General features: G+C 38.2%; 35 protein-coding genes and 2 pseudogenes (1 of these 37 running past the window's edge). 27 read left to right on the top strand and 10 right to left on the bottom strand.

All coding sequences use genetic code 11. The features are described from left to right. A protein-coding gene (locus tag FJR37_RS07470) for a patatin-like phospholipase family protein (protein ID WP_168465691.1) crosses the window boundary here: on the top strand, nt 1-391 show its 3' end. 566 nt of this gene lie to the left of the window's left edge; the window shows 391 of its 957 coding nt (coding positions 567-957); its start codon lies beyond the left edge, outside the window; the stop codon is at nt 389-391. A gap of 502 nt (nt 392-893) precedes the next feature. Here FJR37_RS07470 and FJR37_RS07465 read toward each other — a convergent pair. Continuing rightward, entirely contained in the window at nt 894-3,422 is a 2,529-nt protein-coding gene (locus FJR37_RS07465; RefSeq protein WP_039200186.1) for a mannose-1-phosphate guanyltransferase, read from the bottom strand. Between the two features lie 1,226 nt (nt 3,423-4,648). On the opposite strand from FJR37_RS07465, the gene FJR37_RS07460 reads away from it, so the two are divergent. After that, nucleotides 4,649-4,837: a hypothetical protein gene (locus FJR37_RS07460; RefSeq protein ID WP_174763400.1), complete on the top strand. Its 189-nt coding sequence runs from the start codon at nt 4,649-4,651 to the stop codon at nt 4,835-4,837. A gap of 233 nt (nt 4,838-5,070) precedes the next feature. Here FJR37_RS07460 and FJR37_RS07455 read toward each other — a convergent pair whose 3' ends face one another. Continuing rightward, on the bottom strand, nt 5,071-5,340 hold the full coding sequence (locus tag FJR37_RS07455) for a YciI family protein (protein ID WP_072033641.1): 270 nt from the start codon (nt 5,338-5,340) through the stop codon (nt 5,071-5,073). A 474-nt stretch (nt 5,341-5,814) separates the two neighbouring features. Between FJR37_RS07455 and urtA the strand changes: the two genes are divergently transcribed. Beyond that, a complete protein-coding gene (urtA, locus tag FJR37_RS07450; protein ID WP_168465690.1) occupies nt 5,815-7,131 on the top strand; it encodes an urea ABC transporter substrate-binding protein in 1,317 nt (438 codons plus the stop codon). A gap of 186 nt (nt 7,132-7,317) precedes the next feature. On the opposite strand, the gene FJR37_RS07445 is transcribed toward urtA, so the two are convergent. Next, on the bottom strand, nt 7,318-8,307 hold the full coding sequence (locus FJR37_RS07445; RefSeq protein ID WP_152608920.1) for a calcium-binding protein: 990 nt from the start codon (nt 8,305-8,307) through the stop codon (nt 7,318-7,320). 464 nt (nt 8,308-8,771) lie between these two features. On the opposite strand from FJR37_RS07445, the gene FJR37_RS07440 reads away from it, so the two are divergent. From FJR37_RS07440 to FJR37_RS07375, 14 genes and pseudogenes are all read left to right on the top strand, one after another. Beyond that, nucleotides 8,772-9,932, top strand: a complete 1,161-nt coding sequence (locus FJR37_RS07440; protein ID WP_027403486.1) for a branched-chain amino acid ABC transporter permease — start codon at nt 8,772-8,774, stop codon at nt 9,930-9,932. 51 nt (nt 9,933-9,983) lie between these two features. Beyond that, nucleotides 9,984-11,159, top strand: a complete 1,176-nt coding sequence (gene urtC, locus FJR37_RS07435) for an urea ABC transporter permease subunit UrtC (RefSeq protein WP_254434532.1) — start codon at nt 9,984-9,986, stop codon at nt 11,157-11,159. Further along, nucleotides 11,134-11,895, top strand: coding sequence for an urea ABC transporter ATP-binding protein UrtD (gene urtD / locus FJR37_RS07430; RefSeq protein ID WP_168465689.1), 762 nt, complete (start codon nt 11,134-11,136; stop codon nt 11,893-11,895). The genes urtC and urtD overlap by 26 nt, the downstream gene beginning before the upstream one ends. Before the next feature lie 208 nt (nt 11,896-12,103). Then, the gene (locus FJR37_RS07425; RefSeq protein WP_168465688.1) at nt 12,104-13,693 is read left to right on the top strand and encodes an iron uptake porin; all 1,590 of its coding nucleotides are present in this window, start codon (nt 12,104-12,106) and stop codon (nt 13,691-13,693) included. A gap of 337 nt (nt 13,694-14,030) precedes the next feature. Next, on the top strand, nt 14,031-14,729 hold the full coding sequence (gene urtE, locus FJR37_RS07420; protein WP_168465687.1) for an urea ABC transporter ATP-binding subunit UrtE: 699 nt from the start codon (nt 14,031-14,033) through the stop codon (nt 14,727-14,729). Nucleotides 14,730-15,080: 351 nt separating this feature from the next. Continuing rightward, nucleotides 15,081-16,064, top strand: a complete 984-nt coding sequence (locus FJR37_RS07415) for a hypothetical protein (RefSeq protein WP_168465686.1) — start codon at nt 15,081-15,083, stop codon at nt 16,062-16,064. Between the two features lie 454 nt (nt 16,065-16,518). Beyond that, nucleotides 16,519-16,834 (top strand): annotated as a pseudogene (locus FJR37_RS07410) (ISNCY family transposase); the annotation flags it as partial. A gap of 408 nt (nt 16,835-17,242) precedes the next feature. Then, a complete protein-coding gene (locus tag FJR37_RS07405; protein ID WP_168465685.1) occupies nt 17,243-17,725 on the top strand; it encodes a chemotaxis protein CheW in 483 nt (160 codons plus the stop codon). Beyond that, nucleotides 17,706-18,998, top strand: coding sequence for a protein-glutamate O-methyltransferase CheR (locus FJR37_RS07400; protein WP_168465684.1), 1,293 nt, complete (start codon nt 17,706-17,708; stop codon nt 18,996-18,998). Before FJR37_RS07405 ends, FJR37_RS07400 begins: the two co-directional genes overlap by 20 nt. Before the next feature lie 50 nt (nt 18,999-19,048). Then, on the top strand, nt 19,049-20,941 hold the full coding sequence (locus FJR37_RS07395) for a methyl-accepting chemotaxis protein (RefSeq protein WP_168465683.1): 1,893 nt from the start codon (nt 19,049-19,051) through the stop codon (nt 20,939-20,941). A gap of 5 nt (nt 20,942-20,946) precedes the next feature. Then, nucleotides 20,947-21,741, top strand: a complete 795-nt coding sequence (locus FJR37_RS07390) for a chemotaxis protein CheW (RefSeq protein WP_168465682.1) — start codon at nt 20,947-20,949, stop codon at nt 21,739-21,741. A 343-nt stretch (nt 21,742-22,084) separates the two neighbouring features. Then, entirely contained in the window at nt 22,085-24,967 is a 2,883-nt protein-coding gene (locus FJR37_RS07385) for a hybrid sensor histidine kinase/response regulator (RefSeq protein WP_168465681.1), read from the top strand. A gap of 50 nt (nt 24,968-25,017) precedes the next feature. Next, entirely contained in the window at nt 25,018-26,028 is a 1,011-nt protein-coding gene (locus FJR37_RS07380) for a chemotaxis response regulator protein-glutamate methylesterase (protein WP_168465680.1), read from the top strand. Nucleotides 26,029-26,190: 162 nt separating this feature from the next. Continuing rightward, nucleotides 26,191-27,702 (top strand): response regulator, encoded by a 1,512-nt coding sequence (locus tag FJR37_RS07375; RefSeq protein ID WP_168465679.1) that lies wholly within the window; start codon nt 26,191-26,193, stop codon nt 27,700-27,702. Nucleotides 27,703-27,973: 271 nt separating this feature from the next. Here FJR37_RS07375 and FJR37_RS07370 read toward each other — a convergent pair. Then, a pseudogene (locus FJR37_RS07370) lies at nt 27,974-28,393 on the bottom strand (transposase); the annotation flags it as partial. A gap of 746 nt (nt 28,394-29,139) precedes the next feature. Here FJR37_RS07370 and FJR37_RS07365 point away from each other — a divergent pair. From FJR37_RS07365 to FJR37_RS07350, 4 genes are all read left to right on the top strand, one after another. After that, on the top strand, nt 29,140-31,857 hold the full coding sequence (locus tag FJR37_RS07365) for an NHLP bacteriocin export ABC transporter permease/ATPase subunit (protein ID WP_217355208.1): 2,718 nt from the start codon (nt 29,140-29,142) through the stop codon (nt 31,855-31,857). A 95-nt stretch (nt 31,858-31,952) separates the two neighbouring features. After that, complete coding sequence (locus FJR37_RS07360; RefSeq protein WP_168465677.1) at nt 31,953-33,770, top strand: hypothetical protein; 1,818 nt, start codon at nt 31,953-31,955, stop codon at nt 33,768-33,770. Nucleotides 33,771-33,991: 221 nt separating this feature from the next. Then, complete coding sequence (locus FJR37_RS07355; RefSeq protein ID WP_168465676.1) at nt 33,992-35,122, top strand: zinc-binding alcohol dehydrogenase family protein; 1,131 nt, start codon at nt 33,992-33,994, stop codon at nt 35,120-35,122. A 15-nt stretch (nt 35,123-35,137) separates the two neighbouring features. Next, a complete protein-coding gene (locus FJR37_RS07350; protein ID WP_168465675.1) occupies nt 35,138-36,586 on the top strand; it encodes an MBL fold metallo-hydrolase in 1,449 nt (482 codons plus the stop codon). A gap of 32 nt (nt 36,587-36,618) precedes the next feature. On the opposite strand, the gene FJR37_RS07345 is transcribed toward FJR37_RS07350, so the two are convergent. From FJR37_RS07345 to FJR37_RS07325, 5 genes are all read right to left on the bottom strand, one after another. Beyond that, entirely contained in the window at nt 36,619-37,713 is a 1,095-nt protein-coding gene (locus FJR37_RS07345) for a hypothetical protein (protein ID WP_168465674.1), read from the bottom strand. A 526-nt stretch (nt 37,714-38,239) separates the two neighbouring features. Then, nucleotides 38,240-39,148 (bottom strand): FkbM family methyltransferase, encoded by a 909-nt coding sequence (locus tag FJR37_RS07340; RefSeq protein WP_168465673.1) that lies wholly within the window; start codon nt 39,146-39,148, stop codon nt 38,240-38,242. 11 nt (nt 39,149-39,159) lie between these two features. Then, complete coding sequence (locus tag FJR37_RS07335) at nt 39,160-40,614, bottom strand: MBL fold metallo-hydrolase (protein ID WP_168465672.1); 1,455 nt, start codon at nt 40,612-40,614, stop codon at nt 39,160-39,162. A gap of 110 nt (nt 40,615-40,724) precedes the next feature. Then, nucleotides 40,725-44,012: a type 2 lanthipeptide synthetase LanM family protein gene (locus tag FJR37_RS07330; protein WP_168465671.1), complete on the bottom strand. Its 3,288-nt coding sequence runs from the start codon at nt 44,010-44,012 to the stop codon at nt 40,725-40,727. Between the two features lie 602 nt (nt 44,013-44,614). Continuing rightward, nucleotides 44,615-44,947: a Nif11-like leader peptide family RiPP precursor gene (locus FJR37_RS07325; RefSeq protein ID WP_168465670.1), complete on the bottom strand. Its 333-nt coding sequence runs from the start codon at nt 44,945-44,947 to the stop codon at nt 44,615-44,617. A 318-nt stretch (nt 44,948-45,265) separates the two neighbouring features. Here FJR37_RS07325 and FJR37_RS07320 point away from each other — a divergent pair, with 318 nt between their 5' ends. The 5 genes from FJR37_RS07320 (at nt 45,266) to FJR37_RS07295 (ending at nt 53,113) form a co-directional block, all read left to right on the top strand. Further along, a complete protein-coding gene (locus FJR37_RS07320; RefSeq protein WP_168465669.1) occupies nt 45,266-45,781 on the top strand; it encodes a cyclic nucleotide-binding domain-containing protein in 516 nt (171 codons plus the stop codon). A gap of 246 nt (nt 45,782-46,027) precedes the next feature. Beyond that, the gene (locus FJR37_RS07315) at nt 46,028-47,659 is read left to right on the top strand and encodes an NHLP bacteriocin system secretion protein (RefSeq protein WP_168465668.1); all 1,632 of its coding nucleotides are present in this window, start codon (nt 46,028-46,030) and stop codon (nt 47,657-47,659) included. 181 nt (nt 47,660-47,840) lie between these two features. Then, complete coding sequence (locus tag FJR37_RS07310; RefSeq protein WP_168465667.1) at nt 47,841-50,078, top strand: NHLP family bacteriocin export ABC transporter peptidase/permease/ATPase subunit; 2,238 nt, start codon at nt 47,841-47,843, stop codon at nt 50,076-50,078. Between the two features lie 316 nt (nt 50,079-50,394). Beyond that, the gene (locus tag FJR37_RS07300; protein ID WP_168465666.1) at nt 50,395-51,654 is read left to right on the top strand and encodes an RNA-guided endonuclease TnpB family protein; all 1,260 of its coding nucleotides are present in this window, start codon (nt 50,395-50,397) and stop codon (nt 51,652-51,654) included. A 274-nt stretch (nt 51,655-51,928) separates the two neighbouring features. Beyond that, the gene (locus FJR37_RS07295) at nt 51,929-53,113 is read left to right on the top strand and encodes a hypothetical protein (RefSeq protein WP_168465665.1); all 1,185 of its coding nucleotides are present in this window, start codon (nt 51,929-51,931) and stop codon (nt 53,111-53,113) included. Nucleotides 53,114-53,647: 534 nt separating this feature from the next. On the opposite strand, the gene pheT is transcribed toward FJR37_RS07295, so the two are convergent. Next, nucleotides 53,648-56,083 carry a phenylalanine--tRNA ligase subunit beta gene (gene pheT / locus FJR37_RS07290; RefSeq protein WP_168465664.1) on the bottom strand — a complete coding sequence of 812 codons (2,436 nt, stop codon included), beginning with the start codon at nt 56,081-56,083 and terminating at the stop codon, nt 53,648-53,650. 323 nt (nt 56,084-56,406) lie between these two features. Between pheT and FJR37_RS07285 the strand changes: the two genes are divergently transcribed. Then, entirely contained in the window at nt 56,407-57,102 is a 696-nt protein-coding gene (locus FJR37_RS07285; protein ID WP_039203170.1) for a Uma2 family endonuclease, read from the top strand. Nucleotides 57,103-57,671 lie beyond the last annotated feature (569 nt).

The raw sequence follows: 57,671 nt of genomic DNA, 5'->3' as shown, positions 1-57,671 counted from the left end.
TCCTTTAGCATTTAAATCGCGCCAGATTGATGACAAGCATTATGTTGATGGTTGGCTAGGTGATAATGTCCCTCTCAAAGCCTTAGCAAATCGCGGTTGTACTCATGCGATCGTCATTCATTTAGGGAATGGGGAACTTTGGAATCGTCATGATTTCCCTAATCAAACAATAATTGAAATTCGTCCAACGGAAGATATGGGTGGTCTTAATACATTATTAGATTTCAGTCCCGAACGGATTCAACTCTTGCAAAACCGGGGTTATCAAGATGCTAAACGGATTCTTGAACCAATTTTACAAACACTGATGATCGAGCGATCGCGCCAAGAAAGTTTTGCGCGGCTTCAGGAAACATCAAAGCAATTAAGAGACGATCCACCAATATATTAATTAAAACTGAATGATGAAACAGCCTTGGGGTGCGGTACAAATAAACAAGGCACTGTGCGCTATGATTTCGGTTGTGGGGATAGGAATAATCTTTTGGGGGTGTAATGCTAATATACTAAACACAGGTGAGATTTAAACTTTTGCCAAATGACAAAGAACCCAGATGTGTAGGGGTTTAGCTCATGCTTTACCCCTACGTTTAGAATCAAACAATCAAGCCGTTTTGAGTATAACTCCCAGCTTCAAGAGGCAAGATGGAAGATATATAGGACTTGCTGAAAAAGTTGTCCGTGACGGCAGGGAAATCTTAACTCTTAACTGGGAACAGTTTCAGCCATCTGGATATCCTCAATTTTCTAAATCCGACCCAGGAAAATGCACCAATTTTGAGACACCATCAGCCAAAACCTTGCACCTTCTTGTGATAAAAATCAGCGAAACCCTTATTAATGAAAGGTTTCAGTTTTACATGGCTAACGCCACGCTACGCTATCAGCAAGCCCTACATATCCAAACGGTAATTTTCCTGTTCGCGTTCCACAAAATACTGGACACGGGCGCGGTAATCTCTGAGAGTTTCATCAACCCAATCCCGATCGCTACTGTTAACATAGAGATGGACTAGGGGTTCACTAGCATCAGGTAAAACCAATAGCCAATTGTCATCATAGGGCTGGCGAATTTTCACGCCGTCAATTAACTCCAGATTCTGGGCGGGGTGAGTTTCCACCAAATAACGCATTAACGCCCCCTTAGCAGTCCAAGGACAGCGGACTGTGTAGGTTCTATTAATGACACGAGGTAATTCGGAACGCACGGTTGCCAGCGATCGCTCTTGAATAGTTAACATTTCAATCAGCTTGGCAATACAGAACATCGAATCAAACCCTGGATGTAATTGCGGAAAAATAAACCCAGTTTCCCCACTCCCACCCAAAACCACATTGGGATTTTTTTGACAAGCTTCCATTAAAGCCGTCGGATTCGCTTTAGTTCTAATTACATTACCATCATGACGATGGGCAACCAATTCCACCGCACTAGAAGCATGAACCGGTACAACTACCGAACTTCTAGGGTTAGCAGTTAACATCATATCCACCATCAAAGCCGTCAGCATTTCTCCGCGAATGGGAAAACCCGATTCATCAACTAAAATCAGTTGTTCCCCATTAGCTGATACCTGCACGCCAAAATTAGCGTTCACCGCCTCCACAACGTGACCTAATTGAGTCAATAGTAATTCTCTATCAGCATTGGAAATTGCCGTTTTATTCAAACTAGCATTTAACACCACCGCATCAGCCCCAAATTTATCCAACATTTGCGGCAAAACTGCCCCGGACACAGCGTAAACATAGTCAATTACCACTTTTGCCCGACTATTACGCAGAGTATCCAAATTTAATAACTTTTCAAAAGCCTTGCCATAGCAGTCCATTAATTGACTGGAATATACCACATCACCAATTTCATGACTTTGGGAACGGCGCATATCTTCCTTAAAATACGCCCCCTCAATTTTCTTTTCTTGGGCTTTAGAGATGTTAATGCCCTTAACATCCATAAATTCAATCAAGATATAATCACGGCGTTCTGGGTGAACTCGGACATGAATACCCCCTGCTACTGACATTGTGGGGATCACAGTTCGAGCGATGGGAATAGCGGTAGTATCTAGGTTCTGGACATCTACACCGACAGACATTAAACCCGCAATTAAAGACCGTGTTACCATCCGGGAAACATTGCGTTGGTCACGGGAGACTGTCACCATTGAACCAGGTTTTAAAGTCGAACCATAGGCAGCCCCCAACTTCACCGCAAACTCTGGAGTAATATCAATATTGGCTAATCCCTGTACCCCGCGCTGTCCAAATAAATTGCGTTGGGCAGTATTTCCCCAAATCAGATTAATATTTAAAACTGCACCAGACTCAATCTTTTTACTTGGCCATACCCTCACCCCAGGGCTAATTTGCGCCTCTTCTCCCACCGTAGACAGCGAACCTACCACAGCCGCTTCTAAGACATGAGCGCGTCTATCTACACGAGTACCGCGACCAATTACGCAAGCCGATAACTGGGCTTCGTCGCCAACAATTGCCCCATTCCAAATAATTGGTCTTTTTAAATGAGCATCAGCCCCAATTGTCACATTATCACCAATTACTGTCCCATCCTCAATTTTTACCCTTGCGCCAATGCGGCAATTATTACCAATTACGGCTGGGGTTTCAATTTTGGCTGTAGGATCAATATAAGTATTTTGTCCTACCCACAAACCGGGAGCAATTTCTGGATAAGCCACTTTTAAGTTAACTTTCCTTTGTAAAGCATCATACTGGGCTTCTCTATAGGCATCTAAATGACCCACATCACACCAGTAGCCATCAGCAACATAACCGTAAATTGGCTCGTCTTTGGCTAGTAATAAGGGAAATAAATCTTTGGAAAAATCGCATTCAGTATGTTCTGGTAAATAGTCTAAAACTTCTGGTTCTAAAATATAAGTGCCAGTGTTGACAGTATCAGAAAAGATTTCGCTGGTGGAAGGCTTTTCCAAAAATCGGTTAATACGCCCTTCTGTATCCGTAATTACCACACCAAATTCAATGGGATTAGGCACACGGGTTAAAATTAAAGTGGCTTTTGATTGTTTTTGTTGATGAAATTCAATGGCAGCATTCAAATCAAAATCTGTGATACTATCACCGCTAATGACTAAAAAAGTTTCATCTAAAAGTTCAGTAATATTTTTTACACAACCTGCCGTACCTAATGGTTGATCTTCTTCAATAGCATAGGTCATTTGTACGCCAAAATCACTGCCATCTTGAAAGTAATCACGGAGAACATCTGGTAAATAATGTAATGTGGCAATTACTTCATAAATCTGGTGCCGTTTGAGGAGATTAATGATATGTTCAGCAATGGGACGATTTAAGATCGGAACCATTGGTTTGGGTAAATCGCAAGTCAAAGGACGCAACCGTGTTCCTGAACCACCTGCCATTAAGACTGCACGCATAAATACTCCTAAACTTGACTAAAAACATGATATTTTTCTTCTTCTAGTCTCTTATAGTTATTGAAATTTCAGAACCTTCCATAAGAAACATCTCTTAAAGGAGTCACTGAGTCAGGAGTCAGGAGTATGGCTAACGCCACGCTACGCTATCAGGACTATGGCTAACGCCAGGCTATGCCTTCGGCACACTACGTGAACGCTATCAGGAGGAAGAAAGAAGTTTCTCCCCATTGGTGTCAACTTAACGTAAAATCCATAGTCCGACTGGGAATGAATTCCCAGTCTCATAGCAAAAGTCGTCTCAAGACGACTCAATAACTAGAAAATTTTTGAAATTGTTGAGTTTACTTTAGAGAACTCCACAAAAAGAAATGCCCAACTTCGTGGGATGGGCATCCTGCCCGTCCTTGATGATTAGCGGGCTTTTCGTCCCGCACCACAAGAAATTTTTGGGTATTTTTTTAATTGGAAGTCCCTTAGAGAACTCCACAAAAAGAAATGCCCAATGTCATTCTGTTCGCGCAGCGTGTCAGAGGGATTACGAAACGAAGTGTAGTGAAGAATCTCTTGAGATGCTTCGTTTCGCTTCGTTTCGCTACACTCAGCATGACAAAACAGGATTATTTATTTTGTGGCTTACTCTAATTCATTTCTGGGCGGGTCTGTCAGCCAAACAAATAAGCCATCTGTAGCTTAAGGGACTTCCAGGAAATAAATTATCCCAATAAATAAATGAACAAACGAACCACAGAGGCACAGAGAACACAGAGAGAGAAGAAATAGGGAGGGTTTTTGCGTTAGTTTTGGGACATTTTTTTATTTGGAAGTCTCTAAGTTGACACCAGTAGTTCCTCCCCTGTTCCCTGTTCCCTATTCCTTATCGTTTCAAAATTCTGATTCGTCTAGCACCTATAAATCTTTTACCTACTGATAGGAGAAAACTAGAACAATGCAGTAGAACCCCATAGATTTAATTGTCAAGGTACAGATTACAGTTAGGCAGTTAGGTTTTTATACAGGTTGATTACCTTTCCTGTCAATTGAGATTATAACATCAAATATAATTAACTTATCACTGGGGGATAAATCCTCTCTTGCAGCTTTCATCCCCGGCTTACGAGACATTGATCTCTAAAAATTTTGGGGATTTTTAGGGATCAATTCCGGGGTTTTTAGCCTATCTTCTTATAAGATGATGTCAGTTATTAAGGAAGTTGATGGTAATTATGAATTTACTTGTTTTCGGAATAATCGTGGTTTATCTCGGTGGTGTGTGGAAATTTTGGACTGGATTTGGTAGGACTAATTTTAATCAAACTTTACCTAATCGGATCGGTTTGGCTGTGCTATGGCCTGCTTTGTTTTTAGCTAATTCATCCTATCGTCGCAATTTTCAAAAGGCACTGAAGGGTTGAAGAAGGAGTCAGGAGTCAGTAGCCAGGAGTCAGAATCAATCAGTCGAGGATTCAAACCTGCGACTGATTAAAGACAACCAAATCTACGATTTGGTGGGGGTCTTAAACCCAGTTATTCATCCGCCACTCGCACAGAATTCATTCTGAATTCTGACTCCTGAATTCTGTTCGATAATTAATTCGTAATTACCCATTACGAATTAATTATTTTCGTTAAAAATTGTGTTAAGGGGCTAAAAAGCCTGAATCCATTCTTTAACAGAATACTCTGTCCAAATGCCGTTTTGCCAATAGGGATCTGATTCCACTAATTGACGAACGGTGTTTTCGTCTTCAGCTTCGTAAATAGCAAAAACTTGAGTTACATCTTTTGTTGGACCAATGGTAATTAAAATTCCAGATTCTTTCTGTTGTGCTAATCCGGCTAAATGGTCTTGACGATAGGGTTCACGTTTGCTGAGAACGTCTTCACAATAGCTTCCCCACATGATGTATTTTGTCATAATTTCTGATTTGATTATTGATACTTCTTAAAAAATATAGCAACATGAGGTTTTTTAAGATAGAGATTGATGATCAAGTTTTTAATTTCACCAATATCCCTGTATACTTAACAGGAATCTGAGAATCTATACAGATATTTATAATTATATGAGGTAGATCCTAACCTGCTAGTCGCTGGCGGGGAGGTGGCTATGTATGTGGCTATTAAGTAATTGGACAAAAATATTTACAGTCATTGCGAGCGAAGGGAAGCAATCACAACCCTTGGAATTGCTTCATTTCACTTCGTTCCATATGGCTAACGCCACGCTTTGCTAACGCAATGACATTGTGTAATTAATTCTGTCTCACTACTTACACCAATCTTGAGGTATATTTTTATTAAAATAAATTACGATTTTGTATAACAAATCACAGTTTAATAGTTAAATATAGAACTAATATCTCACTTTAAAAGATAACTAATCAAAAATATGGGTAGGCAATTTAACCGACGTAAGTTTCTGCTTTACAGTGCTGTAGGTGTTGGTAGTAGCATTTTTTTAAAAGCTTGTGCTAATAACTCTCCAAATACTGCGAATAGTCCAGCAGCATCCACCAGTACATCTCCCATAGCTGGTACTACTGGTAAAACCATCAAGATAGGTATTTTACATTCTCTCAGTGGGACAATGGCTATCAGTGAGAAAAGTGTGGTAGATGCGGAAAAATTAGCAATTAAGGAAATTAACGCTGCTGGGGGTATTTTAGGTAAGCAAATTGAAGCAGTTGTTGAAGATGGCGCTTCTAATTGGGACACCTTTAGAGAAAAAGCTACTAAATTGATTGACCAGGATCAAGTAGCTGTAGTTTTTGGTTGTTGGACTTCTGCTAGTCGCAAAAATGTCAAGCCAGTTTTCGAGAGCAAGGATCATATGCTCTGGTATCCTGTGCAGTATGAAGGTCAAGAATGTTCTAAAAATATTTTTTACACTGGTGCAGCCCCAAATCAACAAATTGAACCTTCTGTTGATTGGTTGTTGAAGAATAAAGGTAAAGAGTTCTTTTTAGTAGGTTCTGACTATGTTTTCCCCCGCACTGCTAATAACATTATTAAGGCTCAATTAGAGGCTTTAGGTGGGAAAACTGTGGGAGAAGATTACTTACCTTTGGGTAATACGGAAGTAACAGCTATTATCACTAAAATTAAGCAAGTTTTACCCAAAGGTGGTGTAATTTATAATACCCTTAATGGTGATAGTAATGTTGCTTTCTTCAAACAGTTGAAAGGAGCGGGATTGACACCAGATAAGTATCCTTCCATGTCTGTGAGTATTGCGGAAGAGGAAGTTAAAGCCATTGGTGTGGAGTATCTAGAAGGACATTATGCTGCTTGGAACTATTTTCAAACAGTAGACACACCTGCGAACAAGAAATTTGTGGCGGCTTTTAAGAAAGAATACGGTGAAGACAGGGTAACAAATGACCCAATGGAAGCGGCATACATCGCCGTGTATTTATGGAAGCAAGCGGTAGAAAAAGCAACTACAACTGACTTAGCAAAAGTCCGGGCTGCGGCCTATGGTCAAACTATAGATGCACCTGAAGGAAAAGTGACTGTTAATGCCAATCATCACATATCAAAAATTGTGCGGATTGGTCAAGTCAGAAAGGATGGACTATTTGACATTGTTTATGCTACTCCCGCACCAGTTGAACCAGTTCCTTGGAATCAATTTGTGAAAGAGACCAAGGGATTTGCTTGTGATTGGTCAGATCCTGCAAAAGGTGGTAAATACAAGAATGGTTAATTTGGTGGTCAGTTGTCAGGGGTTAGTAATACTCAAAACGGCTAGAAACTGGACTTTTTTATCATACAAATAACAAGCCTCTCTAGTATTAAATATTATTCCTTAACCCTCTCCTCTTAGGAGAGGGTTAAGGAAAGTGATTTAGGTGAAAATAGCCCCCCAATCACAGAAAGAGAGCTTAGGCACTTAGATAAAGAAGCTACTAACAGCAATAGTACCCAAAGCTGGTAATATACCACTATATCCTGTGATATTCACCAATAGGTCATTGCCTAATTGGAAACCAGCCACACCATCATTAATGACCAAATAAGTTCCGGCAATACCGGAAGTGGTGACACTGACTAAAGCTGCACTATTTACACCTAAAGCCTGATTATCAGATAATCCTCCGTTAGCATCAATAAATACACTATTGGCCATATTTATTAAGGTAGTAGCTGTACTATCAGCAGCACGAGTGAAGGCAGTGGGAGCCTTCATAGCTACACCCAAGGAGGTCAACAGGTCAATTTTGTCAGTGCCGATGGCAAAGTCGGTAATTCTTTCTGCTCCTAATACTGGGGATTGTCCAAATTGGAAAACAAAGGTATCGCTTCCTGTTCCACCTGTGAGGGTGTCTGCACCTAAACCACCGTTGAGGGTGTTATTGCCACTATTACCAATGAGAGTGTTATTACCTGCGTTCCCTGTGCCGTTAATTGCGGCTACTCCTGTGAGGGTGAGGTTTTCTAGATTATCTCCCAAGGTATAAGTGACAGATGATTTAACTGTATCTGTTCCCTCATTGGCTTTTTCTATGATGGTGTCAGTAGTAGTATCTACCACATAAACATCATTACCTAAACCACCAATCAAGGTATCAATACCATTACCACCGTTGAGGGTGTTATTGCCACTATTGCCTGTGATAGTGTTATGCAGACTGTTACCCGTACCATTAATATTGCTGCTTCCTGTCAAGGTCAGGTTTTCCACATTATTAGGTAAGGTGTAGGAAATAGATGCGTTGACTAAATCAGTTCCTGCGTTGAGAGCTTCGGTAACAATGTCACCTATATGATTAACGGTATAAGTATCGTTGCCGGCAAGTCCAATCAGGGTATCTGGACCATCTGTACCGATTAAGGTGTCAGCGTTATAAGTTCCAAACATCATTTTGTAAATGGTAGTCATAAGAATCTCCTTGATTTTTTGCTTGCTTAAATTTCGTTAAAATATCACAATGGAATTGTATCATGTCCGTCTAATCACTTACGATATAGTTTGTCATTTTTTCATGGTAATATCCTTAATTACTAAAAGCTAAAAGATAAGTAGTGAGACAGAATTAATTACACAATGTTATTGCCTAAGCGTTGCGTTAGCTGTATGGAACGAAGTGAAATGAAGCAATCACCAGGGCTGTGATTGTTTCCCTTCGCTCGCAATGACTGTAAATATTTTTGTCCAATTACTTAAAGAGGCGAGAGTAAAGAAGTTTTCAGCGATTTTACGTTTGTTTGGTTTTATTGTGTTCACCTACTTATTCATATTTGTACTTCGTTTAGTGGCAATTTGCTGTGAGGTGAAAATAACTAAAAAACAACTGACAACTGACAACTGACTATTAGGAATAAATTGATAATTGCAGGGATAAAATGTTAACAGGGTTCTTGGAAGCTGTATTTAATGGTGTTAGTATTGGCGCTGTTTTATTAATTGCTGCGTTAGGATTAGCGATCATATTTGGCTTAATGGGTGTCATTAATATGGCACATGGTGAGCTAATGATGTTTGGCGCTTATACAACTTTTGTCGTGCAAAATGTTTGTAAGCAATTGGGTGGGGTTTGGTTTGAAGTTTATATATTTCTGGCTTTGATTATTGCTTTTGTTTTCACTGCTGGTGTGGGATTAGTTCTGGAAAAAAGTGTAATTCGTTATCTCTATGGACGACCTTTAGAAACTCTGTTAGCAACTTGGGGCGTAAGTTTAATTTTTCAGCAGTTTGTTCGCAGTGTCAATTTATTATTAGTCATGGGGATGGTTTTGTTTTCTGTTTTGTTTTTTGGGGGTTTATGGATTTTAAATTCTCGGAATAATTTACAGAAAATTCGTAACTGGGTTGTGGGAGTTTTACTATTTTTGTCACTAGGATTGACAATCACAATTTGTAATTTATTGAGTAAAACCTATCAGCAAGCGGTAACTTTACCTTGGTTCGGCGCTCAAAATGTGGATGTTACAGCCCCTAGTTGGTTACAATCTGGTGTATCTTTAGCTGGTGTACAATTACCTTATGCCCGGTTATTTATTATTGTTTTGACGATTATTTGTGTGGGAGGAATTTATCTATTTTTGCAACGTTCTCATTGGGGATTAAGAATTAGGGCTGTTACTCAAAATCGCAGTATGAGCGCTTGTTTGGGTATTCCCACTCAAAAAGTTGATGCAATTACTTTTGCACTGGGTTCAGGGTTAGCTGGTGTGGCTGGATGTGCAATTAGTTTACTCGGTTCTGTCGGACCAAATACTGGACAAAATTACATTATTGACACCTTTATGGTGGTGGTTGTCGGTGGTGTGGGTAATTTAGCTGGTACGATTTTGGCAGCTTTGGGAATTGGGACAATTAATTATTTGATTGGTTCGGGAACTTTGGCTTTGTTGTTGGGTGCGGTCAAGCCTTTGGCTGATTTATTTAGTTTTTTTGCAACTACAAGTATGGCTAAGGTGATGGTTTTTGCGTTAATTATTGTGTTTTTACAGTGGAAACCTGGCGGAATTTTTCCCCAAAAGGGTCGTCATGTTGATGTTTAAATTATGGGAAATTAAACGCAGATAAACGCAGATAAACGCGGATTTTAGAAAATGGATAAGTTAGAAATGATGAAAATTAAAAAGGGGCGAAGTTTAATATTAGTTGAAGTTGGGGTCGTTTGTGCGATCGCTTTAATTTTGATTTTGATTATGCCGGTTTTACTTTCAGATTTTCGTCTGAATTTATTGGGACGATTTTTGTCTCTGGCTATTGTGGCTTTGGGAATTGATTTAATTTGGGGTTATGCTGGTTTATTGAGTTTGGGACATGGGATTTTCTTCGGTTTGGGTGGATATGCGATCGCTATGTACCTAAAATTGCAAGTCCCCACGGGGGAGTTACCGGATTTTATGTCCCTTTATGGTGTTATGGAACTTCCTGGATTTTGGCAGCCTTTTTCTTCTTTTCCCCTGTCTGTGGCTGCTGTGGTGATGATTCCGGGTTTGTTAGCAGGACTACTAGGATATTTAGTATTTCGTAATCGCATTAAGGGCGTTTATTTTTCGATTTTGACTCAAGCTGCAATTATTGTATTTTTCAATTTTTTTAATGGACAACAACAATTTTTTAATGGCACAAATGGGTTGATAGATTTTACCACTTTTCCGCCTTTGTCTTGGGGAGTCAATGGCAGTGGTGCTATAGTTAGTGATAACAAAACTCAATTTGTTTTTTACGTCTTGACGGTGGTATTTTTGGCGGCTACTTATGGGATTTGTCGCTGGTTAACTAGTGGACGTTTTGGTAGATTATTAATAGCTATTCGTGATGATGAAAGTCGGGTGAGATTTTCTGGTTATGACCCCACAGATTTTAAAGTCTTAGTATTTGCTGTTTCGGGAGCAATTGCTGGTATAGCTGGGGCATTTTACACCGTTCAAAGTGGTTCTGTATCCCCTAGATCCATGGATATTGGCTTTTCTATTGAAATGGTGATTTGGGTGGCTGTGGGGGGAAGAGGGACATTAATCGGGGCAGTTATTGGCACTTTATTAGTTAATTATGCTCGGACTTTTTTAAGTGAACAATTCGCGGAAATATGGCTATTTTTTCAGGGTATACTATTATTAATAATCGTCATTCTGCTTCCTGATGGCATAATGGGATGGTTAAATCAACAAAATATCCCTTTTGGGAAACGTCAGCAATTAAAAATTTCTGATACCTATCCTAGTTTAGAAGAAGACATAGAAGTGAAACATGAACGCCAAAATCTTAGAAACTGAAAATGTCACCGTTAGTTTTGACGGTTTCAAAGCATTAAATCGCCTAAATTTTAGTATGAATGTTGGTGAATTGCGCGTAGTAATTGGTCCGAATGGTGCAGGAAAAACTACTTTTTTGGATGTAATTACAGGTAAGGTGCAACCAACCATAGGCAAAGTATTATTTAAGGGTAAAAATTTACGTTCTTTAGCCGAACATCAAATTGCACGGATGGGAATTGGGCGCAAATTTCAAACTCCACGCATATATCTTAATTTAACACCTTTTGAGAATTTAGAAATCACTAGTAATCGTCAGAAAAATGTCTTTTCTACCTTGTTTCATTCTATCAATTCTGCGGAAAAAAATAGTCTTAAAGGCTTATTAGAAACAATTGGTTTAACTGCAAAAGCAAATATTCCAGCGGCTTTATTATCCCACGGAGAAAAGCAACGTTTGGAGATTGGAATGTTAGTAGCACAATCTCCTGATTTATTACTTGTTGATGAACCAGTGGCTGGTTTAACAGATGAGGAAACCTATAATATTGGTAATTTATTATCAACATTAGCCACGAGTCATTCAATTTTAGTGATTGAACATGATATGGAATTTGTGCGACAAATTGCTAAGAAAGTTACAGTATTACATGAGGGTTCGGTATTGTGTGAAGGCGATTTTGAGAAAGTCAGAAATGACCCCCGCGTTATTGAAGTATATTTGGGAAAACAGGAAGAGAATCATACCCCCCCTTAATCCCCTCTTGTAAAGGCATCACTGACTTCAAAAATAGTTACAATTTGGCGATAAAATAGCCCTAAGTTTAGGCTATTTAAGTGGTAGAATAGTAATCTAGTGATTGGTGCTTTGATAACTACTTTTAGTTTCTAGGTTCCAAATTAGAGTTGTTAAGAATAATTCTTAATAGCTCCAATTATTCGTAAAAAACCAGGTGTGAAGAAAAATGCAAAAGTTCTCAACATATTTACTTGCTAGTTCGACTGTTATCAGTGCCATACTATGGACAAGTTCTGGAGTCTTGGCTGAAGCAATACCAGCAAATAATCAACTCCAGACTGACACTAATTCTCAACAATTAAATATAAATAATCAACAAGAGGTAATATCTCAAGTTACCTCCGTGTCTCAGTTATCCGATATCCAACCTAATGATTGGGCATTTCAGGCATTACAATCATTGGTAGAACGCTATGGATGTGTTGCAGGTTATCCTAACGGGACTTTTCGGGGTAATCGGGCGTTGTCACGATACGAATTTGCGGCTGGTTTGAATGCTTGTTTAGATCGAGTCAATGAATTAATTGCTACTGCTACCGCTGATTTAACGACAAAACAAGATTTAGCAACAATCCAAAAGTTGCAAAATGACTTTTCCGCAGAACTAGCAACCTTAAAAGGGCGTGTAGACACTGTAGAAGCCAAAACTGCTGATTTAGAAGCCAATCAATTTTCAACTACCACAAAACTGCAAGGACAGGTTGTTGCGGTTGTTAGTGGTGTTGTTTCTGGTGATAAAGTTGGCACTAATAACATTACTAACAAGAATACGACATTAGGTGCTAGAACTAGACTGGAGCTTGTCACCAGTTTTACTGGAAAAGACACACTGTTTACCAGGCTAGAAAGCAACAATATTAACAATTTTGGTCTTAATACTACAGAAGGTAAATTGTCCTTTGCCAGTGGCACACCTAATAACAATGTTTCCATAGGTGCGCTTTCCTATGGATTCCCCCTTGGTAAAAATACTTATGCCAACATCATAGCCAATGATGGTATAATTCTCGACCTTGACAGCACATTGAATCTATTTGATGGGAATGGTGGGTCTGGTGCTGTGTCCGCATTTGGAACCAGAAATCCCATCTATGCCCAATTGGGTGGGGCAGGACTAGGTGTAAAACAAAACATCGGTAAAAATTTAACTCTCAGTTTAGGTTACTTAGCTAGTCAACACAATAACCCTACTCCCGGAAATGGGTTGTTTGATGGTCCCTACGGCGGTTTAGCACAATTAACAGTCAAACCAAGCGATCGCATTTCCCTTGGTTTAACTTACATCAATTCCTATAACAAGTCACTGGCTACAGGTAGTAATAACGCCACGTTTACCAATCTTGCCTCTGGTACAAACTTTTCCAGTAATTCCTACGGTGTGGAAGCATCTTTAGGTATTACGAAGCAACTTGTTTTAGGTGGTTGGGCTGGATATACCAATAGTCAATTTTTGACTGGTACCAAAGGAAAAGCGGAAATTTGGAACTATGCTGTTACTTTAGGTTTACCAGATTTGGGTAAAAAAGGTAACTTAGCTGGTATTATATTTGGTATGGAACCAAAGGTCACGAATTCTACTGTTACTGGAATTACTAAAGATCCAAATACCTCTTATCACGTTGAGGGATTTTATCAATACAAGGTCAGCGATAATATCACCATTACCCCCGCTGTAATTTGGCTAACAGCCCCAAATCACGATGATAGCAGTAGCAATTTAGTAATTGGTGCTTTGAGAACTACTTTCAGTTTCTAATCATAGCAATTAGAGGATGTTTGAAAAGTGGTATTCCGTAATTTTCATCACATTGCTACCCCCCTTTCCCCTTGTAAAGGGGGGAAACAATAAAAATCCAGTTCCCTCCCCTTTACAAGGGGAGGGTTAGGGTGGGGTAAAAAATATTTGATACATCAACCATAACTTTTCAAACACCCTCTTAGAGAACTCCACAAAAAAGATAATCCAATCTTGTGGGATGGGCATCTTGCCCGTCCTTGTATTATTAGTGTACACACAAGTTTCTTGACAAGGGGAGGGGGATGGTGGGCTAAAGTTAGGAAAAATTAAAATAGTTAATCAGGTTAATTTTATAATGCTAAAAATTTCTAATCTTAACGTTCATTATGGTGAAAGTCATATTATCAGAAATGTAGATTTAACTGTATTACCAGGACAAATGGTATGTTTAATTGGACGCAACGGGGTGGGAAAAACAACCATGCTAAAAACAATTATTGGCTTACTCAAACCCAGCAGCGGAATTATTAATTTTGCAGGGGAGATAATTAACGGTAAACCAACTTATGAAAGGGCGAAAATGGGTATTGGTTATGTGAGTCAGGGAAGGGAAATTATCCCGCGATTAACAGTTAAAGAAAATCTGCTTTTGGGATTAGAAGCTAGACAAAAACCAGTCAAAAAACCAGAAATTCCTTCAGAAATTTTTAGTTTATTTCCAGTATTAAAAACTATGCTTTCTCGTATGGGTGGAGACTTAAGTGGTGGACAACAGCAACAATTAGCGATCGCTCGTGCTTTAATGGGAAAACCACAACTACTCGTATTAGACGAACCAACGGAAGGTATTCAACCCTCAATCATTTTGGAAATTGAAGCCGCAGTCCGTCAGATTATTGAAACCACAGGAGTTTCCGTCTTATTGGTAGAACAGCACCTGCATTTTGTCCGTCAGGCAGATTACTATTATGCTATGCAAAAAGGGGGGATTGTTGCTTCCGGTCTAACTCAGGAACTTAGTCAAGATGTGATTCAAAGATTTTTAGCGGTTTGATTAATATTGATATTACCCATTTCAACTTTAGTCGTAAACGAATACAACGCGCTTAGTATAAATCAAAAGATGGTAGGCTGATTCATTCGGAAGAGAATATATAGAACCCATTTGGGATCTTTTTGGCACAGCGATCGCTAAAAAATGTAAACTGGATATTTGTAGTTGCAATTACACAGAAAGTTTAATTAGTGGAAAATGCCATTCTCAAGCAGTTTGACAGATAAGGAATGGGAAATTATTGAGACCCTGTTACCGAAAAAGAAAAAACGAGTCCGTCAATTTGTGAGATTATGATGGGAAGAAAGCCGACCATTAGATATGATTTTTCTTTAAGTCCCGCTAATCAAGATGAATTCACACAACCAAAAAAACTCGCACTTACACCAACTACCTGGAGAAGTTGAATTATACATCAACGATGATTTTACTATCAGTGTAGAAAGAGTAAATCAATTTGTTCTAGCAGAATTTGAGCATGAAGTTATTCAAAAGCAATTGTACTATCATACAAAAGACCATTTGATTGCTGTACAACAACGCGCTCAATTAATTTTTCAGGCAATTCGTCCCTATTTGTCAGTAGATATAAAGACAATTAAGAGAATGGAATTACTCTTAGATGTTTGTGCGATCAGCCATGATTTATTGCAAATTTTTATACCCCATGAACCCCACACATCCAGACGGCGACAAGCAGGTGTCAGTGAGAATGCCTCTGTTGTCAAGCTATTTGACTATATTCAAGTTTTAAATCAACAAATATCGGCATCTAACCCAGATAGTACGGCACTTTTTACTGATCTAGATTTGGCAATTATTCAAGAAGCCATCATCGCCACTATTTGCGATTACGATACTACAGAGCAAGCCATTTATCAACCCTCTCTTTATGATCAAAATCCATCTATCTCATTAGTAGCTCGGATCATTACTTTAGCTGATATTGGTTCTTTAGGTATGGAGGGAATAGGATCTTACAATCGGGAGGGTGGCTTACTCTTTTTAGAAGAAAATCCAGATATTATTCCTATTATTCAAAATCAAAGTGTGGGAACTCTGTCCAGAGATAATCCAGAACTTTATGAAAATCTGAGACAACGATTACTAAGACGGACAAAATTTCAGGTTAACTTTGCTAAATCTCGGTTAAATCGTCTCTTAAATGAGTTATCTCCCTTTCCAGTAGCCGCCATACCCATTTTAACTCAAGAAGTCTTTAAGTATTTAAATCTAGAAACTATCAAAGAAATTGAAGCAGCAACCCGGACGGATGCAGAAACACCTTTAGAAGTATTAATCAGCTTTTTTGGATTTGAGCGTCTGCTCAAGTAACACATTAAGTCAAATAATTTTGGATTCTAGTAGAACACGGCATAAACAAGACAACTATGAAAGGCTACAAAAATTTGATCAGCAATTCTCATTTTGAAAAAAATAAAGTATTAGCCCCGATTTTGGAATTCAAAATATAGTACAAAGTAACTATTTGTTAGCCATTGCCTCAGGGCAAACGCATCTTATTTTTAGAATGCTTACTGTACAAAGGTTTTGACGATTGTTTAGTTTTGTAACTAAAAGTTGAAACCCTTGCTGGACATGGATTACAGAATTTAGGTGCGTTTGCCCTGGCCATTGCCTCTGGCTAAAAAAACAGTCGGGTTGAAAAATAAGTATGAATACTCAATAAACTAGAGAGATTGCTTGACAACGAATGGGGAAAATCCAGTTCATCGTTCGGGTTTTAGAATAGGGAATCCAAGGGAAATAAAAATTTATAATTGTTGTCAAGAAAATCATCTACCAAAATAATTGGATTACTAATCATAAAATCACTGAAAATAATGTTGAAAAAATTGTCAAGGCTGCACGCAGCAGATGGAAAGTTGAGAATGAAGGGAATAACGTTCTTAAAAATCACGGTTATAATTTAGGGCATAACTTTGGTCATGGAGAAAATCATTTGTGCGAGTTATTATTGTCTTTGAATTTATTAGCTTTTTTATTTCATACTGTTTTAGATTTAGTTAATTATACCTATCAGAAAGTTCGTGAGTTATTAGTAACTCGAACTTCTTTTTTTAATGATATGCGTAGCCTATTAAAATTTATTTGGTTTAAAGATTGGTCGGATTTTTTCTCATTTATTCTCAGGGAATATGTCCCATTTAAAAAAATAAATTCTGGTTGAAAAATGTCAATATATTGAAAGAGGAGGAGAAAGTTATTTATTCAAAAAACTATAAATTTGCTTAGAATTTCAGCTAGATTGGTAAGTTGAAATCAATTCTTCATGTCTAGATTTTTAAAGATTTTTAAAAACCCATTTATCTCCAGCGTCGGATGATAATTATCTATCAAAAAAGAATAATTTAATACAGGGTTTACACTTAAATTAAGAGAATTTTATCTTATTTTTTTCAAAATCAGAATTGCTGAAATTTGATTGACTTCCTATGATAGGATACAACATTCTATGATAAAATACGCGCAATTACTTTTATTATACTGCCATGTTAATGCTGCTTTTCTGCGTTAGTAGTGATTTGTACGCCATTGAAACTTCCCATGTAGTGGAGGTTATCCCCAGAATGGCTTTGAGAAAAGTACATCATGTTCCAGACTGCGTAGCTGGTTTATTGAATTATCGAGGTAAAATCGTACCAGTGGTAGACTTGTGCTATTTGATTGGTAATACATTTAGCCAATTTTGCCTCAGTACCCGGATTATTATGGTAAGCTACCCCCATCAAGATTATGGAAAACAATATTTAGGATTAATAGCAGAAAGGATTACAGAAACTTTAAATAAACCAGCAACGGACTTTGTACATTCTGGTATTCGGGTGAGAGAAGTACCATATTTAGGAGGAATGCTAATGCATGAAAAAGGAGTCATCCAACGAATTAATTTAAAACAATTGTTTGCTGATGTCGAAAATACTTACTTATTAACAGGGGGAGAAAGTTGTATAAATGAGTTATCTAAAAATTGAGAACCTATTACGCAAAAAAATCGGTATTGACCCCAATATTATTGATGCCAGCAAAATTACCAGATCTGTAGAGATTCGTCGTTCTATCTGCGGGTTCAGTCATGTAGATGAATATTTGCAGATGTTACAGACATCAAGTCAAGAATTTGACGAATTGGTAGAATTGATAGTTATTCCCGAAACTTGGTTTTTTCGAGAGATTAAATCTTATGATGCTCTGACAAATTATGTCCGTTCTCAATGGTTAAATAAATCTCACTGTAGAAAACTTCGCTTGTTAAGTATTCCCTGTTCTACTGGAGAAGAACCTTATTCTCTGGCTATGACATTGTTGAGTCTAGGTTTACAACCAAATCAGTTTCATATTGATGCATTTGATATTAGTAAAAAATCTTTATCTAAAGCGAAAAAAGGAATTTATACCCGGAGTTCTTTTAGAGGTCATAACTTAGAATTTCAAAACCGCTACTTTAAGTCTATAGGTAAGGAATATCAAATATCTGATCAGGTAAAAAATACAGTTAATTTTAGTCCAGGTAATTTACTAGATTCTCAGTTTTTATTGGACAAAAAATCATATGATATTATTTTTTGTCGGTGTGTTTTAATTTATTTCGATTCATTGTCCAGAAAAATTACTTTAAAAAGTCTAAATCATTCATTAAAAGAGGGAGGGATAATATTTGTGAGTGCATTAGAAACAAGAGAATTACTTAATTCAGATATAGAAGTAATTCGTTTAAATGGTGTGCTTGTGGGACAAAAAAAAGTCATCCTTACAAAAAATGTTAATTCAAATCACCTATCCATAGGTGATCATAAGTCAGAAAAACATAAACATCCTCTAACACCAAATATAAATGTCACAGAAATACCTCCAATCCTACCAAAAACTTCCAAAATTGATAACAACCAAATTACACTAAATCAATATGGAATAAATAAATTACCAAATACGACAGAAACAAATGATTCTAATCTAGAAAGAATTCGTAACTTAGCTGATGAAGGTTATTTAACCGAAGCTATATCCCAATGTCAAAAATATTTACAAGTAGATATAACAAGTGTAGAAGCATATCTTTTATGCGGTCAGATTCATCAAGCTCAAGGACTAGAATCACAAGCTGAAGAATGCTTCCGAAAAGCTGTTTATCTTGACCCGAAAAACCCTGAAGCTTTACTACATTTAACTTTACTTAAAGAACAAAAAGGAGAAATGATCAAAGCAAAGATTTTACGGCAAAGGTTACAAAGATTACAACTATTGTGAGATAATGAATGTGAATAAGCTTCATTTAAATTAAAAAATTAGGGTGTTTTATGCTGAATAATTTGAGTTTACAAAAGCGTTTGGTGAGCGGATTTTTAGTTGTTGGGTTAATGATTCTAGTGGTGGGTATAATTGGCTGGAGTTGTTCTTATCGTCTAACTAAACATATTAGGACATTCTCAGATAAAACATTTCCCAATACAGTTAATTTATGGAAAGTCAATGAAGCACAAACCAGAGTAAACGCATCTGAAAATATCTTACTTTCACCAGCAATAAGTATGGATCAGAGGCAAAAAGAAATTACCAGAATTAAATCAGCCTTAAAGGATGTCGAAAAGGGATGGGAGTTATACAAAAAGTTAACTCGTGACTCCGAAGAAGACCGAATTTATCAAAAAGCTTTGCTGGCATGGGATAAATGGTCAGCAGACAGTGAAAAGTTTCTTCAGTTCAATGATGAGTATACTGGATATGGTTGTGAATTCACCGCAGATAGCGGAAAAGCTAACACACCTAAAGTCACGACAGGCAAAACTGCTATTAATAACTGCAATTTAGGCGCAGCCGAAGCTGCTATAAAAGTAATTGATAAGATGATATATTTTTCAAACACTCAATTATACCCTAGCTTTGAAAAAGCAACTCAGCTAATACTTGAACTAATAGCATATAATAATGATTTAGCGAATGAAGCTACAAAAGAAGCCAATATCGATGTAAGTCAAACTAATTTCTGGATAGTGTTATTCTTAATAATTGGTCCTGTAACTGCCGTTGGTTTTGGATTTGCTTTTAGTAAACCAATTGCTAAAAGAGCAGAAGAATTAGTCAAAGTTTCTAACTCTATAGCTCATCACAATTCTACCATACAGATGCAATCATCTTATGGACAAGATGAACTAAGTAAACTACAAACTGCTTTCTATACAGTTGCATCTAAAATTGGTGAATTGGTGAATATTGCTCAAAAAATATCTGGTGGAGATTTGACAACACAAATTCAGCACTCAGATACTCAAGACGAAATTGGCAAATTACAAAATGCCTTTTATACTATGAACAAGGATTTAAGTACCTTGATTCAACGTATTCAAGAGTCAGGTGTACAAATTACCACTTCTACTACACAAATTGCCGCTTCTGGCAAAGAATTGGAAGCCACAGTTACAGAACAATTAGCTTCTACAAACCAAGTTACGGCTACTGCTCAAGAAATTGCTGTCACCTCTAGAAATCTAGTCAAGATAATGGACCAAGTAGCAGAAATGACTAAAACAACTGCTGCTGATGCAGGTGAAAGCCGTGATCAATTGCAAGAAATGGAAGATACTATGCGGCAACTAACAGAAGCCACAAATTCTATTACTTCCAAATTAGGAATAATAAATAAAAAAGCCAACAATATTAATAATGTTGTTGTCACAATTACCAAGGTTGCAGATCAGACTAATATTTTATCATTAAATGCTGCGATAGAAGCCGAAAAAGCCGGAGAATATGGGGCAGGTTTTGCAGTCGTAGCGCGAGAAATTCGCCGATTAGCAAATCAAACTGCTGTCGGCACTTTGGAAATTGAGCAAATAGTTAAAGATATGGAATTGGCTGTTTCTGTGGGTGTGATAGAAATGGATAAGTTCAATAATTCTGTGAATAGTAGTGTGAAACAAGTAAACAAAATTAGTACCCAAATTGGTAAAGTTATTAATCAAGTCCAAAGTTTAGCACCCCAATTTATACAGGTAAGTGAAAGTATGGAAGAACAATCTCAAGGAGCGGTACAAATTAGCGAAGTAATGGAGCAATTAACAGATGCTTCACGGCAAACTGTTAATGCTTTGCAGGAAACTAATAGTGCTTTGGAACAATTGGAAGAAGCATCGCAATTATTACGGTCAGAAATTTCCCGTTTTCAGGTTAAAGATTTAAGTAAAAAAAGGTGATGCTGATGAAAGCAGATAATTATATCAGCAATGGCAAAGAAAGTGATGGGGTAGTATTAAATACTGCCAATACTGAGGGGCTAGTTTTCAATGATTGCTGGAATCAAATTGGCATTAAGGGTGATTACACTTGTAGCGAGTTAAAAACTGTCATTCATTGCTATGAATGTCCGGTTTATGCAGCCGTGGGTGATAGTTTATTAGAAAGAGAAGCACCAGTAGGTTATCTTGAAAACTGGATTAAAATTCTCGAAGAAACATCTGTAATTGTTGATATTACTGACAGTAATGAAGCAATTGTTCGCAGGTCTGAAGCTGTTGCTATTATTATATTTCGACTAGGAAATGAGAAATTAGGACTACCAGTTAGAATCTTGCAAGAAGTTACCCATCCTTGTGCCATTCAACCTCTACCTCATCGCAGTAATGAATTATTCTTAGGTTTGGTAAACATCCGTGGGGAGCTATTACTTTGTGCTTCTCTCCATTCTCTTTTACATATCCAACCAACTCAGGAGAATATCAACAAAAAACTAAATCAAGAAACTAATTCCACAGTTAACCCAATTAATCTTCAACGGATGATTGTAGCTGGAAAAGGAGAAGATAAATGGGTATTTCCAGTAGATGAATTACATGGAATTTTTCGCTTTCACCCCAAAGAGTTGGAAGATCCACCTGTTGTTATTACCCAATCTAAAGCAGGTTATACCAAAGGTATTGTATACTGGGAAAACAAAAAAGTAAATTATCTTGATCCAGACTTATTGTTTTATAATCTCAATCATAAGATTTTGTAATTGATGATTCATAAACAATTCAAAATTTAAGGCTCTTTTCTTAGCAATACCTTAGCCAAATTACGAGGGTAAGATGATAATGCTTTAACCATGAACTCCCGTTTCTCGCTATGCTTGGCAAAAACAATCAGCCCTAAAAATTCCTTAAAGGTTTCCGGCAAGGATTTTTTAAATGTATTGACGGTAGAATAAGGTTTTTAGATTCTAAACTACCTTTTCCTCGAAACGCTTATGTATGTATGTTTATTTTTGCCGTTTTTGCCAAAAATCATAAGGGCTCTTATTTTGGCTAAGGTATTGAAACTTATATCCATAATTCCCAGCCTCTAGTTACCACATACTTATGATAAATTACACCATACTAGAACTATTCCGTCAGGAAGTAGAAACCAATGTTAACACCATAAAACAATGTCTTTCTGTATTGAAAAATCAGCCATTTTCTGAGAATGAAATTGACCAAGCAATACAAGCGGCTCATTCTTTATGGGGAACTACTAGGATTGTGGAAATGGAAGCAGCTTCCAACCTGGTGCAATTAATGAAAGACTGCTTTATTGCTGTTCAGAACCGAAGTATTACTTTAACGACCGAGGAAATTGATACCTTGCTTCATGCTAATGATTTACTTTTAAGTGTGAGTAAAAAGGCTAAGGGTAATTTAGATACTTGGATGACAGATCATGCTTGGGATTGGAATACTACTCAAAAAATAATTGCTAATTTAGTGAACACAGAACGGGTAATAACTGATACAAAACGGGTGACAATTGATAGTAAAGAAGAAAGACAACAGGTGATAGATAATTCTCCCCCTGCTTCTCCCATCGAATTGCCAAGGATGAGTAATAATAGTTCAATAATGGATTTATTTAGGTTAGAGGCAAAAGCGCAAGTTGCTATTCTGAATCATGAATTACTGGCTATAGAAAACAATCCCCAATCATCACAGATTTTAGAAACTATGATGCGGGCGGCTCATTCTATCAAAGGTGCAGCACGAATTGTCAATTTAGATGGGGTGGTAGAATTAACCCACGTGATGGAAGATTGTTTTGTAGCCACCCAAGCCAAGACCATTACTTTAACTCCCGATAATGTAGATGTGTTATTGCAAGGAGTGGATTTCTTACAAAGTATTAGTCAACTGAATGATGTAGAACTACCAGATTGGTTGGAAAAACATCAAGCGGATTTTATAAATATTCGTGATAATGTAGCGGCAATTTTACAGCCGGATACACCAATTACTAATCACCAATCCTTAGCCCCTAGTTCCCAGTCCCCAATTGCCAATCACCAATCCCCAGTTGCTTTGGAAAAACATCAAGCGGATTTTATAAATATTCGTGATAATGTAGCGGCAATTTTACAGCCGGATACACCAATTACTAATCACCAACCCTTAACCCCTAGTTCCCAGTCCCCAATTGCCAATCACCAATCCCGAATTGCTACTGTTGAGGTAGAAAATACAGCAAAATATCACAACCGTGTAGTGGACGTAAGTGCTGATAATTTGAACCGAATTATGGGTTTAGCCGGGGAATCATTAATTGAAGCTAATTGGTTACAACCTTTTGCAGATTCGATGATGTCACTAAAATCGCGGATGTTGGATATTTCCCAGCATTTAGAACAGTTACAAGAATTCCTTGATCAGAATTTAAATGATCAACAAAGAAAACAATATTTAGTACAAGTGCGACAGCAAAAACAGGAATGTATTGATTATATTACTGATCGCTTGAATGAACTAGAATTATACGTACGTCGTACTGCTAATTTATCAGACCGTCTTTATCGGGAAGTAATTAATTCTCACATGAGACCTTTTGAAGATGGTTTACAAAGTTTTCCCCGCATGATTCGGGATTTAGCACGCAAGTTAAATAAACAAGTAAAGTTAGAAATTATTGGCAAATCTACACCTGTTGACCGTGATATTATCAAAAGACTAGAAGCACCTTTAACTCATATTCTCAGAAATGCTGTAGACCACGGAATAGAACTTCCAGAAGAACGCATTTCCTCCGGTAAATCTCCTGAAGGGACAATTCGTTTAGAAGCCTTTCATCGTGGAGGAATATTAGCAATTACTATTAGCGATGACGGTAGGGGCATAAATCGTGAACAGTTACGCCAGAAAGTTATCAATAAAAACTTAGCAACAGCAGATATGGTATCTCAACTCTCAGATCCCGAATTAATGGAATTTCTTTTTCTACCGGGGTTTTCTACCACTAAACAGGTAACGGAAATTTCTGGACGAGGTGTAGGTTTGGATATTGCTAGAAGTATGGCGCAAGATGTAGGAGGAACGATACGGGCAACTTCTCAACCAGGAAAAAGTACAAGTTTTCACTTTCAACTTCCTCTGACTTTATCAGTAGTGAGAACACTATTAGTAGAAATTTCTGATAAACCATATGCCATTCCTTTAGCACGGATTGACCAAATAGTCACCTTGGAAAGATCAGAAATTACCTATGTAGAAAATCGCCAATATTTCACCATGAATTCCCAAAATATTGGTTTAATAGCTGCCCATCAAGTTTTAGAATTACCAGAAGTAACACAGCAAAATAGCTCAGTTTCTATTATTGTAATTAGTGACCAAAATAGCACTTATGGCTTAGTAGTAAATAGGTTTTTGGGTGAACGAGATTTAGTTGTTAGACCCCTAGATCCCCGATTGGGTAAAGTTTCTGATATTAGTGCTACGGCTTTATTAGGAGATGGTTCACCCGTTTTAATAATTGATGTTTCTGATATGGTACTTTCAATGAATGCTATCCTCAAAGGTGGAAGTTTATCTAAGGTAATGATGCAAGCTGAATTAGAAAGTGAAACTCAATACCAAAAAATTTTGGTAGTTGATGACTCTATTACTGTCAGAGAAATGGAACGTAAACTATTAGAAAATCGTGGTTATCAGGTAGATACTGCGGTTAATGGTGTGGAAGGTTGGAATGCGGTACTTACTAAGGAATATGATTTAGTCATTAGTGATATTGATATGCCCCGCATGAATGGCATTGAATTAGTCAAGCAAATCAAAAATCATCCTCGTTTAAATCATTTACCTGTAATTATTATTTCTTATCGTGACAGAGAAGAAGATAAAATTCAAGGTTTAGAAGCTGGGGCTGATTATTATTTAACTAAGAGTAGTTTTCATGATGATATATTAATTAATGCAGTTATTGATTTAATAGGTCAATAGTCAGTTTTTATTTATTAAAAATCCCCAGTCCCAAATCACAAATTCTCTGTATGAAAATTGCCATTGTTAATGATAAACTTGTCGATATTAATATCCTAAGGCGGATTATTGAATCTGTACCATTCTATGACGTAATTTGGATTGCTAGAAATGGTAAAGAAGCTATTAGTAAATGTCAAGAAAATGTCCCTGATTTAATCTTAATGGATTTACTTATGCCTGTGATGGATGGGGTAGAAGCAACCCAACACATTATCAACTATTATCCTTGTGCAATTTTGATTGTCACTAGAAGTAAAGAAGATAATATTGCCCAGGTTTATGCAGCAATGGGTTATGGTGCTTTAGATGTTGTTAATACTCCGGTGATAGGCACAACAAAATCTTCAAGTATGACCGATAAATTACTGCACAAAATAGCCAGAATTGCCAAATTAACTCAAAATGTTTCCACCCCACGCAAAATTAAGTTAGAAAGTGAAAATGAACTATATAAATCAATGGAATTAGTTGCAATTGGTTCTTCTACCGGTGGTCCCAAAGCTCTGGCAACAATTTTATCAAAACTACCAAGTAATTTGAATGCTGCTATTGTTATTGTTCAGCACGTTGATGGTCATTTTTCTAGTGGTTTCGCAGACTGGTTAAACCAGCAAATACCCTTACCTGTAAGATTAGCCGTACCTGGTGATTACTTGCAAAAAGGTACAGTTTTAGTGGCGGGTACAAATGATCATCTTTACTTAAATCCAGATTTAACCTTATGTTATACCAAAAATCCGATTGATTACCCTTATCGTCCTTCTGTAAATGTATTTTTTAACAGTCTTGCTCAACATTGGAAAAAGAAAGGAACAGGAATTTTACTCACAGGAATGGGTAAAGATGGTGCAGAAGGATTAAATGCTTTAAGACTCCAAGGTTGGCATACAATCGCCCAAAATCAAGAAAGTTGCATTGTCTACGGAATGCCTAAAGCTGCTGTTGAATTAAATGCGGCTGTTCAAGTATTATCTCTAGAGAATATATCTATATATATACAAAAACTTTTAAATAAGTAGGTGAACAGGAAAATTTAAAGGTATGTAACGGTATGTAAAGTTGTCTCAATACGATATCCTGATTGAGTTTCAGCCATTTTACAAAACGCAATACCCCTCATTTTTATTTTGTTCACCTACTTAAATGACAGGTAAATTTCATTAATCACTAATCACCTAATTATGGAAGAACAAATTACAGTTTTATTAATAGATGATCAATCTATCATTAGTGAAGCTATTCATCGAATGCTCAAATCTGAACTTGATATCAGTTATCACTACTGCAACGACCCCACTAAAGCCATTAAATTCGCTAAAGAATGTCAGCCTACAGTCATTCTTCAAGATTTAGTCATGCCACAAATGGAAGGGTTATTATTACTCAAATACTTACGTTCTCAAGATTCTCCTACTGCCAATATTCCCATGATTGTCCTTTCCAGTAAAGAAGATCCAACTATCAAAGCTAAAGCGTTTGAATTAGGGGCAAATGATTACTTGGTAAAACTGCCAAATGCAGTGGAATTAATAGCCCGAATTCGTTATCATTCCAAAGCTTATATTAACTTTCTCAAACGTCAGGAAGCAGAGGCTTTATTCAAAGCAGAAATTATACGTCAAGGGGCATACATTGAGCAAGTTGGTAAAGTAACAAGTGCCGCCTCTGATGTAGAAAAAGATGCTTTTCAACCGAGTGTTTTAGAAGAAGTTACTAAACGTAGCGACGAACTAGGACAACTAGCGAGGGTATTTACTAACATGGTGAAAACAGTGAAAACTAGGGAAAAAGAACTTACTAATGCTAACACCCAGCTAGAGTCTTTATTACAAGCTTACGGAAGATTTGTACCTCATGAATATATAAACTTTCTCAGGAAAGACAGTATTAATGATGTGCAACTGGGTGATCATGTTAGTAAAATTATGGGAGTAATGTTTAGTGATATTCGTTCCTTTACCACTATCTCTGAGGGAATGACACCCCAGGAAAATTTTAATTTTGTTAATGCTTACCTTAAAAGAGTTAGTCCTGAAATTCGCAATAATTATGGACTAATAGTTAAATTTTTAGGTGATGGGATGATGGCAGTTTTTCCTGATGGTGCTGATGATGCTGTAGTGGCTGGTATTGCTAAACTTAAACGGGTAGAAGAATATAATAAAGAACGTATTAGAAATGGCTATATTCCTATTCAAGTTGGGGTTGGTATTCACCTTGGACACATGATGTTGGGAATGGTTGGGGAAAAAAACAGAATGCAGGGAGATGCCTTTTCCGATAATGTCAATTTAACAGCCCGTTTAGAAGGATTGACAAAATTTTATGGTGTTTCTTTATTGATTTCGGGACAAGCATTAGAAAATCTGAGTAAGTCTAGTAAATATCAAATTCGCTTTTTAGATCGGGCAGTTGTCAAAGGAAGAACTGAACCTATTTCTATTTATGAAATATTAGATGGAGAGCTTGACGAAGTCAGGTTAATTAAATTACAAACCCAACCTGATTTTGAGCAAGGATTAGAATATTATCGCCAAGGTAATTTTAGTAAAGCCAAGGATTTTTTGGAAAAAGTTTTATCTATCAATGCTGCGGATAAAACTGCCAATTTATATTTAAGTCGAGTCAATTATCTGTTACAACAGGATCAAATAGAAAATTGGGATGGAGTTTGGAGGTTTACCGAAAAATAACCAAAAAGATTTTAGATATACTCTAAACGGTTAAGACTTGGACTTTTTTGAAAGTCTGAAAATTCAGAGACAGCAAGCTATCTAGCTTTTCTTGTTTGTCAGTATTAGCGGTGTTAATACCAGGGCTATTTTATTCTAAAAAAGAGGATAAAATGGTAGAGATATCCAGGCATCTATGAGCAGTAAAAATGTCAGAAATAGCAATTCTAGAAGCATTCACAGACTTACCAGACCCCATGAAGAACCGCAGGACAACGCCATGAAAAAGCACTGGTACATAACCCACCTTTAAGCAACGCAAACCAATTCTTTTTAAAAATTCTCTCACTTGTGTTGGACTGCGCTTAATACCAGTTAATCTTTCAATGGTATCACTCGCTTCTGCAATACTTGAAACCGGGGATTTTTCAAAATACTCTTTCAAAATATCACTAGATTGATTTAACTCACTTGGTCGTCCTTTATATTTGATTTTTTTGAGTTCTTCTACCCCTCCTAATTGATATTGTTTAATATATATTGTTAACATTGTTTTCGATATTTGGCACAAACTACAAATTTCTTTGTGTTTTATACCCTGGCTTTTTAAATACAGGACTTCCATCTTTTTCTGTACTAATGGATGAGGATGATGATATCTTTCATAATGTAGCCTATCAATGTCTTCTTCCATAAAATCTATTCTCAACATCAGACTTTACCTTTTAATAGCACCAGGGGAAGCGCATCTAAATTTTATTGACAAAATACCGATTTAATGCGTAAACCAATAAATCCTAATTTATCGTTTGATTGATTTTTTCAGAGTCATAGTGATGGAATAAAATATTGTCAATAATGGTCGTTAATGCGAATATTTTGGTCATTATTGAGATTAAATTGCCCTTATTGATAAGATGCATTTCCCCTGTTAATAGCACCAATCTTGATTAGCTGTTTATCATACTTGTTTTTGCCGCCAAATAAAAGTCCAATTTTTAACCGTTTTTAGTATAAGTAGGTTGGTGTTGAAAATTGTCGTTATGGCAAGGCAAAAGGCAAAAGGCAAGAGGCAAGAGTGAAGAGGGTTTGGACGATTTTACATTTATTTACACAGTTTGGTTTTATTGTGTTCACCTACTTACACTAAAATATTATTACCATTTTTGCCACTTTTGCCCTTTTGGGAAGTTTTCAGCTTCCTTTTTTACATCAAGTCAACAGCCTAGTAGTTCGTCAAATTTATTTTGACGGGTAATAATCCGAAAAAACTTTTGTTCTTCCCTCCCCTATCTCCCCTACCTCCCCTACCTCTCTTCTCCCCCTACCTCTCTTCTCCCCCTACTTGCCTTCACCCGTCATTTTCGGGTTGACAGACTACTAGTCTGACTCCTGTCAGAATCAGGTAATGACAATTTTCTCAGTAAATTAGTCCCAAAATGATATTTAATAGTTCAAATGGATACAAAAATAAATCATACCCCTAGTAATAACAGCACATTAACCGAACATATCGTCGAAAATAATACCCCGATCCACCTGAATACAACCAGTGAATTTTGGATAGTGACATCTGGAGCAATGGCAGTATTTTTTGTCACAACTGTAAATGGTATTTCTCAAGGAGCGCGGCGTTATTTGTTTGATGTCAATGCAGGGGATGCACTTTTTGGTATTTCGCCAACTTTAGAAGGTCAATCTTATGAGCTGATTGCCGTAGCTTATGAAGAAACTCGACTGGAAAAATCAGATTTGTTAGACCAGTTTAAGGAGACGGATTCAATCCCTAATAGCAATTTCGAGTTTCTACAGCTAATAAAAAATTGGTCTAACAGTTTGGTTGCTTTTTTTAGAACTGCTAATATCCAATTAACAGATACAGATATTGATATTCAGGAATTACATACTCCCAGTGAGATAGTTGAAAATCTGTATCAATTTCAATTAGACATTGTTGGTTGTTTACACCAACTGCAACAGCAGGAAGAGGCGGCACAATCAACCCAGTTTAATAATCGGCAAAAACTGAATCAACAAATTAGCAACCAATCCATTGGCAATCTTACTGCTATTTTTCAGCCTAAAATAGTGGCATTACTCCAAGAAGGAACAGCACTATTAATGGCTGCTGGAGCCGTTGGCAGAGTTTTAGGAATTGATATTCGTCCCCCTGCTCGTTCTGAAGACCCCAAACGAATTAAAGACCCTTTAGAAGCTATAGCCAGAGCTTCTCGTATGCGTATCCGACGGGTAATTTTGAATGGTCTGTGGTGGCAATCAGACTGTGGACCTTTGTTAGGTTACACAGTAGAGGGGGAAAAACCTGTAGCTTTATTACCAGTAGGCAGTCATGGCTACGAAATATTCGATCCTGAAAAGTCTCAGCGTCTTCCCTTCAATGTTGATACAGCTAAACTAATTTCCCCAGTGGCTTTCATGTTTTATAGCCCGTTTCCGGAAAAAATATCGAACACACTGGAAGTTCTCAAATTTGCGACAAGAGGGAAAACCAAAGATATTATTACCCTACTATTGATGGGTATTTTAGGTTCACTATTAGGTATGCTCACTCCTCAAGCTACAGGTATCCTTATTGACAAGGCTATTCCTGATGGCAATCGGGGCTTAATATTCCAAATAGGGCTGGGATTGTTAAGCGTTATCGCTGGTACTACCTTGTTTGAATTGATTCAAGGCACTGCTACATCACGTGTGCAAACCTTGACTTCTGTTTCCACTCAAACAGCAATTTGGGATCGGTTGCTGAAATTGCGAGTTGCTTTTTTCCGCAGATATTCCACAGGTGATCTGCAATCTCGTGTTTCTGCTATCACCCGTATCAATGACATAGTTAGTGGCACAGTTCTGAAGACAATATTTCATGGTTTCTTCTCTCTGCTAAATTTGGGACTGTTATTCTACTACAATGCCAAGTTGGCATTTATAGCTGTAGGAGTGGCAGTGGTTAATATAATCTTCACCACAGTTTCAGGTATCCTAACCAGTAAAAGAATGACACCCTTGCAAGAAATAGAAGGTGAGATATTTGGTTTAACAGTGCAGTTGATTGGGGGAGTATCTAAATTATATGTGTCAGGTGCTGAACAACGGGCATTTGCTTACTGGTCTAAAAGATTCAGTCGCCAACTACAATTAATTCTCAGTACCCAAGCAATAGAGCATACAGTTAGTTTCTTTAATACAATTTTGCCGAATATCAGTTCGATGCTAATTTATTTTGTAGTTGTCAGTTTAGTTTCCAAAGGAGGAACGGGATTTTCTACAGGTACTTTCCTAGCCTTTAATACTGCTTTTGGTACATTTATTGGTGGTGCAACCAGTTTGAGTAACACACTTATCGAAGTCTTGGAAGTTTCTGTATTGTGGAAACGTGCTAAACCAATTTTAGACGAAATTCCTGAAGTTAATGATGATAAAACAGATCCAGGTCGGCTCAGTGGTGGGGTAAAATTAGATCGGGTAAGTTTCCGTTATCGTCAAGATATTCCACTAACACTGGATAGAGTTACTATTGAAGCCGAACCGGGAGAATTTATTGCTTTAGTTGGTCCTTCTGGTAGCGGAAAATCAACTACTGTGAGGTTATTGTTAGGTTTTGAACAGCCGGAAGAAGGTACAATTTATTACGATGGTCAAGATTTGTCAGGTTTAGATATTTCAGCAGTCAGGCGACAGTTGGGTGTAGTGTTGCAAAATGGTCGCATCAACAGTGCTTCTATATTTGAAAATATTTCTGGTGGGGCACTAGTGACGATGGATGAGGCTTGGGAAGCAGCAAAAATGGCTGGTTTTGCGGAGGATGTGCAACAGATGCCAATGGGGATGCACACAGTAATTTCTGAAGGTGCAACCAACATTTCTGGTGGTCAACGTCAGCGGTTGTTAATTGCTCGCGCTTTGGTACTCAAACCGAAAATTTTGATTTTTGATGAAGCGACGAGCGCCTTAGATAACCGTACCCAGGCAATTGTTAGTCAAAGTTTAGAACAGTTAAATGTAACTCGCATTGTTATTGCTCACCGTCTCAGTACAATTCGCAATGCTAATCGTATTTATGTTATTGCGGCGGGACAAGTGTTACAAAAGGGTAATTTTGAGCAATTGATGGCACAACCGGGTATGTTTGCCGAGTTGATGCAGCGACAATTGGACTAAATCACAACTTTTGACTTCTGCCTTGGGGTAATCCAATCACTGGCTGTCCCTACTTTTTAAGAGTTACTAAAAAACCTACAATACTTAGGGTCACAATGTTAGTTTCAGAAATTCTTTATACCTTGCCTGCCCCCTTGGAATGGATGGTTTTATTTAACCTTTCGCCCATCCGTAGTTTGGTAAATGAAGATGTCATTAAGGCTATGTACCATTTGCCTATGGAGATTGATTTAACTCCTTACAGTCATGTGGTGTTAGCTAATTCGGGGCGATTTTTAGCATTAGCTAACCAATCTAGATTAGTTGAGCCTGTTTCTGGCAAAGGTTGGTCTCGTGAGCGGATTCACCATTCCCTATTTGATCGCTTTGCCGAGCAATTGGGATTATTTCCTGTTGATGAAGCGGATTGTTTGGGACTAGGGCAGTTAGATTCTTACCCTCCGGTTTTGTTGCATATCAAAATCCAGGAGGGAATAGGTCAAGCTCAGGCTATTTTCCAGCAAGAACCCTCTAGAGAACACTATGAATTATTACAAGTTGTCGGAGTCAAGTTTTTGGGTGGAGAAGCCACAGGAAAGTATTATTTAGCCCAATTCCAAAATCGGTTACCAGTTCATATCCATGCGGGAATCTTGTCACACTTTAGTCGCACCGCCCATTGCAATCTATTTTTCCTCCAGCATGGTAATATCGATCCACTATTAGAGGGTGGTTTGCTCAAAGCCGCCGAAGTTCGGATAAATTGGGCAAAAAATCGCAGTATCAACGCCGTAACTAAATTAGCGCAAGAGGCTTGTCAGCATTCACTGGCGATGATTTGCCAATCACCACCCCCAAATCCCAATTTTGAATATGGTGATTTAGTGCCGCTAGGTTTCGTATTGAACGCTTTGAGCAAAGCTATCAGTATAATTGATGGATCAGAGTTAATTGTAGATGCACATCAGGGATTGAGTCAATTTTTAGGGAATCAGCGTCAGGATAATCTGTGGGCTTTTCACTCGAATCGCTTAATTACCTCAACTGACTCGGCTTTAATCTTACAAGGATTTAAAGATGTAGATGCTGTAGAAGCATTAGAACGTTTTGCTGATGGTAAGGGAGGATACTATCCCCAACTATGGTCTACGGACAGTCAGCCTGGAACGATGGTATTTGATCAAAGCTGTCGTCACTGGTGTCAATCTGACTATGCTACAACCTGCATGATTAAGGCACTCAGGCAGGATGCACAGTTAGAGACTCGAACTTCATTAGATTATTTAGCAGCGGGAATGTCTAGCCGTAGTGGTTTATATTTTGCTAACCCCTATTTGGTAGACTGGGTTCTAGCTCGTGCCATTAGCCAGGATCAATTGGCAGTAACCTTGCAGCAACAACTGCTTTCTGAGGTTCTAGCCAGCATCAACGACGACTATTCCTTTGGACAGTATGACATTGCTCTTTCCACGGCTTTGGCGATTTTGATTATGGCAGCTTTGGGATTTAGGGGCAGGACAATGCGGGCAGCGCAAATACGGTTATTAGAATTTATAGATACTGAAGGGCTTTGTCCTGTAACTATTCCTTTCTATTCCAGTCTCCGTTTAGCTGATAATATTCCCAATAGAGATTTACTGAATCTATCGCTAATCAATGCCTTTGCACCAAAAACCGCAAGTCATCAGCAGCGACAGATTAGAAACATTGAAAATCAGTATCATGGTATTTCTCTTTATTGGGATGTGCATCGGTGTATTTCCACATCTTTAGTGGTTCTAGCTCTATCAGAACCCTGTCACCCCAATCAACAGGATTTACCTGATAGCCAACAAAATGTCCACCCCCGTTACCGTTGTTATAATCACTGTGAATATATTGCTAAGTTTGCCCTTCCCCCATATTTAACTACCCAAGAATTGGTCAATGTTTAACTGTTTACCAGATTTCAAAGAAGTTTGGGTAGAATATAAAGTCGTTAATTCCCCAGTGGGGTAGACAAACCTCTCAAGAGTCATCTTGAGACTACAGTGAAGCAGGAAATAAACACTACGATTATCAATGTCCAGATATGTCTAGACTTGGGTAGTTCTGGGTAAGTTTTATAGAGCGGTAGTTCATAACATTGCCTTTTGTCATTTACCAACTTAAGCTGATGAGAAGCATATCTATTTGTGGCAAAAATCTCCAAAATTCCCATGATTTTAGGAACATTGTGCAAACAATCGAAATTGAGGGAGTTAGTGTATTATGTGGATTGATCTATACTAAAGATCCTGAATTTGATCCAAAAGACCCAGAAAACAAATTCAAAGTTTTGGTGAAGAAACGCGCTTTTTCCTGTAACTATCGGGACAAAAACCTAATTCTCAAAACAGCCTGTCATTCACCAGAAGATCGCTTTTATATAGTGGGGTCTGATTTTGTTGGGGAAGTAGTGGATATTGGTGCAGAAGTTACAAATTTTCAGGTTGGCGATCGCGTCATTGGCAATAACAGTTATCCTGATTCCGGTGTACCTGGGTTGTTACCAGGGGTTCCCACCAATAATGCCTCCAAAGAGTACCAAAGTTTCCATCAGGCTAAACTCTTGAAAATACCACCACAAATATCAGATGAGTCGGCTGCGGCTTTTAGTATTGGAGGACAAACGGCATATAGTATGATTCGGAAATTGGACATTCAACCTGGAGCTAATGTCCTGGTAACTGCCGCTAAGTCCAATACATCATTATTTGTGATTAACGCGCTGAGGCAGTACGATGTTAACATTTATGCCACATCTACTTCTCGGTACTTTGAACAAGAACTCAAAGACATGGGACTTAAGCAGTTGATTCAGGTAAATTCTGATGATGATAGCTGGTTGGCATCCCCAGAAATGGCACAAATTTATGAGCAAATAGGTGGCTTTAACTATATCATTGATCCTTTTTTCGACCTGCATATAGGTAAGATTATTTCTCTATTTGTTCCCCGTGTTGGGGGTAAATATATTACCTGTGGACTATATGATCAATACTCTCAATTTACAGGTAAGGACTTTGAATATCATGGGTTGCCATTAGGTCAAATATTGCTAACCATGATGTTGGATAATATTCATCTCATTGGCAATTGCGTGGGGACAACTGAAGATCTACAACAAGCAATCGAAGACTGTGCAACGGGATGCTTCCCTGTAATTATAGATTCTGTCTTCACAGGCAACCAAATTAAGGATTTTTTTGACCGCACTTACAACGCCAAAGAAAGATTTGGCAAAGTTATTTATCGATACAAATAAATTAGGGGAATAGCAATGCAAATTGAAATGATTGGTCATGCAACTATTTTCATAAAAACACAAGACTGCAAAATCTTGATGGACCCTGTGCTGTGGGACCCTTTCTGTGAAGGACTCAATGAATCTTGTCCCAAGCGGGAAGTGATACCTGAAAAGTTACCTGAATTTGATTTTCTAGTAATTTCTCACCAGCATTTGGATCATTTTGATATCCGTTCTTTGGCTTATTTACCAAAAACAGTCGATGTTTTCATTCCTCAAGATAAACTCATTCAAGATTGTTTACACCAGCTTGGGTATACTCATATTTATCCACTGGCCGACTTCACCACAGTTCGGTCAGGAGCTACTACTTTAATGACAACTCGTTCTGAGGTGCGAGTTCCTGAATTTGGTATGGTCTTCGCAGATGATTCAGGGGTTTTCTGGAACACAGTAGATACATATTTTGCTCCTGAAACCATTCAGAAGGTGAGAGCATCTTTTTCAGAAATTGATTTTCTGCTGACCACTTGGCACATCAGCATGGAAGCCAAATTTCAATATAACCAGAGGATCTCATTCCCCTTTGAATTATATAGTTATCTATTTAATTTGATTGGTTTAATTCAGCCGAAAGCGATCGCACCTGGAGCCAGTGGGTTTAAATACATTGGTGCATCTTCCTGGCAAAATCAATTGGTGTTTCCTGTCACCCGTGAGCGATTCTGCTATGATTTGCAAAGGGCTTTTCCCGACTTGACAGAAAATATCTTTCAATTAGATCCCGGTGATCAATTAATATTTAATCGCGGTGAATACCATTATATGAATTGTAAATCTGAGTATGTAAAAATGCTCATAGATAATCGTGAATCTCTGGTATTTAGTCCAGTCATGTTTGGCAATAAACAAGTTGATTCAAATCCAGAAAATTATGATTTAGAGGAGATGAAACAACAAATTAAAGAAAAAATCTGCCTGGATTTAACTCAATTTATTATAGACAATCAGACTTCTCTGTTCCAAACACATTGTCAATGGCAGGTTATTTATCAGCTAGAGATAACCTTCCCAGATGGTTATCAAATATGGAATATTGATTTTTCTGAGGAAACTATTCGGGCAAAACCCGGACGTAACCCATTAGCTAATTTGTTCTCCTATATTACAGCATCAACTTTCTATAGTTTGATTCAGAGGAAACACAATTGGGATTATTTGACTTGTAGTGGAGAGTATCGGACGTTTCATAAAATCTATGCCATCACTCAGGAGGAGATCAATTCTGCCGAAACAATTAACATTGTAGATCCTATTCAAATTAAATTCTCTTCTAATTATATTGCTGATAACAATATTTATGAAGAATTAGCCAAATGGGTTTCATCTAGCCAGAACTTATCCCCAACGGAAGAAGAACCTTCCATGATTTGTTTAGGTAATCTTTTAATGAAGCGTAAAAAACAGAAACAAACAAGTTAATTAATCAAGGTTTTAGTTCGGTTGAGCAAATCCTATTTACTGAGTAAGGAATGCGTTACCCAACAATAGGCTTTCGCTTCAATAGCTTGCTCAGATTGATAAACTACTTTGATATGATGCAATCCCCTCATAAATACATTTTCATAGTTCTTACCCAAGAACTGGGAAACCTTTAATAAGTGTGAGGGCATCATATCCCGATGTTGTTTTTCGCGCACATATCCCGGATATGTCAAAAGAGCCTCTTGTTTTTGAGGCAGACACAGCCCAATTTTCACTAGATAATCCAGAAAAGACATCCACCGAGGTTCAAATTTTGGTTGTAGAGGCAAGTAGCATTCTAGTCCAATTTTAGCAGCTACTCCTCCTTCACCGACATCTATATCTAGATCAATTCGTTCTGTGTAAGTTGATAGTTCCTGCAATAAAATTTTCAAGTTATCAATTGAACCCGACCAACCTATTTGACTGAGATATTCTATAATTTGTTCTGGTGATATGCCGCGCAAACAAATTCTGAGCATCTCTGACTGACGAGCTAACATTAGTCCAACTTGAAAAACATAAACATCGGCTGGTAATGCGTTTACGCATTGAAATAGTTTCTGCTCAACGGTAGATGAGAGAGCATAGCCGCGCAACAATGGAATTGCGATTTGATTGACCCATTCGTGAGGATAGGGAATTAGAGTAGATGCAGTAATGGTATGGGAACCAAAAAAGCAACTAGGAATGGGAATCTGATCTAATTTTCCATCAACATCAAACTCTAACCAGATGTTATTAACATGAGAATGGAGGGGGGAATCCTCATTTTGCCAACAGGTTACAAAGTTGCGAATTTGAGACCATACAGGTTCTTGCAACAGAGAATCTGGAAAGGTGGATTCCCCCGCTAATATCTTCTGTCCTACCTCTGCTGCACCAATATATAGTAAAAAATCCGCCTTTGCTGCTTCAATTCCTAAACGACATTCAAATCCAAAAAAGTTGGTAATTTGATTTGGTAGGTAACGGGTGATAGCTTGAATATGTAACCAGCTTTCTGCATCAATCAGTTGACAGGACACATAGGGTTTAACTAAGGCTAAATATTCTGTGAGAGAATTCTCCTGGATCAAGTTCATAATTGTAGAATAGGATAGGTAAATTAGAAGAGATTGAAAATATTTATGTTTTTTCTAGTCCAGGTTTGCGTAAATAAACAAGCCATTAAAAATTAGCAAAAATCTTGTTTAATCTGCCTTTTTAGCCTTTATTATTAATTTTTAATTCCGCCATCTGACACTAAGGGACTTCCAATTAAAAAAATACCCAAAAATTTCTTGTGGTGCGGGACGAAAAGCCCGCTAATCATCAAGGACGGGCAGGATGCCCATCCCACAAAATTGGGTAATATCGAACTGCCAGGGCTGCTGGTTGACTTCGGGCATATATCTAACAATTTTATTTCAGTAAGTAGGTGAACACAATAAAACCAATCTGTGTAAAGAAAAGTAAAATCGCCCAAACCCTCTTCACTCTTGCCTCTTGCCTCTTGCCTCTTGCCCTCCCATAACGACAATTTTCAATGCTAACCTACTTAATACAAATGATAATTGGTAAATTATTGTGTAAGTTTTCCCTTCCCTCTCCTAGCTAGTTAATATTGATTTAGGCGGGGATAAGTCTATCTATCAAGGGTTTTGAATCAAATTTCCATCTTGATTCTCCCATTTGAATTACTTCAATTGCACAATCTGGCAAGCAAAATATTTCCATTAAGCTAGCCAGCTTCAGTATTTTATTTTTGTCCCATTCCATAGTAATAGAGTCAGATTTGATTTCACCTACAAAATCTTTGAAATATAGAGCTTGACCCCACAGCACTTGACCAATTTCAGTATTCCCAAATTCTCCCGAAGGTAGAGAGAGTGTTTTTCTGGCATGGCGATAAATGCTTAAATCAAACAGATGAAAACCCAGAGAATTGAGAAATAAATCAATTTCACTAAAGGTCGGTTGAGAGCGTAATGATGAGTGAAATAGGACTTCAAGGCTTACTCCTAAAACAGACTGTTTCAATATGTTTTCCGCACCTTGTAAAATATGTAATTCGCTCCCTTCCACATCAATCTTAATAAAATCAAGGCTAGAAATATCTTTTTGCTGAACGAATAAATCTAAATTAATAGTGGTAATTTCAGCAGTGTTAACTACTTCCAAGTCTTCTGAATGTTCAGATGGAAAGCGATCTAGAAACGACCTATTGGCTGGATAAAAACTAGAGCCGCCTGGATAATGACAAATGAAGAAAGTCTTTGTTTCTCTTTGCTTGCCTAATGCAACAGGATAAAGTTGATAGTTTTTATCAGCAAACTCCTGATTCAATCGGTTGCATTCTTGGGAATCAGGATCAAAACCTATGAAGCGAGCTTGTTGACTATAGCAATGCCAATGGTGTTCTATGCCCCCTCTTGCTCCAATATCACAAATAACAACAGGATCTGATGCAAAAGCTTGCAGGTGTTGCACCAAAAATTGAGTCATTTGTGGCTGAATATTAATCCGAGTATGGGCCATTCTATTCTCCTTTAATATAAGATTCCACCACAGGGCGCATCACTGTTACTGCTAAAATAGCCATCACCAATTTTCCAAGGAATCACTTGAGTTGAGCAACCAACTTTTTCAAGTTCAGCTATCACATCTTTAATTAGGGATTCATCACTTCCAGTGTATTTTCCTAATTCAGCCCAGCTATGGGCATAGGGTAAACAAGCCTTTGCACCTACAATAGAGCAGATTTCAGCAACACCTTTAGCCCCCAATGTAGCCAAGTGAAATCCATCGGTCTTATTAGTGACAGAAAAAATCTGTGGGTTACTGAGTAAATTGCCGACGATATCTGCTCCCCAACTAGAAAGATCAGTACCAATTGAGTTGTAGGATAGGGATAGGAAATTACTCAACACCTGATCAACTATACCAAATTTTTGTCTTACATACTCTGCAACATCCCGCATAGATCCCATCGGATCATTGCCGGCATCAATCAAAAACCAAGAGGTGTAATCTGGTGTGCGTATTAGATAGGTATTACCCCAGTTGCGTAAATCTGGATGTTTGGGTTGGTTATATTCAGGAACTAAAGGTTGCTCTCCATAAAATGGCAACACATTAATTTCAATATCCCCGATCACAATCGGTTCTGCATACCAATCCACAGCTATGACATGATCAAATCCCAATCCTTCCAGGCGGGCCTTCATGTCTTCGCAAGTGATTGAACCTCTAGGCACTTTAGGCACAATGATCGGGATTTCCGGGGCAAACTGCATCAGTGTAGGTAAGTTCCAATGGTCATAATGACTATGGGAGATGAGAATAGCATCTACAAACCCTTCTAGCATGGCACGGGTAATATCTTGCTTCAGGTTTGCTAGTCCATAGTTGGAGTGTAACTGAGGATCAACAAGTATTCCCGTTGTCTTTGTGCGATAAAGTAATGCAGCGTGTTGTAAGCGAAAAACTCCTGATGTTTCTACTGGCACTCCTCTGGCTGGTTGGGGTTGGGTTTGGACTACATGAGACTTAATCAGCTTATCTAATAAGATGATCATATCATCACTCACTTGTTGACAAATCTGATCATAGTTAAATTTGGCTTGACCACAAAGATAAAGTAAGTAATGTATATCTGGCAAAACTGACTGTTCTTTAATTATTTCTCTCACACCAACAGGGAAAAATTGAGCCAATTTTGTATTATTAAAGGACAAAGATACAACTGGATTTTGCTCAGGAAATAGTAAAGGTTCTTTGAGGGAAAAACTGGCGGCGACGTTGCTAGGATCAATATCAAAAAAAGTTTCGGCTATGGTCGGATACTTTTTAGCCGCATCAGCAATTACCATATCTAGGTTGTCAGATTTAACAATCTGATCCAATATCTCTTGAATCAAGGGTTGGACGGTATAGCCAAGATATTCACTAGCAGTTAAAGCTTGTAATTGCGCTCTTTTGGTAAACGAAATAACTTTTTCCATTTTAGTTTTTTCCTAAAAATATGTGAAAACAATCAATATGTATAGGCAGGATTCAGCAGTCAGAAATCAACAGTAAATAATCAAAGGAAGTCGAATGCAACTTTGGTGAATTATTGCCACAGCAACACAGAGGGTAACTGATAAGGATCAGCTAATCTCAAAATTTCGTAACCAATACCAGACAAGCCATGAAAGAAGCCAAAATTCATAGGAGAGAAACTCTGAGTAGACAGGGTAAATTTTCCCTGATCACGAGCATTTTCTAGAACAATTGCTGTAGCTTGATGAGCAGAAGTTAACAAATTAGGACAATTCAAGGTTTGAGCCGCTATTAATAAGGTTTCAATTCTCCCAAAATTTCCCCAGCAGAGGGAATCTACCCCCCAAATCATATACTTTTGCGTTGTTTCCAAGGAGATCGCAATTTGTTGACGAATATTATCTGTATCTAATACTGATAGTCCCCCTAGCCTAGCTAAAGCAATACCTGCGGCTCCTTGCGCCCAACTTACTTGAAACTTAGACTCCTGGGAGCGCAGATCTAACCAGTTTTGTACATCTGGGCAGAATTTTGTTTGTTCATAGGCGATCGCTTCCTTTGCTGCTTCTAGCCATCGAGTGTTCTGGGTGAGAGCATATAGCCTTAACAGAGCATAGCTAATTCCTGCTGCACCTTGAGAGAATCCTGTCAAATGGCTATTACGCCAAGTTTTCCAGGCTCTTGGTTCATTTTTATTACCTGTTTGATGGTTCAGTAAATGTTCTCCACAGGCGATCGCCAATTCCCATACCGGAGAAGATGATAGATTCTCCGTGGCTGCTAATAGGCTTAGAAGTCCCAGAAGGGTGCCAGCCGTTCCCCCGACGACATCAAAGATATTATCGTTTGTAATCTGTTCTGGGCTGATCAGGGTGGCAATTTCAGTTGCTGTCTTTAGTAGTCCAGGTTCATGAAGTAATTTACCGATGCTAACAAGGCCGTAAATCAAATATCCCATACCTTCAGCCTCACCCACCCCTAAGGTCTGGGATAATTTATCATGTGTTGGCCTTTCGAGTATTTGATGAAGTGGATTTAGGATTGTTATGGACAAATCCCGCCATTGTGAATCTCCAGTAGCCTTGGCTAAGGCTGCTAGAAATAAGCTTACTCCTACAGAACCATCATAGAGGTTTAATCCACTCCCTTGGATATAAAAATTTTGACTACTATGCTGATATCCTATACCCAGCCAATCTATACTGTTGTCAGCGGTTTTTACTAAATGCTGTTGAAAGGCACGAGCAATATTAATCGCTTCATTTAACAGAATGTCTGGAGTAATGATATCTTTTGATGTTATTATATCGGCAGGCGCAGTGATTGTATCCCTTGGAGGCAGATCAGGTTCTTCTAAAAATCGTGAGTAAAGGGAAAGAGAAATCACTTGAATTTGAAACATTAAATCTGTTTCATTTAGAGATTGAATATTCTCTACGACTAGATCAAAGCTCGATTTTTCAAATAGATGGGGAATGATAGTTCCAGCCAGATGCAAATCCAGACTGGAAGTATTAGCATTAAACATAGGAATGTCCAGTTGTTCTATCTGCTGTTTTTCTGCTGCTAAAATTGGCCAAAAGTTAGGTTTATTAGAGCTTGTCAAAAACGATCGACTCAATACATCTAATCCCACACTGCGAGCCATACCAACTTCCATGAAATCGGGTGAGCATGAATTTAGTAAAATTGTTTCATAGATTCTCGTATTGCGAAACACCAACCGACATTCTTGATTAGCAAAAGATGTTAGTGGGCTGTTTTGAGATAGCAGTTTTTCCCGCTGCTCCATCACCCAGTGATACATCTGTTCAAATCCAGTTATTATCTCATTGATAAACTTTTTAGGTTCTACAGCCACTCCATCTAAAGTTGGTACATTGGTTTTAGGCGCAAAGTTGATAGTTTCATAATCTAACTTCATTCCATCAGTGTTAATATGCTGCCATGTTAAATTTGGTACTGTTTGCTCTTCTACTTTTCCCAAACCACTCAGATCAATTGACATGATCTCGTTGGCAAATGATAGTCCCTGCATTGGTAACAGAGCAGTACGCAAGACTGAGTCGGCTAGTTTTTGATCAAGTCGAGAAACATCTTTAGCCAATAATTCTGAATTTTTGATTTCTGGGTGTAGTAGAGTTTCCATATCCACTAAAACTGGATACTCACCACTAGCAATCAGGTTTTCGTAGTGGCAGTCGTTCCCTTTTAGAACATGAATCAAGCACATCAACATTCCCGATCTTTGATAAAATCGCTGTACTTCATCCTCTGTATTGCAGGATAAGGATTCAATATATTCTGCCCAACCGTGAGTTGAGCAATCTAATGCTTCTGGAAATCTGAAGGACAAGTCAATTCCTTGTTGATTGCACCATTTTAATAAATTACCAAAGGCAACTTCTAAGCCAATACCTTTGGGCTTGTAAATTAGCTTCAGTCCTGTGTCAAAGGTAAGGGCAGCTACTGTGCGTCCCCGCTTATGACCATCCGAAAGTCCGACCGCAATATCCACAACCTGGTTTAAGGATTGATGAGGAGAGAAATGCTGTTGAATTACTAGCCAATCAGTTACCAGTCGTTTCAGCAGTTCAGAAGTAGATTCTACCCAGAATTCAATGGTAATTGCCACCAACCGACCAAGAACGCTATATTTCTCAAATAGGCGGAGAAACCCATCCCCCATAAAATTTTGCAGAAATTCCTGGTATTTATCGCGTTTAGAAGCTCCCTGGACTGAAATTATCAAAAAATCTCGTAAGGCATTTCCTGATGTCCGAAATTGACCAAATTCTTGCATTAAAATAGGGGCGAATATTCGCGCCAGAGATTCTAATAATCTCCGTTCCAGTTTGGCTTGAACGCCGCCTACTAATAGCTTATTGTATTGTTCAAACTGCTCTTTCAGTTCATCCTTAAGCAACTTCCGGGCTACTTGCAAACATGGCAGATAAAAGTCTTCAAATGGAATTGGTTTTTCGGGAATGATAGCTGCTTGCAGTTCTGATGAGTTTTGAGATGAAAATTTATGTGCCGCTTCAGTAACTTGCTTCAGTGTCTTGAGCCAAGGAGGTAGTATTACTGATTCTATATTAGCGTATTTACCAACCAGTAACCTAACTGTTTCTTTGCTTAATCCATCCCATGTTAGCCGCTTTTGAAATTTTTCCTCATCTCCTTTAGCAGCAATCTGACACCAAAATCCTAGTCTGTTTTGGATTTCTATTTGCTCATCTTCTGTCAGGTTGTTGTCAATCAACCCATGATCTGAGAAATTATTCAAACACTCTGATAAGGAACTGGCTTTGATCGCAATCCTCTTGAAAATATCTGTTGATGAATCTGTTAAAATCATAGGTCTGCCATCAAAAATAGACAATTAAATTAATTTATCAAGCAATACCTTATCCATTTTTTGTAGGTCGGGTTAAGCAACAGCGCAACCCGACGCTCATGTTGGGTTTCATGCTTCAACCCAACCTACAAATCAAGACTTTTTCTAATTTGGACAAGGTATTGTCAAGATACAGCAGTTATCGGTATTATGAAGTACAGATATTAATGATAAAACTCTTGTGGTGCGGGCATCTTGCCCGCATAAGGTGTACCTCACTCAAGCTGAACTTGCTGTATTACGTTTACAGGAATACCCAGTAAGCGTCAGAGGATGTTTGAAAGGTTACCGGTCTCTTATTCTAATCGCCATAGTGTAATAAATTACACTCTTTAAACACCCTCTAAAGCTTAGATTATGTACCAAATATCTTAAAGTTTTGTTAATAACAAAATAATGGAAATATTTGGATATATTAAGAAATCGCCAAAAACCCTACTAAATAAAGGAGTAATTCGTGAATTACCCCTACTTTCAGAACCGGAAGTGCGACCTTCACACCATCCAACTACGAGAATCTTAACCGTTCCATAAAACTTACCACACTGATTGATAGATGTGGTTTAAACTCTTATGTCCTTGTGGGAAAGCTGGAAGGGTGGATTGCCGCAGATTCTTGGTTTCATAATAATGCTCAATACCTTCCGTATTCCCCCTGCTACTGCTTCGAGTTCTGCATCAGAGAGTTCACCAGTAGCCTGGCTTTGAGCTAGTTCTGCTTGACGCTTTTGGATTTCAGCCCACAGTTCTTCGGACGAGAACTCATAACCCTTAGAGTTAGCTAGTGCTGTCACTGCTTCCCGATCATTTTCAGATTCCAATGCTTGACCCAACTCAGCTTGCAGAGTTGCATCTTCTCCAACTTGGTTTAAAAAATCTTCAACATTTTTAGACATAAGACTCCGAATGCCCCCTTAGTGCTTTACTAAATAGTGAACGTAAATGAATAAAGGGGTAATTCGTGAATTACCCCTACTTTCAGAACCGGAAGTGCGACCTTCACACCATCCGACTACCAGAATCTTAACCGTTCCATAAAACTTATCACACTGATTGACAGATGTGGTTTAAACTCTTATGGCCTTGTGGGAAAGCTGGAAGGGTGAGGATAGAATTGGCGCAGATTCTTGGTTTCATAATAATGCTCAATACCTTCCAAATATCCTCTAAAAGTCTAATGGAAAGGGCAACTTAAGGATAGTGATATTGCTTGGATGGTGAGCAATGGTGTAACAACAAAGGCGAGACCAGGAATTGCTTTAATTGAACAGGGGCAAGCAGTTCCCGCAGTTTACTTACTCCTAGAAGGAATGTTAGGTATTTATGTTACTGTTAACAACAATGGGGCAGTGGAGGATAAAGAAATTGCCACCCGTGTCAAAGGTGAAATTTTAGGTGAAATGTCCTTTGTTGATGGCGGTGTAGCTTCTGCTAGTGTGAAGTCAATAGAAAATGCTTGGGTGTTGGCGCTACCCCAGAAAACTCTGACAACTAAATTCCAGGAAGACCGGGGTTTTGCTCAAAGGTTTTATCATTCATTGGTGATCATTTTATCTAATCGCTGTCTAGATTTATTAATCCGGGGTAGTTTGGCAAATTTCACTCCAGCTGCGAATACGATGCTATCGGAAGATATTGAAGTCGAAGATGAACTGGATATGGATGTACTGGAAGGAACAGCGATCGCCGGTAGACGTTTTGATTGGATAATTAAACAACTTCGTCGTTAGCATTAGAAATCCTTTTTCTGTGACTAGGTTGATGTTAAAAAATATCGCCGTGGCAACGCCAGGGTTAACGATGGAAGAGTAAAAAAGTTTTGGGTATTTTTCCATTTTATTTTGTTGACATTTTCTCATCAACCGTTTTCATTACATTCTGATAGAGAGAAAAATAGCCATGTCTTCTCCTTTGTTAAAAGTCCTCAATTACCTACTAATTAACTATTCTCACTGAATAAGCAAGAACAGACAATTATGGTTTTTAATCACGATAAGAATCAGGATAAAGAAGGTATCTTCCGTCAAGAGTCTCTAGAGCGGTTGTCTTCCCCAGAACGTTTAGATCAACTCATGCAGGTTGTAAGACCACAAGATTGGCTGATACTGACGGTGTGCGGTGGATTAATAACAACTGGTTTGATTTGGAGTTTTATTGGTCGTATTCCTATTAACGTAGAAGGGCGAGGTGTATTAATTGAACCTCGACAAGTTGTTGATTTTCAATCCTCTATTTCTGGACAGTTAAAATCTTTGCACGTCAAAAGTGGGGAATGCGTCAAAGAAAATCAAGTTTTGGCAACAATAGATCCAGTTGATTTAAAACAGCAATTACAGCTAACAAAAGGTAAATTGGAACAGTTAAAAAACCAATCTCAAGAGTCATTGTTATTAGCTAATGAGCGAATAAAATTAGAGAAAAGTACGATCATTGCTTCTAAGAAAACCCTGGAACAACGGTTGCAAGATGCTCGCTCCTTGACTCCAATGTTAAAAGCAAAAGGTTTAGATGCGATTAAAGAACAGCAAACTAATCTTCGGGAACGCTTAAAAGATACTCAAACTCTTACCCCTCTGCTTAAATCTCAGGGATTAAAAGCTCTGGAACAACAACGAATTAGTGTTAAACAACGCTTAAAAGACTCAGAAAAATTAGTTCCCGTACTCTTAGAAAAACTTAGGAAGCGCCAAGAACTTGTATCTGCTGGAGCAATAGCCGCAGAATCAGTATTACAGGCTGACCAAGAGTACAAACAAGGACTTCAAATGGTATCTCAATTACAAACTGAGTTGAAACAACTGGATCTAAACGAGACTCAAACCCAGCAAAATTACTTACAGAACCTGAGAGTAATTGGCGATATTCAAGTGCAGAAACAACAAATGGTTTTGGAAAGTACCAAAACAGAACGGGAATATCTAGATAATTCGCGTTCGATTAGTGACATTGAATCCAAGCTACAGGAATTAGACACCCAGGAGAAACGTTTAGCACAAGAAACTCTCGAAAATAGGAATCAACGCAATAAAGAAATTCAGGAAGTTAAGCGAGAAGTTAGTAGATTAACGCAGCAATTAACCCAAAATAGTCGGATTTTAAGCGCTCAAAATGGATGTATTTTAGAACTTACTGCCACTGCTGGTCAAGTGGTGCAACCAGGTACTCGTTTAGGAACTTTCAAGGTGGGGAATGGCAATGATTACCCTAGCATAACAGCTTATTTTCTTATTAAGGATGGTAAACAAATCCGTTCAAATATGCCTATTTCCGTCACTCCTGATACTGTGCAAAGAGAACGCTTTGGGGGTATTCTTAGCAAGATTACTAGTGTTTCTGCCCTTCCTATCACTAAAGAAGGTGCAAATTCTTTAATTGGTAATTCAGAGGTAGTAACGAGTTTAATTGGTTCCGAGGGTGCAGCCATTCAAGTTAATGCAGAACTAATCGTAGACCCAAATAATATTAGTGGCTATAAGTGGTCATCTTCAAAAGGTCCTGAGTCGAAAATTACTTCAGGTACTACAGCTTCAGTGCGTGTCACCGTCGAGGAAAGAGCGCCAATTACCTTCGTTCTCCCTATCCTTCGAGAATTAGTAGGTATGAAATAAGTAGGTTAGCATTGAAAATCGTCGTTATGGCACTAGGCAAGAGGCAAGAGGCAAGAGGCAAGAGTGAAGAGGGTTTGGGCGATTTTACTTTTCGTTACATATTTCGGTTTTTTTCCGTCCACCTACTTAATCAAAAATTCCTATCACAGTATTTAGTAGTTTCACCTTTAAAAAATTCAAAATGCAATTAATTAATAAAGTTGTCAAAAATTTTGACACCAAAAAGTCCAATTCGGAACAGCATAAAGTGCAAAATGGCCGCGTGAAAACGCCAACACTTTTACAGATGGAAGCCGTGGAATGTGGAGCAGCCGCATTAGGAATAATACTTAGATACTATGGTTTAATTATTCCTTTGGCAGAGTTGCGAATTAGCTGTGGTGTTTCTCGTGATGGTTCTAAAGCCTCCAATATGTTGAAAGCAGCGCGTAACTATGGGATGCAGTCTAAAGGATTTAAAAAAGACCTTACCCAACTCAAAGAAATTAAAGCACCTTACATTATATTTTGGAACTTTAATCACTTTCTCGTTGTTGAGGGATTTGTCAGAGATCGGGTTTGGTTAAATGACCCCGCGACAGGTCCGCGTAGCGTGACAATTCAGGAATTCGATGAGGGTTATACAGGTGTGGTTCTCATTATGGAGCCAGGACGAGAGTTTAAAAAAGGCGGTTACAAACCTAACATTTTTAAAGCCTTACTAACTCGACTAGAAAGCTCGTTTACTGAACTCTTTTTTTGTATTATCGCTGGCTTTTTGCTTGTCATTCCTCAATTAGCATTAGCAGCAATTAATCAGGTATTTGTTGATGATATTTTGCTGCAAAATCGAACTGATTGGTTAAGACCCGTATTAGTAGGCATGGGATTAGTCATAGTTTTACAAGCAATTCTGACTCTATTGCAATTGTGGAAATTGAGATACTTACAACTCAAGCTTTCTATAGCTATGACTAGTCAATTTGTCTGGCACATTCTGCGTTTACCTATTAATTTTTACGCTCAACGCTTTGCTGGAGAAATTAGTAATCGAGTGAGTTTTAACACCAAAGTTGCGGAGATGCTATCGGGTAAATTAGCGAGAACTGCTATTGATGTAGTTATGTTACTCTTCTATGGTATAGTCATGTTTGCCTATGATTGGGTACTAACTTTGATTGGTATTGTCGCTGTGGCTATCAACATCGCAGTATTAAGTTGGGTTTCGCGTCAGCGGGTTGATACCAATATGCGCCTAACTCAAGATTATGGTAAGATTGCCGGGGTAGAAATCGCTGCTTTGCAAGGGATTGAAACTATTAAATCTGCCGCCTTAGAATCTGATTTCTTTAGTCGCTGGGCTGGATATTATGCTAAAGCCACGAATTCTCAACAGGAATTGAGTAAAACTGACCGACTGGTAGGACTCTTACCACCTCTACTCAATCACCTTACTTCTATGTTACTGATAGTCATTGGCGGTTTGCGAGTCATTGACGGACACCTAACTATTGGAATGTTAGTGGCCTTTCAGTCTTTAATGGAGAGATTTCAAGAACCAATTAATACTTTAGTGGGGTTAGGTAATGAAATTCAGGAGTTAGAAGGGGATATTAATCGCTTAGATGACGTACTGTCTAATAGCATCAACCCAGGACTACAAGAACACACAAGCAACAAAGATTCTATTCAATATGCTACGCCTAGCAGTTACCATTCTTTGCAGGGATATGTGGAGTTACGCAATGTTAGCTTTGGTTACAGCCGAGTTGAAGAACCATTAATTGAGAACTTTAGTTGTATTTTGAAACCGGGACAACGGGTAGCTTTTGTTGGTGGTAGCGGTTCAGGTAAGTCTACTCTTTCTAAACTGGTAACTGGACTCTACGAACCTTGGCAAGGGGAAATACTATTTGATGGTATTCCTCGACAAAATATTCCTCGTCCCATTTTAAACAACTCTCTAGCAATGGTAGAGCAAGAAATTTTCTTGTTTGGAGGTACTGTACGGGATAACTTGACGCTTTGGGATGAAACTATTACCAACACTCAGTTAATGAAAGCCTGCCAAGATGCTGCTATATTAGATGTAGTCATGGCTATTTCCGGAGGATTGGATGGTAAGCTATTAGAGAATGGAGCTAATTTGAGTGGTGGCCAGCGCCAAAGACTAGAAATTGCCCGTGCTTTAGTTAATAATCCTAGAATTTTAGTCATGGATGAGGCAACTAGTGCCCTCGATACAGAGACTGAAAAGATTATTGATAGAAATATCCGACGACGGGGTTGTACTAGTATTATTGTTGCTCACCGCTTAAGTACAATACGTGATTGTGATGAAATTATTGTGTTGGAAAAGGGGAAAGTTGTACAACGGGGAACTCACGAAGAGATGAGAAATACAGAGGGTTACTATGCTAGGTTAATTCAGGCAGAATGATTTCTAGGATTCTGGCGATATCTGCTATTAAGTAAAATCAAAATTGTCTAGTACCATTGGTTACTGTAGAGTCTCCAGCTATGACCAAAAAGATGATTGAGAACGCCAAAAACAAGTAGTGGAATTATAGTAGTTTTGAGGGGGATTTAGCTTAACCGACAGAAGCCCCACGACTGACCCGAAGGGCAGCGGGGGATGAATGGCGCGGGAATTAACGACAGTTTTTCGACCAATGCGATAGCAAGGGAGAAAAACATGGAGGCAATTCACAAATCTTGTGTTATAGTTTTTTATAGTAAATACTTTTCACTCTAATATGTTAAGAGTAGTCAAAGTCAGATTATATCCAGATGCCCAGCAACAGCAATCATTGGCACGAGCCTTTGGCAGTTGTCGTTGGCTATGGAATTATTTTTTGAATTTGATGAACGAAACGTACAAAGAGACAGGTAAAGGATTGTCTGGATACGAAGTTAAAAAGACAATCCCTCAACTCAAGAAAGAACATGAGTGGTTGTCGCTAACTTATTCTCAGTGCTTGCAACAAGTCTGCTTGAATCTGGGGGTTGCATTTAACAATTTCTTTGAAAAAAGAGCTAGATACCCCAAGTTTAAATCCAGACATGGTAAGCAGTCTATTCAGTATCCTCAAAATGTCAAGATTGCCGATAATCAATTAATCCTACCGAAAATAGGGAAAGTATCAGCAATTATTCATCGAGAGATTGAAGGGAAGATTAAAACTGTAACTATCACCAAAAATTGCAGTGAGCAATATTTCGCTGCTATTTTATTTGAAGATGGTAAAAAGAAGCCAGAGTCAATTGTCGAAGGTAAAGCAATAGGCATTGATTTGGGATTAACTCATTTTGCGATTACCAGTGATGGCTCTAAGTTTGATCACCCTCGAATACTGAATAAACACGAGAAGAACTTAAAGATAAAACAACAGCAATTATCTAGAAAACAAAAAGGCTCTAATAACCGAAATAAAGCTAGAAAGAAAGTTGCTAGAGTCCATAGAAAGATAACTAATTGTCGAGAAGATTTTCTCCATAAACTATCTCGTAGGATAGTCAACGAAAGCCAAGTTATTGTGGTAGAAAATCTTCATGTTAAAGGCATGATGCAAAATCACTGCCTAGCCAAATCTATTCAACAAGTTGGCTGGGGGATGTTTTGCACCATGCTTAAATACAAAGCAGAAAACGAAGGGAAGATTTATCAAGAAGTTGATAGATTCTTTCCTTCGTCGAAAACTTGTCATGTATGCCTTAATCAAGTGGGTAGTTTGCCACTTGATATAAGATTCTGGACTTGTGAAAAGTGCCAGACCAAACATGATAGAGATATTAATGCAGCGATAAACCTCAGAGATGAGGGACTACGAATTTTGACCTCTGGAACGGGGGATAAAGCGATGAAGTGTGGTCTTGGGGGTTTCCCCCATGAACAACTTCATCAAGAAGCCTGTCGCCCAGAAGTAAGTCGCAGTAATAGAGGACGAAAGAAGTCTACTACTGTGCTTTCTGTTGGGCAGGAAGCCCACACTGTACCGTCAGGTCAGTGTGGGTAGTTCACCTCAAGATGTATTGGAAATAACCACAGTATTTTCTGATAGGCTTTATGGGTCGAGAAGTCATCAGAACAATAGAGCGTTTAACATTAAAAATTGATGGACTCACAAAGGCAGCAAAAAAATCAAAAGTAAGCGCAATTGCAATACCTGTCGTACTGGTAGTTGCCTTGAGCGTCTAGGAGGATAATTGACTATCCTTTTTCAGCAGGTCTTAAAGAATCTGCGTGTCTTTAGACAGCAGGGTGTCAATTTTATATCTAACCTGATCACTATGCCTACTGAAAACAATTATCGCGCTCAAGTTTTATTTGACTTAGGTGCAACTCCAGCAGAAGTTACAGAACTTTTAGCCTACAACGAAAATATTTTTCATTCCCCAAATTTAGCAAATAGTAACTTTCCCTTAGAATCAGCGCCGCATATCACTGATTGGCAACGTTATCATCAAGAAGCGGAAGATGTAGGTGTGTTTACTGTCCTAAGCTCTGCTTTAGTACAGTTTCAATTTCCTATTCGAGCAGGAATTAGTGAAAATGAAAATTACCGCGCTGTTACTCGTAAGGGACAGTTTACAGATGGAATGGCAGAAGCAACGGGTTTAAAATTAGAAAAACCAGAAGAGTTACAATTACTCATTCATCCGACTTTAGCAGGGGAAATACCCATTTTAATCACTGGATGTAGAGCCGATTTTATTAGTTTAGTCCAGGCATTAACGAAACGCAATGAACCTGTAGCTATTTCTGACTCAATGGGAGCAACTGCGGTTGGAGGTTTCAACAACTGGGAACGTATTCGGCATTACCGGAAACAATGGGAAGTAGATCAAGAAAAACCCGTAACCGAAGCTGACTGGCAAGCTGAATTTCAGCGGTTAATTCCCCAAAAGCATCTTTACCAAGACTTTTTTATTATTCTCAGTCATGGCAATTATAGTGCGGTTGTGGCTGAAGATTTAGGACTAGAGGAAGCAGAATGGTTGCGTTTATCTCTAACTATTCGCATTGAGCATGAATGCTGCCACTATTTTACTAAACGGGTTTTTGGCTCGATGCGAAATAATATGCTCGATGAACTAATAGCTGATTATCAAGGTATAGTTGTTGCTAACAATGGGATCTATCGTGCTGACTGGTTTTTGCGCTTTGTGGGTTTAGAAGAGTTTCCCCATTATCGAGAAGGAGGAAGACTAGAAAATTATCGCGGGAATCCGCCTTTATCGGATGGGGCGTTGAGAATTTTGCAAGCTTTAGTCAAGCAAGCAGCAGAGAATTTAGAACTATTCAATGCCAATCATATCGCAGAATTAACAACTAATGAAAATCAGGGGCAATTGATCACGGTTTTAACTTCCTGTACTCTGGAAGAATTAGCAGCAGCAAAAGGGGCTGTGTTGGAGGAAATTTGGCAAAGCCGCACTTACAGATCTGATATTGCTAATCTAAAGTTACATTGAGGTTTGTCTCACGCAGAGGCGCAGAGGGTAAGAGTTTAAAAAACTTAACATTGATTTATGTGCGGTGGACATCTCCGTAAAAAAATCTGAAACCCTTAACCTGTCTAGGCGAAAACTTAATTCCTGGAGATGTATGGTATTAATGGTGACGGATAAGACGTTTTTGGGCTTGGTAGATGCTAGAATCGGTGTAATTAGGGCCTGCTGAATAAACCGAGAAGCTAAGTAGGTGAACACAATAAAACCAAACTGTGTAAAGAAATGTAAAATCGCCTAAACCCTCTTCACTCTTGCCTCTTACCTCTTGCCTTTTGCCTTGCCATAACGACAATTTTCAACGCCAACCTACTTAGACAAAGGAAGAGATACAGGAGGATAGAAAGTGGATAAAGTGGGAGAAAATAAGATGTAATATCCCCGACTTCTTTTTTAATTGTGTCAATAAATGATAAATTAATCAAATTAATCAAATTAATCATAGAAGTCGGGGACTGAAAAGATTAATATTTCAGCGGGAAACAAAAACCGGTGTTATTAACTTCTCAAATTGACACCAAACTTCTCCACCAAAGCAGAACGCACTTGATTATGAACTGGTTCAATTTCATTTTCAGTGAGAGTGCGATCGCTGGCACGATATACTAACCGAAAGGCTAAACTGCGTTGTCCTGTGGGGACGTGTTCACCCCGATATTCATCAAACAATTCCACAGAATTTAACAACCCTTTCCCAGCTTTATTAATAACTTTTTCCAATTCGGAAACTGTCACTTTCACAGGGGCAAAAAACGCCAAATCTCTGTCACTAGCTGGATAGGTAGAATAAGAACTGAATTTGGGAACTAGCAAATCATCATGATCCCAGGCATCCAACAGAGCGTCTAATTCCAATTGAAACACATAAACGGCTTCTGGTAAATCTTTCTCTCGACGTAATTGGGGGTGAACTTGTCCGAATGTTCCCAGTCTATTACCTTTTACCCACAATGAAGCTGTGCGTCCAGGATGTAAGCGAGAATCTCGATTTTCGGGTTGAAATTCTACCACTAATTTTAGTTGTTTAAAGACACTTTCTAAAATGCCTTTGGCTTCAAACCAAGTAATCGCTTCTTCCTTACCACCTCTTGACCATTTACCGACAGTGATATCACCACCAATAATTCCAGCCAGGATTTCCGCTTCTTGTAAACCCTCTTCTTCGCGCCAGAAAATCCGCCCGATTTCAAAACCGTTTAATGCTCCATTTCCTTGCTCTATATTATATTGGAAAGCGGTAATTAAACCGGAAATCAAATCAGTGCGTAAAGCCGAATATTCAGCAAACAAAGGGTTACTTAAAATGATCTGTTTATCTTCACCTGGTTTCACCAAAGAATAATGAATTAATTCAGTCAAACCTTCAGCGCGGAGATAAGCGCGTAACCTGCGAATTAATTCTTGTTCTAAAGATAGATAACCAGCTTCGGATTTTTCTGGTAAAGTATCACAGAACTTATCATAACCATATAACCGGGCAATTTCTTCAATTAAATCAATTTCCCGTTCTAAATCGCGGTAACGATAGGGAGGTACGGTAACTGTCCAATTCCGGTCATCAATTTTGGCTAATTTACATCCTAAAGCCGTGAGAATTTTTTCGACATCTTCTGGTTGTAATTCTCCTGTTTCCGTCCCCAATTCAATCGGACCTAACACTTCATTAACTTTATCTAAACGCAGGTTAATAGAATGTGACCAGGTAGAAGCATCTGGACGATAATCGGAAATTTCTTGTTGAACAATCACACCCGCAGCTAATTCACTAATTAAGGATAAAGCGCGGTGACAAGCTATTTCTAATTCAGCGCGATTTACGCCCCTTTCGTATCTACCAGAAGCCTCACTTCTTAACCCCGCACTGCGAGAAGAACGGCGAATAGCCACAGAATCAAATAACGCTGCTTCTAAAACTAAACTTTGTGTACCTTCATGAACTTCTGTTTCTATACCACCCATAACACCTGCTAAAGCCACCGCTTGATTATTAGCGGTAATTAATAAATTTTGGGTTGATAAATTGCGAATATTTCCATCTAAGGTTTTTAAAGTTTCCCCAGTTTCTGCAAACCGCACACCAATGATTAAATTTTCGCCGCCACCTACAGATTGTAACCGCTCTTTATCGAAAGCGTGAAGAGGTTGTCCTCTTTCTAATAAAACGTAGTTAGTGATATCAACTACATTATTAATTGGTCTGACTCCAGCAGCGCGTAAACGTTGTTGCAGCCATTCAGGAGAAGCCGCAATTTTGATATTTTCGACAACTGTACCAATATAAGCAGGACAAGCTTGGATTTCAGAAATTTTTAAAGTGATGCTTTTCGCAGTCTTGGTATTTTCTACTTCTGCAACTGGGGGAATTGATAGTTTTCCGTCAGTTAAAGCTGCTACTTCCCGTGCAATACCCACCATAGATAAAGCGTCAGCCCGGTTAGCAGTAGCGGTGACATCTAAAATCACATCTTCCAAACCCAATAGGGGACGAACATCACTACCCACCACCATGTTTTCTTCAGGGAAGATATGAATACCGTCAATATCAGTGGGTAAACCTAGTTCTTTTAAAGAACATATCATCCCATTGGAAGGAACACCACGCAGTTTTGCGGGTTTGATTTTTAAATCAATGTTGGGTAAATAAGTTCCTGTGGTGGCGACGGGGACATAGATATCTGCGCGGACGTTCGCAGCACCGCAAACGATATTTACAGTCTCAGCAGCCCCAATATCTACGGTACAAACGCTCAATTTATCTGCATTGGGGTGGGGTTGACGTTCTAGCACTTTCCCCACAACTACACCATTAGCCCAAGTGCGGCGGTCTTCTATATCTTCTACTTCAAACCCTGCCATTGTCAAGGTTTCCGCCAGTTCTTCTGGGGTGAGTTTGATTTCTACGAGTTCTTTTAACCAGTTTAGAGAAATACGCATGGAGTCTGTTTGTTGAGATTTGTCTTTGGCTCTAATTTTATATATTAAGTGAAAATTATGAGATTTTTTGGTTTCATCTACAAGTAGAGATATTATCTCAATTTTATATGAGACTGCACAGAATCATGAAATCCATGAATTCATCCGTATTTATCTGCGTTCATCTGCGTTTATCTGCGTTCAATAATTCTTGAAATCTGATTCTATGCAGCTTCATCTTAATTTAGTATTACACAAAAAGCCTCTACATTTTTTTCACCGGATGTCTATTATGATTAATTTAGTAGATATCAGAATCTATTCCTATGGGAGATATGTCCAATATGGTACAGCAATTATCAGCAGAAACCACACCAGAAATCATCTACCCTGACAGCGACGGTCAACCAATGGCAGATAATACGAAACAATATGAATGGATTGTTAAAATTAAAGAAAATTTAGAAATATTATTTGCATCACGAGATGATGTATTTATTGCTGGAGATTTACTTTGGTATCCTATCGAGGGAAGTGTCAAAACTTGTCAAGCACCTGATGTTATGGTGGTGTTTGGTAGACCAAAAGTAGATAGAGGTTCTTATCAACAATGGAAAGAAAATAATATTCCTCCTCAAGTGGTTTTTGAAATTTTATCACCGGGAAATCGTACTCCCAAAATGATTAATAAATCGCTTTTTTATCAACGTTATGGTGTGGAAGAATATTATATTTATGATCCTGATACTATAGAATTATCTGGATTTATACTTGCGGAGGATGCTTTTACAGTTGTCGAAGATATTAATGGTTGGGTAAGTCCAAGATTGGGAATACGTTTTCAAATTACACCTGATAATTTAGAAATTTATTATCCTGACGGAAGAAAGTTTCTCACATCTTTGGAACTTAATCAACGTGTTGAACAAGAATATCAACGTGCTGAACAAGAACGTCATGAGAAAGAAGTAGCTATACAGCAGTATCAGGAATTATTAGCCAAATTACAAGCAAAAGGAATTGATTTAGAAACTTTGTAATCATGTAGGGTGCGTTAGCGCAGCGTAACGCACCGTTTTTAACTAAGTGTATATTTATAGTGTGTCAGAAAAATGTGAATAAATTACTTAAACATATATAATATGAAATGGTGCGTTACGGCTAAAGCCTAACACACCCTACTATTTATCGGGGGAATTATGACAGATACAAAAAACCCAAATAACCATAATGAAATATTTAAAAATAGTCTTGGTGGTAAAATCTGGAGTTTAGACTAAAGCATGAAAAAATGACCCAGAAGGACTGAGTTTACAAATTACATAGCTCAAACTAGAATCATTTACCAACTCCATGTTATTGTTTTGATAGTATCTCCTATTTTTTAATCGAAGATAGAAATCAAGCATTTGCATTATTATCTATTTTAAATTCTCAGCTTTTAGAATGGCGTTTTAGTTTAACAAGTACAAATAATCATGTTAGTACATCAGAAATTGCTGTTTTACCAATTCCTAAAATCTCCTTTACTACTCCCCCAGAAAAACATCAAGAATACCTAGAAAATACAATTAACCTTTACGAACAATTCCAAAATAATCAAAATGCT

The sequence above is a fragment of the Aphanizomenon sp. UHCC 0183 genome (assembly GCF_009712065.1).
GTDB classification, from domain to species: Bacteria; Cyanobacteriota; Cyanobacteriia; order Cyanobacteriales; family Nostocaceae; genus Dolichospermum; species Dolichospermum heterosporum.
This window is presented reverse-complemented; position numbering and strand designations above follow the sequence as displayed.

Bases quoted from the DNA above. Each gene is read 5' to 3' on its own strand.
- FJR37_RS07465 (WP_039200186.1), bottom strand. From the start codon at position 3,422: ATGCGTGCAGTCTTAATGGCAGGTGGTTCAGGAACACGGTTGCGTCCT.
- FJR37_RS07460 (WP_174763400.1), top strand. From the start codon at position 4,649: ATGAATTTACTTGTTTTCGGAATAATCGTGGTTTATCTCGGTGGTGTG.
- FJR37_RS07455 (WP_072033641.1), bottom strand. From the start codon at position 5,340: ATGACAAAATACATCATGTGGGGAAGCTATTGTGAAGACGTTCTCAGC.
- urtA (WP_168465690.1), top strand. From the start codon at position 5,815: ATGGGTAGGCAATTTAACCGACGTAAGTTTCTGCTTTACAGTGCTGTA.
- FJR37_RS07445 (WP_152608920.1), bottom strand. From the start codon at position 8,307: ATGACTACCATTTACAAAATGATGTTTGGAACTTATAACGCTGACACC.
- FJR37_RS07440 (WP_027403486.1), top strand. From the start codon at position 8,772: ATGTTAACAGGGTTCTTGGAAGCTGTATTTAATGGTGTTAGTATTGGC.
- urtC (WP_254434532.1), top strand. From the start codon at position 9,984: ATGGATAAGTTAGAAATGATGAAAATTAAAAAGGGGCGAAGTTTAATA.
- urtD (WP_168465689.1), top strand. From the start codon at position 11,134: ATGAACGCCAAAATCTTAGAAACTGAAAATGTCACCGTTAGTTTTGAC.
- FJR37_RS07425 (WP_168465688.1), top strand. From the start codon at position 12,104: ATGCAAAAGTTCTCAACATATTTACTTGCTAGTTCGACTGTTATCAGT.
- urtE (WP_168465687.1), top strand. From the start codon at position 14,031: ATGCTAAAAATTTCTAATCTTAACGTTCATTATGGTGAAAGTCATATT.
- FJR37_RS07415 (WP_168465686.1), top strand. From the start codon at position 15,081: ATGAATTCACACAACCAAAAAAACTCGCACTTACACCAACTACCTGGA.
- FJR37_RS07405 (WP_168465685.1), top strand. From the start codon at position 17,243: ATGTTAATGCTGCTTTTCTGCGTTAGTAGTGATTTGTACGCCATTGAA.
- FJR37_RS07400 (WP_168465684.1), top strand. From the start codon at position 17,706: ATGAGTTATCTAAAAATTGAGAACCTATTACGCAAAAAAATCGGTATT.
- FJR37_RS07395 (WP_168465683.1), top strand. From the start codon at position 19,049: ATGCTGAATAATTTGAGTTTACAAAAGCGTTTGGTGAGCGGATTTTTA.
- FJR37_RS07390 (WP_168465682.1), top strand. From the start codon at position 20,947: ATGAAAGCAGATAATTATATCAGCAATGGCAAAGAAAGTGATGGGGTA.
- FJR37_RS07385 (WP_168465681.1), top strand. From the start codon at position 22,085: ATGATAAATTACACCATACTAGAACTATTCCGTCAGGAAGTAGAAACC.
- FJR37_RS07380 (WP_168465680.1), top strand. From the start codon at position 25,018: ATGAAAATTGCCATTGTTAATGATAAACTTGTCGATATTAATATCCTA.
- FJR37_RS07375 (WP_168465679.1), top strand. From the start codon at position 26,191: ATGGAAGAACAAATTACAGTTTTATTAATAGATGATCAATCTATCATT.
- FJR37_RS07365 (WP_217355208.1), top strand. From the start codon at position 29,140: ATGGATACAAAAATAAATCATACCCCTAGTAATAACAGCACATTAACC.
- FJR37_RS07360 (WP_168465677.1), top strand. From the start codon at position 31,953: ATGTTAGTTTCAGAAATTCTTTATACCTTGCCTGCCCCCTTGGAATGG.
- FJR37_RS07355 (WP_168465676.1), top strand. From the start codon at position 33,992: ATGAGAAGCATATCTATTTGTGGCAAAAATCTCCAAAATTCCCATGAT.
- FJR37_RS07350 (WP_168465675.1), top strand. From the start codon at position 35,138: ATGCAAATTGAAATGATTGGTCATGCAACTATTTTCATAAAAACACAA.
- FJR37_RS07345 (WP_168465674.1), bottom strand. From the start codon at position 37,713: ATGAACTTGATCCAGGAGAATTCTCTCACAGAATATTTAGCCTTAGTT.
- FJR37_RS07340 (WP_168465673.1), bottom strand. From the start codon at position 39,148: ATGGCCCATACTCGGATTAATATTCAGCCACAAATGACTCAATTTTTG.
- FJR37_RS07335 (WP_168465672.1), bottom strand. From the start codon at position 40,614: ATGGAAAAAGTTATTTCGTTTACCAAAAGAGCGCAATTACAAGCTTTA.
- FJR37_RS07330 (WP_168465671.1), bottom strand. From the start codon at position 44,012: ATGATTTTAACAGATTCATCAACAGATATTTTCAAGAGGATTGCGATC.
- FJR37_RS07325 (WP_168465670.1), bottom strand. From the start codon at position 44,947: ATGTCTAAAAATGTTGAAGATTTTTTAAACCAAGTTGGAGAAGATGCA.
- FJR37_RS07320 (WP_168465669.1), top strand. From the start codon at position 45,266: ATGGTGAGCAATGGTGTAACAACAAAGGCGAGACCAGGAATTGCTTTA.
- FJR37_RS07315 (WP_168465668.1), top strand. From the start codon at position 46,028: ATGGTTTTTAATCACGATAAGAATCAGGATAAAGAAGGTATCTTCCGT.
- FJR37_RS07310 (WP_168465667.1), top strand. From the start codon at position 47,841: ATGCAATTAATTAATAAAGTTGTCAAAAATTTTGACACCAAAAAGTCC.
- FJR37_RS07300 (WP_168465666.1), top strand. From the start codon at position 50,395: ATGTTAAGAGTAGTCAAAGTCAGATTATATCCAGATGCCCAGCAACAG.
- FJR37_RS07295 (WP_168465665.1), top strand. From the start codon at position 51,929: ATGCCTACTGAAAACAATTATCGCGCTCAAGTTTTATTTGACTTAGGT.
- pheT (WP_168465664.1), bottom strand. From the start codon at position 56,083: ATGCGTATTTCTCTAAACTGGTTAAAAGAACTCGTAGAAATCAAACTC.
- FJR37_RS07285 (WP_039203170.1), top strand. From the start codon at position 56,407: ATGGTACAGCAATTATCAGCAGAAACCACACCAGAAATCATCTACCCT.